The organism is Aeromonas sp. ANP5 (genome assembly GCF_963870295.1).
Taxonomy (GTDB): Bacteria; Pseudomonadota; Gammaproteobacteria; order Enterobacterales; family Aeromonadaceae; genus Aeromonas; species Aeromonas veronii.
On record NZ_CAWMRY010000011.1, the window covers coordinates 56,498 to 114,168 of the forward strand.

Annotated in this window: 42 protein-coding genes and 2 pseudogenes (2 of these 44 running past the window's edge); 27 read left to right on the forward strand and 17 right to left on the reverse strand. The window is 57.2% G+C overall.

The features are described from left to right. Together mngB and mngA are read right to left on the reverse strand one after the other, a co-directional pair. Window positions 1–2,389, reverse strand: the 5' portion of a protein-coding gene (gene mngB / locus AACT07_RS08645; RefSeq protein WP_069527248.1) for a mannosylglycerate hydrolase. Its footprint begins 266 nt before the window's first position; 2,389 of the gene's 2,655 nt are visible here — the first part of the coding sequence; its start codon is at window positions 2,387–2,389; the stop codon falls past the left edge of the window. A gap of 86 nt (window positions 2,390–2,475) precedes the next feature. After that, window positions 2,476–4,422 (reverse strand): PTS 2-O-a-mannosyl-D-glycerate transporter subunit IIABC, encoded by a 1,947-nt coding sequence (gene mngA, locus AACT07_RS08650; RefSeq protein WP_069527250.1) that lies wholly within the window; start codon window positions 4,420–4,422, stop codon window positions 2,476–2,478. A gap of 246 nt (window positions 4,423–4,668) precedes the next feature. On the opposite strand from mngA, the gene AACT07_RS08655 reads away from it, so the two are divergent. Next, complete coding sequence (locus tag AACT07_RS08655) at window positions 4,669–5,388, forward strand: GntR family transcriptional regulator (protein WP_069527252.1); 720 nt, start codon at window positions 4,669–4,671, stop codon at window positions 5,386–5,388. 116 nt (window positions 5,389–5,504) lie between these two features. Here the strand turns inward: AACT07_RS08655 and xseA are convergent, their stop codons facing one another. Beyond that, window positions 5,505–6,884: an exodeoxyribonuclease VII large subunit gene (gene xseA, locus AACT07_RS08660; RefSeq protein ID WP_069527254.1), complete on the reverse strand. Its 1,380-nt coding sequence runs from the start codon at window positions 6,882–6,884 to the stop codon at window positions 5,505–5,507. A 289-nt stretch (window positions 6,885–7,173) separates the two neighbouring features. Between xseA and AACT07_RS08665 the strand changes: the two genes are divergently transcribed. From AACT07_RS08665 to AACT07_RS08685, 5 genes are all read left to right on the forward strand, one after another. Then, window positions 7,174–7,725 carry a cytochrome b gene (locus tag AACT07_RS08665; RefSeq protein ID WP_069527255.1) on the forward strand — a complete coding sequence of 184 codons (552 nt, stop codon included), beginning with the start codon at window positions 7,174–7,176 and terminating at the stop codon, window positions 7,723–7,725. A 466-nt stretch (window positions 7,726–8,191) separates the two neighbouring features. Then, window positions 8,192–9,655, forward strand: coding sequence for an IMP dehydrogenase (guaB, locus tag AACT07_RS08670; RefSeq protein WP_005345006.1), 1,464 nt, complete (start codon window positions 8,192–8,194; stop codon window positions 9,653–9,655). 84 nt (window positions 9,656–9,739) lie between these two features. Further along, window positions 9,740–11,329 carry a glutamine-hydrolyzing GMP synthase gene (guaA, locus tag AACT07_RS08675; protein ID WP_042032353.1) on the forward strand — a complete coding sequence of 530 codons (1,590 nt, stop codon included), beginning with the start codon at window positions 9,740–9,742 and terminating at the stop codon, window positions 11,327–11,329. A 379-nt stretch (window positions 11,330–11,708) separates the two neighbouring features. Beyond that, the gene (locus AACT07_RS08680; protein ID WP_005337011.1) at window positions 11,709–11,981 is read left to right on the forward strand and encodes a hypothetical protein; all 273 of its coding nucleotides are present in this window, start codon (window positions 11,709–11,711) and stop codon (window positions 11,979–11,981) included. A 212-nt stretch (window positions 11,982–12,193) separates the two neighbouring features. Beyond that, window positions 12,194–14,065 (forward strand): hypothetical protein, encoded by a 1,872-nt coding sequence (locus AACT07_RS08685; RefSeq protein WP_069527260.1) that lies wholly within the window; start codon window positions 12,194–12,196, stop codon window positions 14,063–14,065. A 462-nt stretch (window positions 14,066–14,527) separates the two neighbouring features. Here AACT07_RS08685 and AACT07_RS08690 read toward each other — a convergent pair whose 3' ends face one another. Together AACT07_RS08690 and AACT07_RS08695 are read right to left on the reverse strand one after the other, a co-directional pair. Next, window positions 14,528–15,355: a bifunctional transcriptional activator/DNA repair enzyme AdaA gene (locus tag AACT07_RS08690; protein WP_069527261.1), complete on the reverse strand. Its 828-nt coding sequence runs from the start codon at window positions 15,353–15,355 to the stop codon at window positions 14,528–14,530. Window positions 15,356–15,406: 51 nt separating this feature from the next. Then, window positions 15,407–16,171, reverse strand: coding sequence for an SDR family oxidoreductase (locus AACT07_RS08695; protein WP_069527262.1), 765 nt, complete (start codon window positions 16,169–16,171; stop codon window positions 15,407–15,409). A 318-nt stretch (window positions 16,172–16,489) separates the two neighbouring features. On the opposite strand from AACT07_RS08695, the gene AACT07_RS08700 reads away from it, so the two are divergent. Continuing rightward, window positions 16,490–17,860 (forward strand): leucine-rich repeat-containing protein kinase family protein, encoded by a 1,371-nt coding sequence (locus tag AACT07_RS08700; protein ID WP_069527263.1) that lies wholly within the window; start codon window positions 16,490–16,492, stop codon window positions 17,858–17,860. Between the two features lie 283 nt (window positions 17,861–18,143). Continuing rightward, entirely contained in the window at window positions 18,144–18,791 is a 648-nt protein-coding gene (locus AACT07_RS08705) for a thiopurine S-methyltransferase (protein WP_005337003.1), read from the forward strand. Window positions 18,792–19,111: 320 nt separating this feature from the next. On the opposite strand, the gene AACT07_RS08710 is transcribed toward AACT07_RS08705, so the two are convergent. Beyond that, on the reverse strand, window positions 19,112–21,898 hold the full coding sequence (locus AACT07_RS08710) for an insulinase family protein (protein WP_069527264.1): 2,787 nt from the start codon (window positions 21,896–21,898) through the stop codon (window positions 19,112–19,114). Window positions 21,899–22,060: 162 nt separating this feature from the next. On the opposite strand from AACT07_RS08710, the gene sixA reads away from it, so the two are divergent. The 3 genes from sixA (at window position 22,061) to AACT07_RS08725 (ending at window position 23,950) form a co-directional block, all read left to right on the forward strand. Continuing rightward, on the forward strand, window positions 22,061–22,528 hold the full coding sequence (gene sixA, locus AACT07_RS08715; protein WP_005351311.1) for a phosphohistidine phosphatase SixA: 468 nt from the start codon (window positions 22,061–22,063) through the stop codon (window positions 22,526–22,528). Window positions 22,529–22,661: 133 nt separating this feature from the next. Beyond that, window positions 22,662–22,868 (forward strand): DUF1107 domain-containing protein, encoded by a 207-nt coding sequence (locus tag AACT07_RS08720; RefSeq protein WP_005336998.1) that lies wholly within the window; start codon window positions 22,662–22,664, stop codon window positions 22,866–22,868. Window positions 22,869–23,032: 164 nt separating this feature from the next. Then, the gene (locus tag AACT07_RS08725; RefSeq protein WP_069527265.1) at window positions 23,033–23,950 is read left to right on the forward strand and encodes a DMT family transporter; all 918 of its coding nucleotides are present in this window, start codon (window positions 23,033–23,035) and stop codon (window positions 23,948–23,950) included. A 105-nt stretch (window positions 23,951–24,055) separates the two neighbouring features. Here the strand turns inward: AACT07_RS08725 and AACT07_RS08730 are convergent, their stop codons facing one another. Continuing rightward, window positions 24,056–25,672: a peptide ABC transporter substrate-binding protein gene (locus tag AACT07_RS08730; RefSeq protein ID WP_069527266.1), complete on the reverse strand. Its 1,617-nt coding sequence runs from the start codon at window positions 25,670–25,672 to the stop codon at window positions 24,056–24,058. Between the two features lie 382 nt (window positions 25,673–26,054). Here AACT07_RS08730 and fbp point away from each other — a divergent pair, with 382 nt between their 5' ends. Beyond that, window positions 26,055–27,089, forward strand: coding sequence for a class 1 fructose-bisphosphatase (gene fbp, locus AACT07_RS08735; RefSeq protein ID WP_005336993.1), 1,035 nt, complete (start codon window positions 26,055–26,057; stop codon window positions 27,087–27,089). A 100-nt stretch (window positions 27,090–27,189) separates the two neighbouring features. Here the strand turns inward: fbp and mfd are convergent, their stop codons facing one another. Both mfd and AACT07_RS08745 read right to left on the reverse strand, forming a co-directional pair. Beyond that, window positions 27,190–30,657 (reverse strand): transcription-repair coupling factor, encoded by a 3,468-nt coding sequence (mfd, locus tag AACT07_RS08740; RefSeq protein WP_171902765.1) that lies wholly within the window; start codon window positions 30,655–30,657, stop codon window positions 27,190–27,192. Window positions 30,658–30,712: 55 nt separating this feature from the next. Next, window positions 30,713–31,288, reverse strand: a complete 576-nt coding sequence (locus tag AACT07_RS08745; RefSeq protein WP_005351323.1) for a hypothetical protein — start codon at window positions 31,286–31,288, stop codon at window positions 30,713–30,715. A gap of 76 nt (window positions 31,289–31,364) precedes the next feature. Here AACT07_RS08745 and AACT07_RS08750 point away from each other — a divergent pair, with 76 nt between their 5' ends. From AACT07_RS08750 to lolE, 3 genes are all read left to right on the forward strand, one after another. Then, on the forward strand, window positions 31,365–32,600 hold the full coding sequence (locus AACT07_RS08750) for a lipoprotein-releasing ABC transporter permease subunit (RefSeq protein ID WP_069527268.1): 1,236 nt from the start codon (window positions 31,365–31,367) through the stop codon (window positions 32,598–32,600). A gap of 88 nt (window positions 32,601–32,688) precedes the next feature. Then, a complete protein-coding gene (gene lolD / locus AACT07_RS08755; protein WP_005336988.1) occupies window positions 32,689–33,387 on the forward strand; it encodes a lipoprotein-releasing ABC transporter ATP-binding protein LolD in 699 nt (232 codons plus the stop codon). Next, window positions 33,387–34,628 carry a lipoprotein-releasing ABC transporter permease subunit LolE gene (gene lolE, locus AACT07_RS08760; protein WP_005360064.1) on the forward strand — a complete coding sequence of 414 codons (1,242 nt, stop codon included), beginning with the start codon at window positions 33,387–33,389 and terminating at the stop codon, window positions 34,626–34,628. Before lolD ends, lolE begins: the two co-directional genes overlap by 1 nt. An 87-nt stretch (window positions 34,629–34,715) precedes the next feature. Here the strand turns inward: lolE and yfbR are convergent, their stop codons facing one another. Next, window positions 34,716–35,306 (reverse strand): 5'-deoxynucleotidase, encoded by a 591-nt coding sequence (gene yfbR, locus AACT07_RS08765; RefSeq protein ID WP_069527269.1) that lies wholly within the window; start codon window positions 35,304–35,306, stop codon window positions 34,716–34,718. A 92-nt stretch (window positions 35,307–35,398) separates the two neighbouring features. Next, complete coding sequence (locus AACT07_RS08770; protein ID WP_005336982.1) at window positions 35,399–35,833, reverse strand: YccF domain-containing protein; 435 nt, start codon at window positions 35,831–35,833, stop codon at window positions 35,399–35,401. Between the two features lie 441 nt (window positions 35,834–36,274). On the opposite strand from AACT07_RS08770, the gene tig reads away from it, so the two are divergent. From tig to ppiD, 6 genes are all read left to right on the forward strand, one after another. Then, the gene (gene tig / locus AACT07_RS08775; RefSeq protein WP_005345092.1) at window positions 36,275–37,585 is read left to right on the forward strand and encodes a trigger factor; all 1,311 of its coding nucleotides are present in this window, start codon (window positions 36,275–36,277) and stop codon (window positions 37,583–37,585) included. An 86-nt stretch (window positions 37,586–37,671) separates the two neighbouring features. After that, complete coding sequence (gene clpP, locus AACT07_RS08780; protein WP_005336979.1) at window positions 37,672–38,295, forward strand: ATP-dependent Clp endopeptidase proteolytic subunit ClpP; 624 nt, start codon at window positions 37,672–37,674, stop codon at window positions 38,293–38,295. 70 nt (window positions 38,296–38,365) lie between these two features. Beyond that, on the forward strand, window positions 38,366–39,640 hold the full coding sequence (clpX, locus tag AACT07_RS08785) for an ATP-dependent protease ATP-binding subunit ClpX (protein ID WP_005336977.1): 1,275 nt from the start codon (window positions 38,366–38,368) through the stop codon (window positions 39,638–39,640). 141 nt (window positions 39,641–39,781) lie between these two features. After that, complete coding sequence (gene lon / locus AACT07_RS08790) at window positions 39,782–42,136, forward strand: endopeptidase La (RefSeq protein WP_069527270.1); 2,355 nt, start codon at window positions 39,782–39,784, stop codon at window positions 42,134–42,136. Window positions 42,137–42,376: 240 nt separating this feature from the next. Next, window positions 42,377–42,649 (forward strand): nucleoid-associated protein HU-beta, encoded by a 273-nt coding sequence (gene hupB / locus AACT07_RS08795; protein ID WP_005315375.1) that lies wholly within the window; start codon window positions 42,377–42,379, stop codon window positions 42,647–42,649. A gap of 150 nt (window positions 42,650–42,799) precedes the next feature. Next, window positions 42,800–44,713: a peptidylprolyl isomerase gene (gene ppiD, locus AACT07_RS08800; protein WP_069527275.1), complete on the forward strand. Its 1,914-nt coding sequence runs from the start codon at window positions 42,800–42,802 to the stop codon at window positions 44,711–44,713. A 293-nt stretch (window positions 44,714–45,006) separates the two neighbouring features. On the opposite strand, the gene AACT07_RS08805 is transcribed toward ppiD, so the two are convergent. The 5 genes from AACT07_RS08805 to AACT07_RS08825 all read right to left on the reverse strand — a co-directional run bounded on the left by AACT07_RS08805 (window position 45,007) and on the right by AACT07_RS08825 (window position 51,264). Continuing rightward, window positions 45,007–46,599 carry an ABC-F family ATPase gene (locus AACT07_RS08805; RefSeq protein ID WP_069527276.1) on the reverse strand — a complete coding sequence of 531 codons (1,593 nt, stop codon included), beginning with the start codon at window positions 46,597–46,599 and terminating at the stop codon, window positions 45,007–45,009. Between the two features lie 167 nt (window positions 46,600–46,766). Then, window positions 46,767–48,419, reverse strand: a complete 1,653-nt coding sequence (locus AACT07_RS08810; protein WP_069527293.1) for a cation acetate symporter — start codon at window positions 48,417–48,419, stop codon at window positions 46,767–46,769. 11 nt (window positions 48,420–48,430) lie between these two features. Further along, the gene (locus AACT07_RS08815) at window positions 48,431–48,742 is read right to left on the reverse strand and encodes a DUF485 domain-containing protein (RefSeq protein ID WP_021230594.1); all 312 of its coding nucleotides are present in this window, start codon (window positions 48,740–48,742) and stop codon (window positions 48,431–48,433) included. Between the two features lie 105 nt (window positions 48,743–48,847). After that, window positions 48,848–49,474 (reverse strand): 3'-5' exonuclease, encoded by a 627-nt coding sequence (locus AACT07_RS08820; protein WP_069527277.1) that lies wholly within the window; start codon window positions 49,472–49,474, stop codon window positions 48,848–48,850. A 2-nt stretch (window positions 49,475–49,476) separates the two neighbouring features. Further along, window positions 49,477–51,264 (reverse strand): putative nucleotidyltransferase substrate binding domain-containing protein, encoded by a 1,788-nt coding sequence (locus tag AACT07_RS08825; RefSeq protein WP_069527279.1) that lies wholly within the window; start codon window positions 51,262–51,264, stop codon window positions 49,477–49,479. 168 nt (window positions 51,265–51,432) lie between these two features. On the opposite strand from AACT07_RS08825, the gene AACT07_RS08830 reads away from it, so the two are divergent. The 6 genes and pseudogenes from AACT07_RS08830 (at window position 51,433) to AACT07_RS08855 (ending at window position 55,996) form a co-directional block, all read left to right on the forward strand. Further along, the gene (locus tag AACT07_RS08830; RefSeq protein ID WP_069527281.1) at window positions 51,433–52,239 is read left to right on the forward strand and encodes a crotonase/enoyl-CoA hydratase family protein; all 807 of its coding nucleotides are present in this window, start codon (window positions 51,433–51,435) and stop codon (window positions 52,237–52,239) included. An 18-nt stretch (window positions 52,240–52,257) separates the two neighbouring features. Beyond that, a pseudogene (locus AACT07_RS08835) lies at window positions 52,258–52,785 on the forward strand (phage portal protein); the annotation flags it as partial. A 58-nt stretch (window positions 52,786–52,843) separates the two neighbouring features. After that, on the forward strand, window positions 52,844–53,095 hold the full coding sequence (locus AACT07_RS08840) for an ogr/Delta-like zinc finger family protein (protein WP_042067783.1): 252 nt from the start codon (window positions 52,844–52,846) through the stop codon (window positions 53,093–53,095). A gap of 529 nt (window positions 53,096–53,624) precedes the next feature. Then, complete coding sequence (locus AACT07_RS08845; protein WP_069527282.1) at window positions 53,625–54,389, forward strand: hypothetical protein; 765 nt, start codon at window positions 53,625–53,627, stop codon at window positions 54,387–54,389. A 145-nt stretch (window positions 54,390–54,534) separates the two neighbouring features. Beyond that, window positions 54,535–55,332: a hypothetical protein gene (locus AACT07_RS08850; RefSeq protein ID WP_069527285.1), complete on the forward strand. Its 798-nt coding sequence runs from the start codon at window positions 54,535–54,537 to the stop codon at window positions 55,330–55,332. Window positions 55,333–55,420: 88 nt separating this feature from the next. Then, entirely contained in the window at window positions 55,421–55,996 is a 576-nt protein-coding gene (locus AACT07_RS08855; protein ID WP_139123775.1) for a GIY-YIG nuclease family protein, read from the forward strand. A 546-nt stretch (window positions 55,997–56,542) separates the two neighbouring features. Here AACT07_RS08855 and AACT07_RS08860 read toward each other — a convergent pair. Continuing rightward, window positions 56,543–57,671: pseudogene (locus AACT07_RS08860) on the reverse strand (replication endonuclease); its annotated part runs 164 nt beyond the window's last position; the annotation flags it as partial.

A 57,671-nucleotide genomic window follows, 5' to 3' on the forward strand; every position in this document is an offset into this window, starting at 1 on the left:
TGAAGTGCAGCGGGGTGGTGAAGCTTGCCTTGTTGAGCTTCATGGCATCGAACGGGATCTTGTTGTAGCAGCGCACCGGGGTGAGGTAGCTGCGCGCCGCTTGCATCACGTTGGCGCTGATGTGATCGCCGGCAAACGCCAGCAGGCTGAAACGGCAGCTGAGCTTGCCACGCACCTGGGAGTCCGGGGTGGGCAGCTTGATGCCGGAGGGGCGACCCGGGCGCAGCAGCAGCTCCTCTTTACCGAGTACGCCGACCCCGCGCAGCAGGGTGAGTGCCAGGGTGTCGCACTGCTCGCCGATCACCTCAAACTCGCGCAGACCGTCACTCAGCACCGCCAGCCCCTGCTTGCCATCTTGCAGGGCGACGAAGTTCATCAGCTGCCAGACCGGAATGGGAGCCTCTTTCCACCCCTCCGCTTCCCAGTCGGCCATGGCGCTGTCGCGTGTGGGGCGAGTGATGCAGCCAAACTGGTTGTCAGAGACCACTGTGTCGCTCGGGAAGGGGGTGGGGATCAGCACCCGCACCCGGTGATCATCGGCCTGATTGTCGAGCTCCAGCTCGATGTCGATGCGTGGGCTCTGGTGCGCCAGCGTGATGCGGCAGGTGACATCGAGGTGGCCGCTGCACTGACGGTTGGCCCGCTCGGCGAGGTTGGCCGGCAGCGCCATACGCAGTTTGAGGGTCGCGATGCTCTGCCACGCCTGATGGGTGATCTCGCGGGTCACGGCAAACTCGGTGGAGTAGCGCAGCCACTCATCCCGCGATGGCGAGTAGTCATACTCGTCGCCATCATCTGAACCCTCTTCGAGCGTGAGCACCTGATCAAAGGTGGTGCCGCGCAGTTTATCCAGGATCTGCAGGGTGCCGTTGTCGTTGAGGGCGATGCGATAAAAATCGTTCTCCAGCAGCTCGCCGCTGGCTGTCACCGGTTGCTCCAGTCCTGGCTGGTTGCCCTCGATATGGAGGGTGCAGTAGCCCATGGCGGGCAAGGGATGGTAGAGCTGGATGTCGTACTCCATAAAGGGGTCGTAGTTGCCGTAGTGAACGATCTGTCTGTCCACCAGACCCGGGTCAATCTCGCGCTTGGCGCGGATGAAGTAGGGGACCGGCTGGCCTGCTTCATCGCGCAGGGCAAAGGATTGGGCACGAATGCGGATGCTGGTGTTGATCACCTCCTGACGGGGGAAGGGCATCAGGTTGAAGAGGCAGAGTTTGTCGGCCACCTGCACGCCGTCTTCACAGAGCGCCACCGGCATGTTGTCGACAATCTTGCGCATGTAGAAGCGGATCAGGTTCTCGGCCATGTCGTCGGCCAGAATGAAGCGGGTCATCACCTCCTGATGCACCTTGTCGCTACAGCAGCAGCCGATGCTGTCATGGGCGTGGTTCTTCATGATCTCCTTCCACATCTTCTCCAATAGCCCGTGGTGGTACTCGAAGCCGAGCGCCCAAGCGATGCTCGCCAGTGGTTCGAGGATGTTGACGATCTTGTTCTCGATGGCGGCGTGGGCCAGCTTGATGTCCATCCGGGTGGAGGAGATGGTGCGATGTACCCGCATGTATTTGCCGTCGTTGAACTCCCCTTTGAGGGTGGCCAGTTGGTCGCGGCACGCCTCGATGCGCTCGAAGACCTGCTCGAAGCGGCTCATGTGGAATTCACGCTGGGGGTAGATCTCCCGCAGCTTGTCGATAATGGCGAAGATGTTCTGCTGCAGCGGCATCTGGTCGTGGCCGTTGGGCAGCAGGATATCCTTGGTCACCGAGGCCTTCTCCAGCACCTCGAAGTAGGATTCGAGCCGCTTGCGCAGCCCAGCTTCATCTTCCGGCAGGTACTTGCCGATGGCGTAGCCGAGCGGCAGTACCTGGGCGGTCACCTCGCAGCCGTCGTTGCTTTGCCAGAGGAACTCGGTCTTGTCGGTGCCGTGGCGCTCGGAGCAGCCGCGCCAGAACATGGCACGGTCAATCCCGAAGCCGTTGAAGATGTGGGGCAGTTGGGAGGACATACCGAACGAGTCGGGCAGGTAACCGATCTTCATCGGCTCGCCAAGGCTAAGGCAATCGCGCATCCCGTAGAGCAGGTTGCGCAGGATGGACTCGCCGCTCACCTGCATGGTGTCGGTCTGGGTGTACCAGGGGCCGATGATGAGCTTGCCCGCTTCCACCAGCGCCTTCACCCGGGCCTTGTTCTCGGGCTGGATGGCGAAGTAATCCTCCAGCACCGCAGTCTGGCCGTCGAGCACATAGAATTTGTAGTCAGGGTCGGATTCAAGACGCGCCAGGATCTCCGCCATATTGTTGACCAGCAGGATGCGGGACTCCTCGGTGGTGAAGTACCACTCCCGATCCCAGTGCATATGCGGAGTGATGTGAACTCGTGAAACTGTCATGACAATGATCCTTTGCTGACGCACGGCGGCCCTTGCCTGCCGTGCGGAAAAATAGTCTGTTGAAAAAGCGGTTGTGAAGATGAGCCTTACTCTGCGGCGACCACCTGATAGGTGCCGCGCTGCATGGCGTGACGGCGCCAGCCGATCAGCACCACAGTGGAGATAAGGGTGCCCACCAGCGCCGCCCCGAGCCAGACGGCGGCAGCCATCAAGGCGCCGTGGCCGCCATCGTGGAGCAGGAACAGGGAGAAGATGCCGGCCCCCGGGGTGGAGAGACCAATTCCCATGGCACCCACCATGGCGCCGGTGACCACCGATCCTGCGAGGAAGGAGCCGATCACCCGGATCGGATCTTCGATGGCCATCGGAATGGCGCCCTCGGTGATCCCTGCCAGCCCCAGCAGCCAGGTCGACTTACCGGTCTCGATCTCGAAGGTCTGGAACAGGCGCGGTGCCAGCAGGGTGGAGAAGGTGACGGTAAAGGCCGAGACCATCTTGACCGCGCCGAAGATGGCGTAAGGGCCGTAGACCCCGTTGGCCATGGCGCCGAGGCAGAAGGCGTAGGCCGCCTTGTTGACCGGGCCACCCAGGTCAAACGAGCACATAAAGCCGAGCAGGGCGCCCAGCACCAGCGCATTGGTGCCGGAGAGGCCGTTGAGCCACTCGGTGAGGCTGTTGTTGAGCCAGGCCACCGGCTGACCGATGACAAACAGCATCAGGCTGCCCGCCACCAGGGTGCCGATCACCGGATAGAGGTAAAAGGTGAGAAAGCCGTTGAAGTTGGGGCTAAGGCGCACATGCTGCTTGACCCAGCGCATCAGGTAACCGGCGATAAGGCCACCGACCACGCCGCCGAGGAAGCCGGAGCCAATCATGTTGGCGGCCAGTCCCGCCGCAAAGCCCGGGCCCAGCGCCGGTTTGTCTGCCAGCGAATAGGCGGTATAGGCCGCCAGCACCGGCACCATCAGGGTGCCCAGCATGCCACCGCCGAGTTTTCGGTACATCCAGAGCCAGGAGTTCTCGGTATCAAACAGATGTTGCAGGCCGAAGATCTGGGCCAGCAGCACAGAGACGGCGAGCACGGTACCGCCTGCCACGATGAGCGGCACTGCAAAGGAGATACCGCTCAGCAGCGCCTGCTTGAGCTCGGTCTTGAGGCCCACCTTCTTGCCGCTTGGGGCATCGCTCTGGCTGGTGTTGGGCGTCGGGGCGGTGCGCCCGGCCTTGGCGGCCTCCAGCGCGTCATTGAGGATCCGCTCGGCATGGCGGATGGGCTCGGCCACCGGCGTCTCGATACGGGGGATGCCGGCGAAACGCTCCTGCTCCTTGATGGCCACCTCGGCGGCGAAGATGCAGGCCACCGCAGAATCGAGCGCTTCTTGCGGCAGGCGATCCTCGATGCCGTTGGCACCCTGCTTCTCGACCAGTACCCGAATGCCCAGCTTGCGCCCCGCCTTTTCCAGATACTCGGCAGCCATATAGGTGTGGGCGATCCCCGCCGGGCAGGCGGTGACACAGACCACAGTGGGTTTATTTGTATCTGATTTGTCTTCTTTTTCTGGTTGCTTGCCACTATCCCCTTCGCCATCGAGTAGCGCCATCAGCTGCTCGGCACTCTGGGCCGCCAGCACTGCCTCGCGGGTATCGTCATCCACCAAGGCGGTAGTGAGGGTGGTGAGCAGCTGCATATGGGTCGAGCCCGCCTGATCGGTCGGGATCGCCAGCATGAAGATCAGGTTGACCGACTCGGGGCCGTCGATCCCCTCCCAGCCCAGCTCCTCGCTTAAGGTTGCGACGGCAAAGGCCGCTTCGCGCACCGCATCGCACTTGCCGTGGGGCACCGCCAGCCCTTCGCCAAGGGCGGTGGGGCCCTGCGCCTCGCGGGCCATGACCGCGGCCAGAAAGGCGGCCTTGTCGTGCAGCTTGCCGGCCTGATCGAGCCGATCAGCCAGGGCATGAATGGCCGCATCCCGATCGGCAAACCGGGTTTGCAGCGTGATGAGATGGGGGCCGGTAAGACTGGTCAGATTCATGATGATCCTCTGTCAGGTTGGCTTGCCAGCAAGCCGTCATGGTGAAAGTGACAGCGATGCTAACAAATCGGCCGACTGATTTTTGTGAGTGGTATCATACAATTTGTTATTTGTATTGCTTTTGTATTGTTTGTCCAAGATGATTTGTTAGGTCAAATGGAGCGAGCCGTTTTGTCTGCCGAGCAACTGGGGTAGAATGGCGCCTCTTCCATTTATCATGGCGCAGAGCCGACGAGGTGGCCTTTCGTGTCGAAAAAACCCATGTATCGCCAGATAGCCGACACCATCCAGCAGTGGATTGCGCAAGGGGAGCTGGCCCCCGGCGATGCCCTGCCCACCGAAGCCGAGTTGCGCGAGCAGTTCGGGGTGAGCCGGGTGACGGTGCGTCAGGCCCTCAAGCAGCTGACCGAACTCAACGTCATCGAGAGCATTCAGGGCAGCGGCAGCTATGTGCGACAGGAGAAGGTGAACTACGACATCTATCAGCTCACCAGCCTCTATGAGAAGGTGACCGATCCGGCGGCCGAGACTCACAGCGACATTCTTGCCTTCGAGGTGATCAAGGCGAGCCGCGAGCTGGCCGAGCGGCTCAATCTGCTGGAAGGGGCGCTGGTCTACTACGTCAAGCGAGTGCGCTTTATTCGCCAGATCGCGGTAACGCTGGAGGAGACCTGGATGCCGCTCGCTCTCTTCCCCGATCTCAGCTATGCGGTGATGCAGGGTTCCAAGTACCACTACATCGAAGAGGTGAAGCAGCTGGTGATTGACCGCAGCGAGCAGGAGATCATTCCGGTGCTCCCTTCGGCGCAGGTGGTGGAGGCGCTCGGTATCGATCCAGCCAAGCCCATTATCGAGAAGGTCTCCCGTGGCTTCTTGCAAGATGGCACAGTGTTCGAGTTCAGTCGCAACTTCTTCAAGAGCGATGATTACAAGTTCACCCTGATAGCCCGCCGTACCAAGGGGTGAGCGGGCGCCAGCGCCCGAGATAAAAAAGGCCACCACCCTGTTTGCGGTGGTGGCCTTTGTTTTTGGCTGATTGCCGGGCTGAATAGCAGATTGGCTGGTGGTTTGATGCAGCCGAGCTACTGCGCTGAGTCGTTGATAACTTCCTCGACCCGTACCTGCAAGCTCCCTTGCGCCAGGGTGGTGATGAGCTGGTCGCCACTGTTGACCTGATCGGCGCGGCTGATGACTTCTCCGCGCGCAGTGCGGGTGATGGAGTAGCCGCGCCCCAGAGTGGCGAGCGGGCTCACCCCGTCGAGGCGGGCGGTGAGCATGGCGAGGCGGTGGCTCGCAAGGTCTTGCCGCTTGGCAATCAGGGCATAGAGCCGCTCCTCGGCCAGCTGATGGCGGCGCTTGCCAGCTGCCAAGAGGCGCTCCGGACTCTTGCCCTGCAGGCGCAGCTCAAGGTTGGTGAGGCGCCGCTCACCCTGATGCAGCCGCTGGCGCAATAGCTGTTGCAAACGGGTGGAAAGCTCGTCGAGGCGCTGGGACTGCTGCTCCAGTCGCCGCTTCGGATCCTGATGGTCGAGCCGCTTTTGCAGCAGGATGAAATCGTGGCGGGCGGCGGTCTGTTGGCGGTTTATGGCCTGCAGCAGTCGCTGCTTGAGGTGGGCGAGGCGCTGAATGCGGGCCTGATTGTCTGGCGCCACCAGCTCGGCGGCAGCCGACGGGGTAGGGGCGCGCAAGTCGGCGGCAAAGTCGCTGATGGTGACATCCACCTCGTGGCCCACCGCGCTCACCACAGGTATGGTTGAGTGGGCAATGGCGCGCGCCACAGCCTCTTCGTTAAAGCACCAGAGATCTTCGAGAGAGCCGCCGCCGCGCCCGACGATCAGCACATCCACCTCGGCGCGCTGGTTCGCTTTGGCGATCGCCGCGACGATCTGGCTGATGGCGGCGCTTCCCTGTACCTGAGTCGGGTAGATAAAGACCGGCAGATCCGGCGCGCGCCGTTTAAGCACCGTCAGCATATCGTGCAGGGCGGCGCCGGTAGAAGAGGTGACCAGTCCCACCGCCCGTGGTTCGCGGGGCAGCGGCCGCTTGTGGCTTTCGTCAAACAGCCCCTCGGCGCCGAGGCGGCGCTTGAGCTCTTCAAAACGCAGGGCCAATACGCCGTCGCCCGCCGGCTGCATCGACTCGATGATCAGCTGGTAGTCGCCGCGCGGCTCATAGAGGGAGACCCGCGCCTGCACCAGCACCTGCATGCCATCCTGCGGGCGAAACGCCACCCGCCGGTTGTTGCCCTTGAACATGGCGCAACGCACCTGCGCCGACATGTCCTTAAGCGAGAAATACCAGTGGCCTGAGCTGGGCATCGCCAGATTAGAGAGCTCGCCGGTCAGCCACACCAGCCCCAGATCCTGCTCCAGGATCATGCGCACGGCGCTGTTGAGGCGGGTGACGGTAAAGACCTGCTGCTCGCGGCCGCTCGCCGCACTGGATGGGGTAAATCGGTTCAAAGGCGTACCTGTGGTCTGCTCCGGCGTGGCCGGGATAAAACGATGGCCGCTATCTTAGCCCGAAACAGGGGGAGGGTGCTAAGCAGGAGGCGTCAGCAGCAGAAAAGCAAGATTGGAAACGCTGCCGTTTATTCGGGCAGGCAGTATGGCTCCCGACAAAGCCCTCGCGCTTGCCCGCATCTGGCCAAGTCGCGGCTTGCCTGGATGCCGTTGATCTCTCAGGTGCTGCAGATGTTCACGGCGCCACCATCTTGACCAACGTTTACTCGCCCCCTGTTTGGAGTAGCTTATGAATCCCTCAACCCACTTAAGTTTGACGACCCGTTTGCTGCACTGGTCGGTTGCCTTGCTGATGATTGGCCTGACCCTTGTCGGTTATCTGATGGTGAAATTTGAAATATGGGATCTCTATGCCCTGCATAAATCTCTGGGGGTGATTGCATTAATCTTGATCCTGCCCCGCGCCATTCACCGCCTTGTTAAAGGGTGGCCTGAGCCTGTGCGTCAATATCCTGTTTACGAGGCATTGGCAGCCAGGGCGATCCACTGGGGTTTGCTGATTTCAACGCTGCTTATTCCGGTGTCCGGTCTCTGTTATTCCGCAGCGGCTGGCCGAGGTGTCGCGATATTTGGCTGGTCTATTATCCCGATGAATCCAGATATTCATGATCCTGCCAACGTGATTCCATTCAGTGAATCCGTTCGGGATATTGCTCACACAGTCCATATTTATTTGCCATATATCATGCTGGCATTTTTGCTGGTGCACATTGTCGGGGCGTTGAAACATCATCTGCTGGATAAAGATAATACCTTGTTGCGGATGGTGGGGCGAAAATAATAAAGAGAGGCACCCCTTTTTGTGCCGGGAAATATATATTGGCAGCGGATGAAATTTATTATCCAGACCGAGCAAAGGACATTGAGAAGAGAATGATACCGGTGTGAGTGGTCGCAGCGAGGGCAAGAGACAATACAAGGACACAAGACACAAGACACAAGGACACAAGACAAGGGGAGGGTGGTCAGAGGCCGCTTGCCCCCTGAGCCCCTGTCGATCATCCCGTTGCATGGGGGTTGCTCTGCGTCGGCACCTACCGGTTTTGCATAAATCACCGGTTAGCCAACTCTTTTGCCCCGAAATGGCGCTTTTCGTACTGATAATCTTGGTTTTTTGGCGTTTTGGCCGCCTAAAAGAGGGCTATGCCATAAAAAATTCAAAAAACTTCTTTACCAGTGACCAATGCGTGAGTAAACTTCGTCGGCAATATTTTACACCCCCACTTCCTCAACGGTGAGATATTGCCATGCTCAGGATTGCCAAAGAAGCGTTAACCTTCGACGATGTACTGTTGGTTCCCGCCCACTCCGAAGTTCTTCCCAATACTGCCGATCTGCGTACCAAGCTGACCTCCGCCATCAGTTTGAACATCCCGATGATCTCCGCTGCCATGGACACAGTGACCGAAGCCCGTCTGGCTATCGCACTGGCCCAGGAAGGCGGTATCGGCTTTATCCACAAGAACATGTCCATCGAGCAGCAGGCTGCCGAAGTGCGCAAGGTCAAGAAGTACGAGAGCGGCGTGGTGACTGACCCCGTCACCGTGCGCCCTGACATGACCATCGCCCAAATCAAGGAGCTGAGCCACAAGAATGGCTTCGCCGGTTACCCCGTGGTGACTGACGGCAATCAGCTGGTCGGTATCATCACCGGCCGTGACGTGCGCTTCGTGATTGACCTCTCCCAGACCGTTGAACAGATCATGACCCAGAAAGATCGTCTGGTCACCGTGCGTGAAGGTGCCCCTCGTGAAGAGGTGGTTGCCCTGATGCAAAAGCACCGTATCGAAAAAGTGCTGGTGGTGAATGGCGACTTCAAACTCAAGGGCATGATCACCGTTAAAGATTTCCAGAAAGCCGAGCGCAAGCCCCACGCCTGTAAAGATGACAAGGGTCGCCTGCGGGTCGGTGCTGCGGTTGGTGCCGGTGCCGGCAACGAAGAGCGCGTCGCTGCGCTGGTTGAAGCCGGTGTTGACGTGCTGCTGATCGACTCCTCCCACGGCCACTCCCAGGGCGTGCTGGATCGTATCAAGGCCACTCGCGATGCCTATCCGGATCTGCAGATCATCGGTGGCAACGTGGCGACCGCCGCGGGCGCCAAGGCGCTGGCTGCTGCCGGTGTCAATGCGGTCAAGGTCGGTATCGGCCCGGGCTCCATCTGTACTACCCGTATCGTAACTGGCGTGGGTGTGCCCCAGATCACTGCCATCTCCGACGCCGTTGACGCGCTGGAAGGCACCGGTATTCCGGTGATTGCCGATGGCGGTATCCGCTTCTCCGGCGACATCGCCAAGGCCATTGCCGCGGGCGCCAGCTGCGTCATGGTGGGCTCCATGTTCGCCGGTACTGAAGAAGCGCCGGGCGAGATCGAGCTCTATCAGGGTCGCTCCTTCAAATCCTACCGTGGTATGGGTTCTCTGGGCGCCATGTCCAAAGGCTCCAGCGACCGCTACTTCCAGACCGACAACGCCGCCGACAAGCTGGTACCGGAAGGTATCGAAGGTCGCGTGCCGTACAAGGGTCGCCTCAAAGAGATCATCCACCAGCAGATGGGCGGCCTGCGCTCCTCCATGGGCCTGACCGGCAGCGCCACCATCGACGACATGCGCACCAAAGCTGAATTCGTGCGCATCTCCGGCGCCGGGATGAAAGAGTCCCACGTCCACGATGTGACCATTACCAAAGAAGCCCCCAACTATCGGATGGGCTGATAAAACGGGGCCCTGCGCCCCGTTTTTCCACCCTTTTTTTATCCCGTGCCCTTTGTGACAACATCAGCCTGATGCAGGAATAAAATGACTAAAGACATTCACCAGCACCGTATCCTTATCCTCGACTTCGGTTCCCAGTACACCCAGCTGATCGCCCGCCGCGTGCGCGAAATCGGCGTTTACTGCGAACTGTGGGCCTGGGATGTAACCGAAGAGCAGATCCGCGAATTCAATCCGAGCGGCATCATCCTCTCCGGCGGCCCCGAGTCCGTCACCGAAGCCGGCAGCCCGCGCGCCCCCGAGTATGTATTCAACGCCGGTGTCCCTGTGTTCGGTATCTGCTATGGCATGCAGACCATGGCCGAGCAGCTGGGTGGCAAGGTGCAATCCTCTACCGAGCGTGAATTCGGTTACGCCAAGGTGGAAGTGCTGGGCGAGGCTGGCAAGAGCAGCGCGCTCTTGCGCAATATCGAAGATGCCATCGCCGACAACGGCAATGCCCTGCTGGATGTCTGGATGAGCCACGGTGACAAGGTCACCACCATTCCGGCCGACTTCACCACCATCGCCCGGACCCCGACCTGCCCACACGCGGCCATGGCCAACGAAGCCAAGCGTTTCTACGGCGTGCAGTTCCACCCGGAAGTGACCCACACCCGTCAGGGTGCCCGCATGCTGGAGCACTTTGTCAAAGACATCTGCGGCTGCGAGTGTCTCTGGACACCGGCCACCATTATCGACGACGCCGTTGCCCGCATCCGCGAGCAGGTGGGTGACGATGAAGTGATCCTCGGCCTCTCCGGTGGTGTCGACTCCTCCGTGGTCGCCATGCTGGTGCACCGCGCCATCGGCGATCGCCTCACCTGCGTCTTCGTCGACAACGGCCTGCTGCGCCTGAATGAAGGCACCCAGGTGATGGAGATGTTTGGTGACCACTTTGGTCTGAACATCGTCAAGGTCGATGCCGAAGAGCGCTTCCTCTCTGCCCTGGCCGGTGTTGACGAGCCGGAAGCCAAGCGCAAGATCATCGGCCGCGTCTTCGTCGAAGTGTTTGACGATGAAGCGAAAAAGCTGAAAAACGCCAAGTGGCTGGCGCAAGGCACCATCTATCCGGACGTTATCGAATCCGCTGCCAGCAAGACCGGCAAGGCCCACGTCATCAAGTCTCACCACAACGTCGGCGGCCTGCCGGAAGAGATGAAGATGGGTCTGGTCGAGCCGCTGCGCGAGCTGTTCAAAGACGAAGTGCGCCGCGTCGGCCTCGAGCTGGGTCTGCCCTACGACATGCTCTACCGTCACCCGTTCCCGGGCCCGGGTCTGGGCGTGCGCGTCCTTGGCGAAGTGAAGAAAGAGTACTGCGATATTCTGCGCCGCGCCGATGCAGTCTTTATCGAAGAGCTGCGCAAAGCTGACCTCTACAACCAGGTCAGCCAGGCGTTCGCCGTGTTCCTGCCGGTGCGCTCCGTTGGCGTGATGGGCGACGGTCGCAAATATGACTGGGTCATTGCCCTGCGCGCCGTCGAAACCATCGACTTTATGACTGCCCACTGGGCTCACTTGCCGTACGACTTCCTCGGTCACGTGTCGAACCGCATCATCAACGAGATCAACGGTATCTCCCGCGTGGTGTACGACGTCTCCGGCAAGCCGCCCGCAACTATCGAATGGGAATAAGCGGCTCGCGCCGTTCTGCCCATCGAGCATAAAAATGCAAAAAGACGCCCTTGAGGCGTCTTTTCTTTTCTCAATCGTTTGCGCCACACATCTTCTTTTTTCGAGCAGCTTTTTCGCCACCTTGCCCCTGTCATATGTGACAGGGGCATTTTTGCCATCCCGCACTAGGCTCTCTCATGCCAATTGAGCCTGCTGTCAACAGCGGTTTGTGGCAAGGGGGAGGGCTGATCCAGTTGCAGATAGCTGCGCAAATTTGCCCATCGTCATCGCGCCAATCGGCAGTGATGACACCCCGGTGGAGACCGGAAACCACTTGAATCAACGGGGCGCAGCCCGAACGGCCAAACGAGTCGGGATCATAGAGCACGGAGAGTTTGATATGTCAGAACAAGCAGTGTTGGTGGGTGGATGGACCGCATATCACAAGCTGACCGCCGAGGATCAGGCGGTATTTGATCAGGCGCTGAAAGGATTTGTCGGGGTGCAGTACGTACCCTTTGAAGTCTCCACTCAAGTGGTGGCTGGCACCAACTACCGCTTCAAGTGCAAGAGCACTGTGCCGCTTGCCAAACCGATCCATGGCGAAGCCGTGGTGCAGATCTTCAAATCACTGGACGGGGATGCCCATATCACCTCCATTACCCCGATCTGATCGGGTTGCGGGGCAAGGCGGGGAGGGGGAATAACTTCCAACTTGCTTGCTCCAAATCCTGAAAATAAGAAAGACGCCTTAGGGCGTCTTTCTTATTTTTGATTTATGTCAAATAAAGCTCCTCGCTATAGATTTAGTTAATAAGTAAATAGCTTTATACTAGCGCGATAGAATGATTTCGGATTATCAAGAAAAATAATTAAGGGGATGGGATGGAAAATTACCTATATAATTATGAAACTGAGATAGATGCAATAATTCACGATTATGAGCGGTTTGTTTTACAGACGCATAAATTCCCACATCTAGGGCTTTTTCGACAAGGAAATGCAATCTTCATTGTTATTGAAAATGTCAGTGATAGTGATGTTGAGATGCTATCTAAAGATTATAATGATAATTATAGGGCTATATGTAATCCTGCACCTCTTATTGTTCCTTTTATAAGGGACGGTTTTGAAAAAGTTGAATTGCGTGAATCATGGAGGAAAATAAACCAACATGGCTATCCGTATACTTATGCCGAGATAGAAAATGAACTATATATGATGTTGCCAAAGCGATTTCAGCCATTTAGGTTTGATTACAAAATGGCTACAGGGAAGTTTAATTTGGAACTTGAGGTGCTCCCCTCTGCTGATGATGTTTTAGAAATAGAAATTATTTTAGCTGATTTAGGGTTGGATAATTATGAGCTGGTAATTAATGTAAATCATAATTTAAAGAAAGATATAGTTTCTCATGCGATTCGTGAGAAGGAACTTATGGGGAATATAGATTTTCTTCCACATAATCTAATTGTTAAGGCATCAGGTTTGATTGATAGAGAAATGCCTAAGATTATACTCGATAAATATGAGGAGGATGAGGAGTTCTGGGTCGATCAACGTTTGAGTATATTAAGGGAGACAAGTTTCAATCGAAGTGATATTTCACAGTTAGAAGATCTTAATAACGGCAGTTTATGTTTCATAGATGCTACACATCATGATAGAGGAAACTTGAGGACATATCTATCTCTTTATAGAACAGTGATCATATCTCTTCCACAAAAAACTTCTTCAACTAGAAAAAGCTTTTTTGAAATGTTCGAAATAAATAAGTTCGAATTGAGAGTGTTGATAGAGCATGGGCGCCTCAAATTTAGTGTTATAGATAATATAGAGCTATATCCTTTAGATTTGATTGCATATATTTTGGATGTAGACCCAAAGGCTATCATGTTTCCAAGAAGCATAACTGCATCGTGTTTACTGAGTATGAGAGATAGAACAGGGTTGCTAGGTTTTTCTTATACAACAGATGAGCAATTCCGATTTTTAAATTCACTTCATCTATCTAATTCAAAAAGTGCATCCGAAATAGCTGGAGCGCTAGCTAATTCTTGGAATGGAATGGAGCGTATGGTTAATCAAAATGGGTTGCTATTGATTGGCCATTTGGGTATTGGTGGGTTAATAAGTAAAATGTATTTCGGGGAAAAAGGTTGCGATATTCCATTTTTCAGCTCTAGTTACGAAATATCTCAAGGATTAGGCGCTCATTACTTTCCGTATGAGAGTGAGAATGAATCTAGATATGCTAAAGCAGCAGAACTAGTTGGTTCAATCTATCATGGGGTAAATATGCATGCACCTCAGATAAAAGAAAATAAGCTTAAAGAGTTGCTTAGTAGTATTTATGCAATAAATAACGATATGAGCATTCTTGAGCTTGATAGAGTTTTTTCACACAAAGAGATTCCATTTGCAACTGATATATTAAATGACCTTTCTAAGTTAAGTGAAGAAGAAGTAAACTATAAAATACTTCAATTAAAAGATAGTATTAATAAATTGGAGAAAAACCAACAACGTTTATCTGCATTGGATTTTAGCGGCCTAATTGGTGGGGTTGCAAGTATGTATAGTGGTGAACCTGTTGTTAGTTTGCTTGTTTGGGGGCTAACTGCAACTAATAGATATGTAAATTTGACTCAAAGTGATACTGAGCTTTTTGCTCGCCTAGTTGCTATAAACAATAGGGTAAGCAAAGATGTTGTATTGATAAAAAACGCACGCAACAAAATATCTAACATGATGTAATATATATTAATTGCGGGTTTTACAGTTCTAGTTATCACCTGACACCGGCCTCAAACCGGTGTTTTGTGTTCGCGGCCAATTCGCATTTCCTTCGTTCTCATTGCTGGCCTCCTTGAAAATATTGTGGGGTGTCATCTCCACACTAATCCGTCCTTTAGTGCCGTAGGATGCAATGAAATTGCACCGCCAATATGGCTTCTGGTATGAGCACAAAAGCTGCACAGCAAACGGTGCAATGCGCTGCGCTTATTGCACCCTACGTGTTTTGTTAATCCGCTGGGGTGGTGTGGCTAAGCGCTATTCCTCGCCAAAGCAATAAAAGGGGCGATTTGCGCCCCGAATCTTTTTATGTCCCCGTTTTATATCGCTGCCCGCTTGTCTGGCGCTGCCTGATTGTCTGCTGACTCACTACCAACACTCCTGTTTCGCCCTTCCCTCAGGTCAGGCAGAAAAAGTCCACCTTCACTCATACCTCGCCGCTTCCCAGGCGTGTATTGCCTGTTTGCGGGTCTCGCCCCAGTGATAGCCGCCGAGTTTGCCGTTTTGCTGGATGACCCGGTGGCAGGGGATCATCAAGGCGACGGGGTTGGCCCCCACCGCCAGCCCCACTGCGCGGGCGGCCTTGGGATTGCCGACGGCGCTCGCCACCTGGGCGTAGCTCACCACCTTGGCGGGCGGGATCTGCAGCAGCGCCCGCCAGATGCTGATCTGAAAGTTGGTGCCGCTCACGTGCAAGGAGATGGGGCGATCCGGCGCCTTGCTGCCATCGAACATGGTGTTGATGACCCCTTGGGTGCGTGATGGTGCCTCCCGCAGCTCCGCTTCGGGCCAGCTGTGGGCGAGGTCGGCCAGCGGCGCCTGTGGGGCCTGGTCATCGAGAAACGAGAAGTTGCACACCCCCCGCGGGGTCAGGGCGACGAATGCCTGACCGAAGGGAGTGTCGTGCACCCCGTGATCGATAACCAGCCCGGCCCCGCGCTGCTTGTACTCGCCCGGCGTCACCGCTTCGAGCTGCACGAAGTGATCGTAGAGCCGCGAGCCGCTGCTAAGGCCCAGGGTATCGGCCACCTCGAGCAGCGGGCGCGACTCCTGCAACAGCGCCTTGGCCCGCTCCAGGGTCAGCACCTGCAGATAGCGTTTGGGCGTCACTCCGGCCCAGCGGCTGAACAGCCGCTGGAAGTGAAAGGGACTTAAGTGCACGTGCGCCGCTATCTCGTCCAGAGTGGGCTGGCGCTCCACCTGACTTGCGATAAAACGGATGGCATCGGCGATGCGGGCGTAATCAGACATAAGGCGCTCTCACGATAAGGTTTCGGTCGCAGGATCTTGGGGGCGACAACATCATGTGCGACAAATTGATACCCCACCATCGGCCAGCAGGGCAATGCCGGTGGTAAAGCTGGATGCATCGGACGCGAGATAGAGGGCCGAGCGGGCGATCTCCTCCGGTTGGGCCAGCCGCTTGAGCGCATGCATATTCTGCACAAAGGCGAGGCTCTCCGGCGTATCGGTAAAGGCCCGTCCCATGGGCGTGTCGGTGCCCCCCGGCAGCAGGGCGTTGACCCGCACCCCTTGTGCCCCATATTCGGCAGCCAGCACCCGTGTCAGGCCAATGAGGCCTGCCTTGCTCGCGGCATAGGCCGCCATGCCGGGCAGCCCCAGAGTATGGCCGACGAAAGTGGAGGTAAAGATCAGCGAGCCGCCCCCGCGTGCCTGCATGGCAGGGATCTGGTACTTGGCTCCCACAAAGGCGCTGGTGAGGTTGGTATCCAGAATTTCCTGCCACTGCGCCAGTTCAAGCTCCTTTACGCTGCCCGGCGTGCCTGTGGTACCTGCGTTGTTGAAGGCGATATCGAGCCCGCCGAAACGGGTTAGCGCGAGATCAACAAGGTCGCGGGCGTAACTCTCGCTTTTCACATCTCCCGCCAGACTCACCGCCTGGCCCCCCTCGTGGCGGATCTCCTCCACCAGCAGGTCTAGCTCGGGCTGGCGGCGGGCGCCGACGACGACGCTGGCCCCTTCGCGGGCAAACAGGATGGCGCTGGCGCGACCGATGCCGGAGCTGGCGCCGGTGATGATGGCGACCTTGTTGGACAGTAATGACATGGCAGTTCCCTCGCTGAGTGTGTTGTGCGCCAAATCAGTGGGGCACAGGGTTGGCTGTGGGTTGGAACTCCAATAGGTTCCAACCGACTTGGGTTTGGCCCCCACTATGGCAACCACTCCTCGCTGGAACGACCCGAATCTTGCTCTCTTTCTCTCCAACTCGTTTTGCTACATGTCGAAACAGTCCTTCGGCAACAAAAGGGGCGAACTGCGCCCCGAATTCTTTATAATGCCCCCCTTTAAAATCGCCGGACCCAGGCTCGGCGCGCTGATGGCTGGCTACGTCATCAGGCAGATCATCAGGATTGAGAAACGGTTATGCATACTCTGGAACAGCTGCGCGCAGGTGAACTGTGCGGTGCCCGCCATCTGAAGCTCTCTGAAAATCTGACGGAGTTCCCCCCCGAGATTTTGAGCCTGAAAGAGACACTGGAGGTGCTGGATCTCACCGGCAACCAGCTGAGCGCGCTCCCCGACGAGCTGGCCGGGTTTGGCAAACTGCGCATCATCTTCTGCTCCGAGAACCGCTTTACCGAGCTGCCCGAGGTGCTGGGGCGTTGCCCGGCGCTCACCATGGTGGGCTTTAAGGCCAACCAGATCGTCACAGTTTCGGCCAAAGCGCTGCCCGCCGGTTTGCGCTGGCTGATCCTGACTGATAACGCAATTGAGCAACTGCCTGATGAGCTGGGCCAGTGCGACGCTCTGCAAAAGCTGATGCTGGCGGGCAACCGCCTGCGCGAGCTGCCGGCCAGCCTTGCCAACTGCCGCAATCTGGAGCTGCTTCGCATCGCCGCCAACCGCATCGAACGCTTCCCCGAGTGGTTGCTCTCGCTGCCGCGCCTTTCATGGCTTGCCTACTCCGGCAACCCCTTTAGCGAAGGGGAGGAGGCGCGGGCCATCGATGATGCCCATGTAGAACCCCTTGCCTGGGAGACGCTGGCGCTGGGCGAGTTGCTGGGGCAGGGGGCATCCGGCGTTATCCATCGCGCCACCCTTGTGGGTAATACTGCTGATGAAGTGACTCAGGCCAGCGGCAGAGGCGATGGCAGTCAGGTGGCGGTCAAGCTGTTCAAGGGGGCGGTGACCAGCGATGGCTTGCCCCGCTGCGAGATGGCGGCATCGCTGGCGGCGGGCACTCATCCCAACCTTATCAAGGTGATGGGCAAGGTGGCGGATCACCCTTCCGGCATTCCGGCGCTGGTGATGGAGCTGATCGACCCGGCCTTTGCCAATCTGGCCGGGCCGCCGAGCCTGGACTCCTGCACCCGGGATATCTATCCCGAGGGGCTGTGCCTGAGTGTGCCGGATGCGCTGGCAATGGCCCATGGTATCGCCTCGGTGGCGGGCCATCTGCACCGCGCGGGCATCATGCACGGGGATCTCTACGGTCACAATATCCTGTTTGCCCGTGGGTCTGACGCACCGGCTCGCGCCCTGCTGGGGGATTTTGGCGCCGCTTCCTTATATGACCGCTGCGACCGCGAGCGGGCGCTGGGCCTTGAGCGTTTGGAAGTGCGCGCCTTTGGTTGCCTGCTGGAGGAGCTGTTGGCCCATTGCGATACGCAAGACTCACCACTCGATGGCTTGCATCAACTCAAAGCGGCCTGCCTCTCGGAACTCCCCGCCGATCGTCCCGATTTTGCTTATATCGAGCGTCAGCTGGCGGCCGCTCGCGCCACGCTGTCGTGATCTTTCTGGCGTTGGCAGGCGCTGTTTGGTCTGCCAACGCCATTCTTTTTATTCATTCATCGCCATACACCCATGACGTTTTTGCATGGGTTGGTATACCTCTGCCCGTCATAAACGCAGCCAATAGCGCCCATTGCGACAGCGAGGCGCACGGCAAGGGGATGTCCCATCATTCGCCCGATAACACGCAGAGGCTGCACGGCAAAAAGGGGAGGGCAGAGGGTTGCGCGGTGCCGGTTAAGTTGTGATATTGAGGCATCTTTAGTACAGAAGGGTAATAACGATGGAAGCTGCGTTTTGGCATCAGCGTTGGGAAGAGAACCGGATTGGCTTTCATCAGGCGGACTTCAACCACTGGCTGCAATCCTGGTGGTCAGCCCAGCAAGCGGACGAGCCGGTGCTGGTTCCCCTGTGTGGCAAATCCCGCGACATGCTCTGGCTGAGCGCTCAGGGTCATCCGGTCGACGGTTTCGAGCTATCGAGCTTGGCTGTCAGCCAGTTCTTCAGTGAAAACCAGCTCGCCGCGACCGTGAGCGAAGTGGGCCCTTATCAGTGCCATCAAGTGGACAGCCTGCGCATTTTTCAGGGGGATTTTTTCGCCGCCCCCAGTCTGGGTCGCCGTTACCGGCTGGTCTATGACCGTGCGGCGCTGATCGCCCTGCCGACCGCGATGCGCCGCCAGTATGCGGCCCTGATCAGTTCGCTGGTCGAGACCGGTGGCCAGATCTTGCTGGTGACCCTTGAATATCAGCCTGAGCAGCAGAGTCAGCCCCCCTTCTCGGTGGGGGAGATGGAGGTTCGGGCGCTGTTTGAACGGGACTTTCGCATCGAGGTATTGGGGCGCGCCGCCGAGGTGGATCACCCGCGGGTGCTGTCGGGTCAGCTCTCCTACTTCGATGAGGTGGCCTACCGGCTGGTTCGCCGTGGCTAACGGGCGGCCAAAGGGTGATCTGCGCCGACAAATCATCGGGCTACGTGCTCTTCGCTACCTCCTTTGACGTAGATCAACGTGACTGGCGGGGGGAGTGCCTAATATGAGGCTGTTTCTCAATCACTGTTGGCATTGCAAAGCGAGTATCGGGTCTTTCCCGCTTGCTGATCAGCAACTCAGTGTCTGATTTTCACGCTCATGTTCACTTTTGGCGGCTTTGGTCGCAATTGTTATGGTTTTTCCAGCCGACCCTGATGGGTCGGCTTTTTATTGTCTGTGATTTGCCGTGGGCAGGAAAAGCGGGGGAGTGCGAGGCCTGATCAGGCCTCGAAGGTGGCGGCATTGAGCCGAAATGCCCGTGGATCGTCGATAAACTGGCCGGTGATCCGCTCGTCATGTTCGTGCCCCAGGCCATAGCTGCAGAGGATCAGCCGATCGGAGGTGCGCGAGCGCAGTTGGGTGATAAAGCGCACCAGATCGGCGCGGCTCAACTTGCCCACCTCGTCGCAGACCCGTTCCCGCTGATCGAACCCCAGATCCTTGTTACCGATGCTGACCCACAACCGCTGGCCGCGACTGCGCAGATTGGCATCCCGCTCACTGAGCTGCGCTTGCAGCCCCGCCTTGCTCTCTTGCCACTGCTGCTCGGTAAATTCGAGCATGGCGAGTGGGAAGAGGTCGATAAACTCCTCCACCGCATCGAGCAGGATCTGCGGCCCCGCCACCGGCGACTGGATATAGAAGATCAGGCCCGGATGGCGATTGAGGGGCAGGTTGCCGGCACCCACCACATACCCCAGTTGCTGGCGGGTGCGCAGCTCGTGGAAGAAAGTAGAGGACATGATGTGGTTCGCCAGGGTGAAGCAGGCGAGATCCCGCGCCCGGGTGGTGCGGGACTGGTAGTAGACCAGGAGCGCCGAGTCTTCGTGATCGCAACCCTGCTCGCGAATAAGGGTACCCCTGTCCTGAATGGAGATGAGCGGGCGACGGGTCTCGCCGCTCGGCTTGCTGCTGGTGCCATTGATGTCGCTCAGGTGACGCTCCATCAGGGCGGCCAGCTCCAGTGCTTCGGCGGCAGTCCAGTCGCCATGCACCAGCGCTTCGACATGCACCTCGCCAAACAGCTGGGCCACGAAGCCGGGCATCTCTTCCAGCTCGACGGTGCGCAGGTGACGCAGCAACTGCTCGAACGGCGGGTTGTTCGGTTGCAACAGGCTGGTGAGCTGGTTAAAGAGCTGGGAGATGGGGCGCGCCTTGGACTGGTTGTCCCAGTTGCGAATGAGCTGCTCCTTGATCTCGGCGAAGCGACCCGGATCCGGATACCCCAGGGTGCGGTTGCCGAGGATCATGTCGAGCAACAGCGGTTGCTTGTCGGCAAAGCCGCTCAGGTTGATGGTAAAGCCCCCCTGATGGGCATAGATCTGGTAACCCAGCCCCGCCAGCTCCGCCGGATAGGTGAGGGCGTTGAGGTGGTCGGCCAACAGCTCCACGGCGAGGCGCGCCATGGCGATATTGCGCGGATTTTTGACCGCATGTTCGCTGTCGATGGAGATATAGAGATTGCCCTTGGGCACGCTGAACAGGTGCTCATGGAGGTGCCAGAGGCGAAAACCGGGGCGATCGATAAGGCAGGCGGGCATGTCGGCGGCAAGCTCGGGCGTGCGCGGATCGAGCCTACTGCTGATAAAGGGGTTGGGCTTGGGCAGCGCCAGCGCCGGATCTGGCTCGCTCTGCTGCCAGCGAATTTTCTCGGCCTCGGTAATGGTCGTCACGCTGTAGGGGGTCTGATACCAGCGGGCCAGCCGATCGGTCGCCACTTCCGGCGCAGTGATGGTGATACGCAGGTTGTGCGGGGTGAGCTTGGCGAGGAAACGGCGGATCAGCCCCTCGTCATATTCGCGCATCATGTAGTCGCCGTAGAGCAGATCCTCAGGTTTGTAGCTAAAGAGGTTGAGCACCAGCCCCGACACCGTATCGAGGGGGCGGCCGCGCTCCTGAAAGCGGAACGCCGATTCGAGTACGGTGCGTTTTTCGTCATATCGCCAGCTCTGTAGCCCTTCGCGGCCAATCAGTTTCAGATAACCAAACAGAGCGGCAAGGATGTCGTCCACATGCTCAAGGCCCAAGGGGGTCAGGCCAAAGTTGACGCCAAAATCCTTGAAGTTGGCGCCGCTGATGCCACCACCTGCCGAGAGCTGGTTGACCCAGCCTTTCGCCTTGAGCAGGGAGAGCAGGCTGCCATCCCCCTCGTAGCCAATCAGATGGCTCAGGAAGGTGAGGGGCTTTTTGTCGTAAAACTCGTCCACATTGGGCAATGGGAAGCTGAGCGACAGCTTGCGGGTCTCCTTGACCGGATTGATATGGATGCGCACGCCGAGATCGTCGAGCCGGTAGAGCGGCATGGTGAGGGTCGGGTTTCCCAAATTGCGATTCAAAATGGGAGCAAAGTAGCGACAGCACAACTGCAACTGGGTATCGATGGATTCCGGCGAGATCATCACCAGCGCCATGCGATCCGCGCTGTAGTGGCTTTCGTAAAAACGGATAAGGTCGGAGCGCAGATCCCGCCCCGGCAGATCGGCCAGGGTATCGAGGTTGCCCACAGAGAACTTGGAGAAGGGGTGCGCCGGGTTGACCGTCTCTTTATGCACCTGATAGCTGCGGCGCATATCGTCCTGCAGCTTGAGGCGATACTCGGAGTCGACCGCGTTGCGCTCCTTGTCCACCCACTCCGGATCAAAGGTGGGGCAGATAAAAAACTGGGAGAAGCGATCCAGCCCAGCTTCGAAGAAGCCGTTGTCGATCTCGAAGAAGAAGTTGGTGAATTCGGTACCGGTCCAGGCGTTGTTGCTGCCGCCATGACGGCTCATAAATTGCTGGTACTCACCAGGCTTGGGGTAGGTGCAGGTGCCGAGAAACAGCATGTGCTCCAGAAAATGGGCCATTCCCTGCCGATCAGCGGGATCGTCAAAATGGCCGGTATTGACCGCCAGCGAGGCGGCAGATTTGTCTGTGTCGGGATCACAAATCAACAAGACCCTGAGCCGGTTGGCCAGCTCCAGAAAATGGTATTGCCGATGGTCATTGGGACTGGCATATGGGCTCATTGGCGTGTGACTCACGTTGGATTTATTTGAATTTAAACATGATTATCGACCCCGCTATCCCGTCAGGCAAACCCTTTTCTGAGAGGTAGCGCAATTGTTTCCACACCCGTGGCGGGGTAAGATCCCCCGGCTATCAAAACAGGCCCGTTGGGCGAGGTTGTAATGAAGATCTATATCATGCGTCATGGCCAGGCTGGCATGAATGCGAAAACAGATGAACAGCGTCCATTGACCGAGCAGGGTATTGAAGAGTCTATCCAGATGGCCCGCTGGTTGGCGCCTCAGCTGATTGGCCCGCTGGATCGGGTGATCCACAGCAACTATCTGCGGGCACGCCAGACCTGGCAAGCCATATGCAGTGAATTACCTGACGCAGCAGCCGTTGAAGAGAGTGGCGACATTACCCCTTACGGTGATCCCGCTTTCGTGGCCAGCTACCTCACCACTCTGGCGCAGCAACATGACCAGATCCTGATGGTCAGCCATCTGCCGCTGGTGGGTTATCTGGTGCAAAGCCTCTGCCCGGCCGCAGGAGCACCCATGTTCGCCACCTCGGGGATCGCTTGTATCGAGTGGCACGATGGCAAAGGAGCCTTGCTCTGGCTCGAAGGGCCGCATACAATAGGCTAAAAGTTAATAAAAAGTTATAGATTGAATTTTTTGGGAAGAGATGGGCGAGTTTTCCGGATTTTTATAAATATTTTACGGAATTAATTCGCAAAAGCTGCTGTCATACGGATACAACTGCAAGAGGTTGCAAACGATGAGAGTGTTCAAGAAGTACCTGCCACTGATGGTGGCAAAGCATGTCAAAACCTTCTTTAAAGGTCGGATTTACATCCATGGTCGGGGACGGTTTGATTTCCAATCCGGTTTGTTGCTGATGCCGAATCCGGCGGATATTCCCCATCGCCAGACAGTCACCGAGGTCAACGAGCTGATCTCCAGATTGCACATGGATGCCGCGTGATGCGCTTCTGAACCTGTTTCTGCACTGATATGCCCGCACTTTTGCGGGCATATTTGTTTCTGGCGGCTGGCGTTCACCGCGTGGCTGTTCAGGCCCACACCTTTGTTTATCTCCCATCGCCCCCTATACTGGCCCGCTGTTGTCTCTTCGGTCTGGATCCTCTCATGCCCCTTGCCTTTCTGTTTCCCTTCTCCTGCATTGCCATCTGGGCTGGCAATGGCATCGTCAGTAAACTGGCGGTTGGTGTTTTGTCTCCCGCAGCCTTGGCCTGGTCGCGCTGGGTGGTGGCTGCGCTGGTATTAAGTCCGTTTCTGGCCCGTCGGGTATGGCGTGCGCGTGCCCGTCTGCGCGCTGGCCTTTGGCAGATCGCCATGCTGGCTTCGCTGGGCATGGTGCTCAACCAGACTTTTGGGTACTACGCGGCGCAAACGCTAGGGGCGACCGAGATGGGACTGATGATGGGACTGACGCCGCTGCTGACCGTGTTGTTCAGCATCTGGCTGCTGCGCGAGCGGCCCACCTGGGGCGCCGTGCTGGGGGCGCTGCTTTCCATCCTTGGCTTGTCTATCTTGCTGGGGCAGGGGGATCCGACCCGGCTGTTTACCCAAGGCATTCATATCGGCTCTGTCTATATGCTGATTTCGGCCGGTACTTATGCCCTTTACAGTGTGCTGCTCAAGAAGTGGGATCTGGGGCTCGACAACTGGTCGCTGCTCTACGGTCAGGTGATCTGCAGTGTGGTGATCCTGACCCCCTTCTTTTTTCTGGTGGATGGCCAGTGGCCGGATGGGCGGGCCCTGTGGCTGATCCTCTATGCCGGTATCCCCACTTCGGCGCTCTCACCCTGGCTCTGGATGCAGGGTATCGCCCTGCTCGGTGCCAACCGTACCGCCATCTTTATGAACCTTCTGCCAGTGATGACTGCTGGCCTTGCCATCACCCTGCTGGGTGAGCGGTTGACCAGCTATCACCTGATCGGGGGCGGTCTGACCCTGCTGGGTGTCTTGCTGGCACAGCTGCTGGTGCGTCCGGTGGTGATGGGTCGCCGCCGGGTAATGCTGGCTCCTTGTCCCGAAGAGTAATCTTGCGTGAAAGCGTAAGTGGGCCCAATGGCCCGTTTGGCCGCCAATGAAAAGCGCCTGCAGCAATGCAGGCGCTTTTTATATGATCAAGCAGTGCCAGACAGGTTACTGGGCGACCAGATAGAGGTCCCGGCTATAGACGATGTCTTGCGGGCTCTCATAGGGATAACCCTTGACGAATGGCTTGAGCAGTCGCGATTTGACGTAGAAGTAGAGCGGTGCGATAGGGGCGTCAGCCTCGATCAGTGCTTCTGCCTGCTGGTAGAGCTGATTGCGCTCGGCCGCATCCTGCGAGTCGTGGGCCTTGGCCAGCAGGGCATCGTACTCCTTGTTGAACCACTTGCCGCTGTTGGCGCTGCTGCTGGAGGTCAGGATATCGAGGAAGGTGGAGGCATCGTTATAGTCCCCGTTCCAGGAGTAGCGACTCACCCCGAAATCCCCCTCGTTCAGTGCCGAGACCATGGTTTTCCACTCCATGTTGTTGAGGGTGGCGGTGACACCCAGGTTGTGTTTCCACATGGAGGAGACAGCCAGTGCGATCTTTTTATGGCTCTCGTTGGTGTTGTAGAGGATATCCACGTTGAGCGGTTTGTCCGGGCCATATCCCGCTTCGGCCAACAGGGCTTTGGCCTGCTTGATCCGCTCCTCTTTGCTTTGCTGCTGACTGGCCGGTTTTTTCAGGTCAAAGCCATCGACACTCGGTGGGGTCAGGCTGAAGGCGGGCAGTTGCCCTTGTCCCAGGATCTTGTCGGTGATGGTCTCCCGGTCGAGGGCCAGCGAGAGCGCCTTGCGCACTTTCGGATCATCGAACGGTTTGCGGTTCACGTTGAACACATAGTAATAGGTGGCGAGCATGGGGGCGCTGACCAGATCTTGCGGGCTCTGACTCTTGATGTGCTTGTACTGCTCCAGCGGGTAGGTGGTGTAGTGCAGTTCACCGGTGCGATAGCGGTTGTAGGCGGCGGTTTCGGAGACGATCTCCAGATAGACCACCTTATTCAGGACGGTGTGCTGGTTGTCCCAGTAGTGGGTATTGCGCTCGGCACTCAGCCGTTCGTTGGGGGTCCACTCCTTGAGTACAAAGGCACCGTTGGAGACGATATTGCCCGGTTTGACCCAATCCTTGCCGAATTTTTCAATGGTGGCCTTGGGGGCCGGGAACGTGGTGTAGTGGGCCAGCATCTTCAGGAAGAAGGGGACCGGATTTTTCAGGGTCACCTGCAGGGTGTGGTCATCGAGCGCCTTAATCCCGAGCTCTGACGGGCTCTTCTTGCCCTGGATCACCTCGCCAGCATTGACCACACCGGTCAACTCGATAAACCAGGCGTAGTTGGAGGCGGTCTTGGGGTCGGCCGCCCGTTGCCAGCCGTAGACATAATCGGCGGCGGTGACCGGTTCACCGTTAGACCATTTGGCCTCGGGCCTCAGCTTGAAGGTGTAGACGGTACCGGTTTTGTCGACCTCGTAGCTGACAGCGCCAGCGGGCTGGGTTTTGCCCTTGCCATCCAGTACATAGAGCCCTTCAAACAGATCGTTGACGATCTCGCTACCGGCACTCTCTTCCACCAGCTGGGGGTCGATGGTGGTGGGCTCGGTGCCAATATTGGTCACGTAGATTTGTTGGGCATCCGGCAGCAGCTTGGTACCGGCAGGCACCTGGGCAGCCCAGGCGGGAAGGGCAAACAGTCCGGCTACCATGCCGGCAATGAGAGTCTTGTTCATTGATAATCCTTGAGTTTTATTTGCTTCCAAAGCGAAATCAGTGTGCTGGATTGGCGATCGGATCTCAAGAGGCAATGGCTAAGGGAGTAGCAGGCCCATCAGACTCCATTTTTAATGGCTCAAGGCCAGTCAACTCATGGCTTGTCGCAGGTTATTGCCACGAATTAAGGGTCCGAAAGTTATCGAATGAAACCGAATAAAACGCGTCTTTTACCATAACGTTAGGCGAGATAGCCTATTTAATAGGCCGCTTAATTCGCTGCAAAAACAAAAAACAGACGTTACATTAGGTTACAAATCAAGGCCGCCGGTGATCGGCATTTTTTTTGCTGACGCCTGCAAACGTTTTCAATGCCAACGGATGCGATCTAAAGGAACAAAAATGCGAAACATGATCACCATGGGTGAGTTCATCGTCAAAAAGCAGGCGGATTATCCTACCGCGACCGGCGAGCTGACCTCGTTGCTCAGCTCGATCCGCCTTGCTGCCAAGGTGGTGAACCGGGAGATCAACAAGGCGGGACTGGCGGATATCATCGGTTCCATGGGCGCTGAAAACGTACAGGGCGAGGTGCAGCAGAAGCTGGATGTCTACGCCAACGAACGCTTCAAGGCTGCGCTGGAAGCGCGCGGCGAGGTGTGCGGCATGGCCTCGGAAGAGGAAGAGGACTTCGTGGCCTTTGACTCACCGCTCTCCAAAAACTCCAAGTATGTGGTGCTGATCGACCCGCTCGATGGCTCTTCCAATATCGACGTCAACGTCTCGGTCGGGACCATCTTCTCCATCTACCGACGTTTGAGCCCGCAGGGTTCGCCGGTGACCCTGGAGGACTTCCTGCAGCCGGGCAACCGTCAGGTCGCCGCCGGTTATGTGGTCTACGGTTCTTCCACCATGCTGGTCTACACCACCGGCTTTGGTGTCAACGGCTTTACCTACGACCCCTCCATCGGCTGCTTCTGCCTCTCCCACGAGAACATCCGCATTCCGGAAGAGGGCAAGATCTACTCCATCAACGAGGGCAACTACATCAAGTTCCCGGACGGGGTGAAGAAGTACCTGAAATATTGTCAGGAGCGCGACGAGGCGACCCACAGACCTTACACCTCCCGTTATATCGGTTCCCTAGTTTCCGATTTCCATCGCAACCTGCTCAAGGGTGGCATCTACATCTATCCGTCCGGCACCAACTCGCCGAACGGCAAGCTGCGTCTGCTCTATGAGTGCAACCCGATGGCGTTTCTGGTGGAGCAGGCTGGTGGCAAGGCCTCCGATGGCTTTGGCCGCATCATGGATATCCAGCCCACCGCACTGCACCAGCGTACCCCTTACTTTGTTGGCTCGACCAAGATGGTGGAGCGCGCCGAGGCCTTTATGCGCGAGTTCTCCGCCCATGAGGATCCAGCCAACCAGGGCTGAACGTACGCAGTAGTCAGATAGCAAATAAAAAACGGGAGCCGATCTGGCTCCCGTTTTAGTTGGCGTTATCTCTCTGGCTCGCCGCCAGCGCTGCAAATGCTTAAAGGCTGTTGTTGGCAAGATCTGCCAGCAAACCATCCACTAGCTTGAGGCGCATCGCACGATCCTGGGTCGGCACCTGGAAACGCAGCCGGGTTGGCCCGTCCATCTTGTAGACCCGGGGCTGGCTGGAGAGCAGTTTGACCAGATAGGTCGGATTAACCTTGGTCTCTTGCGTGAAGTCGAGATAGCCGCCACGCTCGCTCATCTCCACCCGGCGAATGCCAAGGGCGGTGGCACGCTGGCGGAAAGCGGCCAGCTCCAGCAGAGTTTTGGTCGCCTCCGGCAAGAGGCCAAAGCGGTCGATCAGTTCCACTTTCAGCTCCCGCAGCTCCTGCTCGTCCGCCGCGCTGGCGATCCGCTTGTACATGGAGAGGCGCATGTTGACGTCCGGAATATAGTCATCCGGCAGAAGTGCAGGCAGGCGCAGTTCTACCTCGGTGTGCTGGCTCATCAGCTGCTCCAGCGATGGCTCCTTGCCATTTTTCAGTGCCTCGACCGCCTGCTCCAGCATCTCCATATAGAGGGTGAAGCCGACCGATTCAATCTGGCCGCTCTGATCGTCGCCGAGCAGTTCGCCTGCGCCACGGATCTCCAGATCGTGGGTCGCCAGCGCAAAACCGGCGCCGAGATCTTCGAGCGAGGCGATCGCCTCCAGCCGCTTGGCCGCATCCTTGGTCATCAGCTTGGGGTGGGGGGTGAGCAGGTAGGCATAGGCCTGATGGTGGGAGCGGCCAACCCGGCCCCGCAGCTGGTGCAGTTGGGCCAGACCGAGATGATCCGCCCGATCCATGATGATGGTGTTGGCGCTCGGCACGTCGATACCGGTCTCGATGATGGTGGTACAAACCAGCAGGTTGAAGCGCTGATGGTAGAAGTCGGACATGATCCGCTCAAGGTCGCGCTCGCGCATCTGGCCGTGGGCGATGCCGATGCGCGCCTCGGGTACCAGCTCCGCCAGATCGGCTGCGCACTTCTCGATGCTCTCGACATCGTTGTGCAGATAGTAAACCTGACCGCCACGCTTCAATTCCCGCAGTACCGCCTCGCGTACCACTGCCGGTTCGTGCTGGCGGACAAAGGTCTTGATGGCGAGCCGCTTGGCGGGCGGAGTGGCGATGATGGAGAGATCCCGCATGCCGGACATCGCCATATTGAGGGTGCGCGGAATGGGGGTGGCGGTGAGAGTGAGGATATCCACATCGGCCCGCAGTGCCTTGATCTTCTCCTTCTGGCGCACCCCGAATCTGTGCTCCTCATCGACGATGAGCAGCCCCAGATCCTTGAAAGTGAGCTCGGAGCCGAGCAGCTTGTGGGTGCCGATGATGATATCCACCTTGCCTTCGGCCAATTCCTTCATCACAGCGCTCTGCTCCTTGGCGGAGCGGAAGCGGCTCAGCACCTCGACCCGCACCGGCCAGTTGGCGAAGCGATCGCGGAAGTTGTCGTAGTGCTGTTGCGCCAGCAGGGTGGTGGGCACCAGCACGGCAACCTGCTTGCCGCCGTGGACGGCCACAAACGCCGCCCGCATCGCCACTTCGGTCTTGCCGAAACCTACGTCGCCACACACCAGTCGGTCCATGCTCTTGGCCTGACACATGTCCCCCAGCACCGCATTGATGGCGTTGAGCTGATCGTCGGTCTCCTCGAACGGGAAGCTGGCGGCAAACTGGCGATAGGCCTCTTTGTCGTGCTTGAAGGCAAAACCGGCGCGAGCGGCGCGATGAGCGTAGACATCCAGCAATTCGGCTGCCACGTCGCGCACCTTCTCCGCCGCCTTGCGCCGCGCCTTGCTCCAGGCTTCACCGCCGAGCTTGTGGCTGGGCGGGTTATCAGAACCGGTGTAGCGGCTGATAAGGTGCAAACTGGTAACCGGCACGAACAGCTTGTCGCCGCCAGCATATTCGAGGGTCAAAAACTCGGTGGGCAGACCACCGGCGTCGATGGTTTCGAGCCCCAGATAGCGGCCGACCCCGTGATCCAGATGGACCACCGGCTGACCCTGAGTCAGCTCGCCGAGGTTGCGAATCACCGCATCGGAGCTCAGGTTCTTGCTCTTCTCTCGCGCCCGCTTGCTGCGCACCTTGCCGCCCAGCAGTTCGGTCTCGGTGATCAGCGCCAATGGATCCTGACCGGCCTCTTGCCACAGGAAGCCACGCTCAAGGGGTGCAACCAGCAGGCCGTGGCGATCCGGGCTCGCCATAAAGGCGTCGAGGGAGGGGAACTCTTTAGGTTGCAGCGAGATACGCGCCAGCAGATCGCCGAGCACCTCCCGTCGCCCTTCGGATTCCACCGCAAACAGGGTGCGCCCGGCAAAGCCTTGCAGGAACTGGTTGAGCGCCAGCAGGGGTTGTTCCTTGCTGTGATCGAGTTGCAGATCCGGCAGCGCCGAGATGGGCAGATCGTGCTGACCTGCATCGCCCGCAGTGGCGGCCTCTTGCAGCCGCACCGCGCCATATTGGCCGAGGGCGGCAAAGAGCTGCTCCACCGGCAGATAGAGCTGGGCCGGGGGTAGCAGGGGGCGGGTGTTGTCCCAGCGTCTGTCTTCATAGCGCTGGCCGATGTCGTTCCAGAAACGTTGGGCGGCGGGGTAGATATCCCCCACGGTGAGCAGCAGGGTATCTTCCGGCAGGTAGTCAAACAGGCTGGCAGTCTGGTTGAAGAAGAGTGGCAGATAATACTCGATGCCGGCGGGCCAACGCCCCTTGCTCACCTCCTGATAGACGGAGCCCTCGGCCCGCGACAGCTCGAACTGCTCGCGGAACTGGCCGCGAAACAGTTCGATGGCCGCCTCGTCGGTGGGGTATTCTCGGGCGGGCAGCAGGCTGACCGTCTTGACCGGTTCGCTGGAGCGCTGGGTTTCGGGATCGAATGGGCGGATGGAGTCCACTTCATCGTCGAAGAAGTCGATGCGATAGGGGCTGCTGCTGCCCATGGGGAAGAGATCGAGCAGGGAGCCGCGGGCGGCAAATTCGCCATGTTCCAGCACCTGATCCACCGCCACGTAACCCGCCTCGGCCAGGCGGCCGCGCAGCTGTTGCAGATTGAGGCGCTGACCGGCCTTCACCATCAGGCTGTATTTGTCGAGATAGACCCGGGGGGCACAGCGCAGCATCAGGGTGGAGATGGGGACAATCAGCACCCCCTTGCTCATCTGCGGCAGCTTGTAGAGAGTCTCGAGCCGTTGGGAGATGATGTCCTGATGGGGAGAGAAGGTGTCGTAGGGCAGGGTCTCCCAATCGGGGAACAGCAATACGGGGGCGGACTGATCGGCTAGCTGCTTGTCTGCCAGCAAATAGTGCAGCTCCTGTTCAAGGCGCAGGGCGCTCGGGGTATCGGCGGTGATAAGCAGTACCGGTCCCTTGGCTTCACTGGTGAGACGGGCTGCAATCAGCGAGAGGCTGCTGCCGACCAGCTGGCCGAGCGTGATCTTTTGGCCCGCTTTGGCGGGCAAGGCGGGGAGTGTCATTGGCATGATTCGATTCTTTTAACGTTGACGTTATCTATCGCGACGTTCGCTATGGTTAGCGCTGACGTTCTTGGGCGCGCAGCTTGAGCTGCTTCGATTGCACGTGGAGGCTGGCACGAACCAGCAGTTCACGGTCATCTTCGCGGATCCGCACATAGTCGAGCTGCACATGGGTGCCATGTTCACCGCCGTCGAGCTGTTTGACCTGGCCATAGCAGTAGATAGCGGCCGCCTCTTCCCGCAGGAAGATCTTGAGGCGGACGATCTGGTGCAGGTGCGGCGCATCCCCGTGATCATGATAGGGGTGCAGGTAGGTGAGTTGGCCAGCCCCGAAGCGCAGGGTGTGAAAGCGTTGCTCCGGATGGTCCTGCAGGGAGAGCACATAGCCCATGATCATGTCGATCTTGCGGGACTGCTGATTGACGATCTCGATCAGATCGTGCATCGACTCGTTCTGGTTGCGCAGCAGGCGGGTGGTCACCAGATCGATGGAGGTAATGGCCGAAGAGATCCGAAAGGGCTCCGGCAGCTCAGCGTCCAGCTCCTCCAGCGAGGGGAGGTGGAAGTCGGCCGGCATGGGGATCACATTGACCGGCGTGGCATGAGTGACGCTGAAGAACTGTTCCTGCATGGAGGCTATCCCTTGTTGTCATGGACGGTTTCCCTTTATTATCCGGTATCTTATTTTGTTGGCAACGTACATATCCTTGAAGACCGGACTTTTTCAGCCCCTTTCGCTGGCCATCGGCCTGCGTTATGCAGGCTCGAAGCGCAGCAATCGCTTCGTCTCATTTATCTCCCTGTTCTCTACCTTTGGCATCGCCATCGGGGTTGCCGCCCTGATGGTGGTCATTTCGGTAATGAACGGTTTCGAAGGGCAGCTCAAAGGGCGCATCCTCGGGGTGATCCCCCATGTGGTGGTGACCAACCAGGCTGGCCGTATTGATGCAGACCCGCAAGGCTTGCCGGATCTGGCCAAATTACCCCATGTGGTCGCCTCGGCCCCCATGCTCGACAGCGAAGGGATGCTGCAAAGCCCAGGCCAGCTGACCGGGGTGAGCGTGCAGGGGATTGACCCTGCGCAGTGGCCCAAGGATGACATCCTCCATAGCCAGATGCTGGGGGGACGCCTCGATACCCTGCAGGCCGGCCACTACCGCATCGTGCTGGGGCAGGGGGTCGCACGCCGCCTCAATGTCTCCATCGGCGATCAGGTTCGTTTGATCCTGACCGAGGGGACCCGCTTCACCCCGTTTGGCCGGGTACCGGCCCAGCGCCTCTTTACCGTCTCCGGTATCTTCGGGGTCGGCGCCGATGTGGATAACCAGATTGCGCTGATCGCCCTGGGGGATGCCCAGCGGCTGCTGCGCCTGCCGCCAGAAACCGTCGGTGGCATTCGCCTCTGGCTCGATGATCCCTTTGCCGCTGACGAGGTGATCAAGACACCGTTGCCGGATGGGCTGCTGTGGCAGGATTGGCGCCGCGAGCGGGGCGAGCTGTTCCAGGCGGTCGCCATGGAAAAACGGATGATGGGGCTGATGCTGGTGCTGATCATCGCCGTCGCCACCTTCAACATCCTCTCTGCGCTGGTGATGGTGGTGACGGACAAGGAGGGCGAAGTGGCCATCCTGCGCACCATGGGTATGAGTGAATCGGGGATCGTCAAAATCTTCATGGTGCTTGGTGCCTCCAGCGGGGTGATTGGTGCCCTGTTTGGCGGGCTGGCTGGCCTTGCGCTCTCTTTGGGTCTCAACCCTCTGCTCAATGCGGTGGGGCTCAACCTCTATATGGCGGCGGGCGGCAGTGGCCTGCCGGTCATCGTCGAACCGGCTCAGGTCATCACCATCTTGCTGGGCGCCGTGCTGCTGAGCTTCAGTGCCACCCTCTATCCGGCGGCCCGCGCTGCGCGGGTGAAACCGGCCGAGGCGCTGCGTTATGAGTAATGCCGTGAATAATACATCTTCTGTTGTGACTGGTGCCCCCGTAGTTGCGGGTGCCAGCGTTGTTACCGAGGCAAGTGGAGCCCCTGTTATGAATGAAGCCGTATCCCGTGAACCTCTGCTGCGCTGCCAGGCGCTCAACCATGTCTATAAAGAGGGGGAGCTGGAGACTCAGGTGCTCAAGGGGATCGATCTCTGTGTCGCACCCGGCGAAATGCTGGCAGTCGTGGGGAGCTCAGGCTCTGGCAAGACCACTCTGTTGCACCTGATGGGGGCCCTCGACAACCCCTCCAGCGGTGCCGTACTGTTCAAGGGGGAGGATATCCACCATTGGGACAGCCGCACCCAGGCTCGCTTTCGCAACCGTGAGCTGGGCTTTGTCTATCAGTTCCATCACCTGCTCTCCGAGTTCAGTGCGCTGGAAAATGCGGCCATGCCGCTGCTGATCGCCGGTGAGTCGGTGGCGGTTGCCACCGAAAAGGCGACCAAAATGTTGGGGCGGGTGGGGCTCTCCCATCGCTTGAACCACCGTCCCTCCGAGCTCTCCGGTGGTGAACGCCAACGGGTGGCGATCGCCCGGGCGCTGGTCAACGAACCGAGTCTGGTGCTGGCGGACGAGCCGACCGGTAACCTGGATCACGCCAGTGCCACCGCAGTGTATGAACTGCTGTGTGAACTGAATCGTGAACTGGGCACCGCCTTTGTGGTGGTGACTCACGACTTGAGCCTGGCGGCCAAGCTCCATCGCCGGGTGACCCTGGTGAGTGGCGTGATGGCGGAGGTTGCCTGATGTTCAAACCGCTGCCCCTCTTTCTGGGCCTGCGTTACAGCCGCTCCCGCCGTCGCAACGGGTTTATCGCCTTTATCTCAGCCTCTTCCCTGATCGGTATCGCCCTCGGGGTGATGGCGCTGATCCTGGGCCTCTCCGCCATGAACGGTTTCGAGCGGGAGCTCAAAGACAGGGTGCTTTCCGTGGTGCCACAAGGTGAGCTGGACGCCGTCGAGCGGCCGTTGCCGGATTGGCCCCGTCTGCGTGACTACCTGCTGGCCCAACCGGGCGTCGAGGCCGCTGCGCCGGTCATTCGCCTCAATGGCCTGCTGGAGCATGGCTCCGCCCTCAAGGGGGTGCAACTGCGCGCGGTATTGCCGGAGCTGGAAGCCAATTTGTCGGATGCGGGCAAATACATGACGGGCCGCGGCCTGCGTGAGCTGCAACCGGGTGAGCGTGGGGTGATCCTTGGCAAGACCATTGCCGACAAACTGGGCGTCAAGGTGGGTGACACTCTTGGTTTGTTGTTGCCACAAGGGGGTGATCAGACCGGGATCAAGAATCCCCGGCGCGAAGCCCTGACCGTGGTGGGGCTGCTGGAGATCGGCGGTCAGCTCGACGGGTTGCTCGGCTTTATGCATCTGGCCGATGCGCAAGCGATCACTGGTATGGGCAGCGATGTGGAGGGCTTCAGCCTGCGGGTGAGCGATGTGCTCAAGGCGCAATCCATCACCGTAGCCGCGGCGCAGCAGTTCCCTCATCATGTTTACATCCGCAGCTGGATGAACAGCCAGGGCTACCTCTATCAGGACATCCAGATGGTGCGTACCGTCATGTATGTGGTGATGCTGATGGTGGTGGCCGTCGCCTGTTTCAACATCGTCTCCACTCTGGTGATGGCGGTGAACGAGAAGCGCAGCGAGATCGCCATCCTGAAGACCATGGGGGCGAGCCCCGGCCAGATCCGGCTTACCTTCGTCATTCAGGGCATGGTCAACGGCGTGGCCGGTGCGCTGCTTGGCGCCCTGCTGGGCGGGCTGCTTTCGAGCAAGCTGACCCAGATCCTGAGCGTTGTCGAAAAGCTCATCGGTCACCGCTTCCTCAATCCGGATATCTACTTTATCGACTTTTTGCCTACCGAGTTGCATATGCAGGATCTGCTCATCGTGACGGGCGCCGCCATCCTGATGAGCCTGGTGGCTACCCTCTATCCCGCCTGGCGGGCGAGCGGTCTGGTACCGTCCCGCGAGCTGGGTCACTGATGGGTTGCATCTAATGCGCCATAAATAACGAAGGGCCCGTCGGTGAAAACCGGCGGGCCCTTCTGTTTTCAGGTCGCGTGGACTGGCTTAGTGAGCGTTAAGCTCATCGAGCGGCAGAGAGAAGCTGGCCACAAAGGTGTCGATAAAGTAGCGCATCTCCTCGCTCATCCGGGCTGCCAGCATGGCTTCAAGGCGCTTGCGAGCCGGTTCGAACTCCCGGTTGCCCGCGTTGATCTCCTCCAGACACTTGGTATAGGCGCAGAGGGTGTCGGCATCCTTGACCAGTCTGGCCAGCTCGTCATCCTGGGCTGCCGAATCGAGCAGGGGGCGAAAGTCATCGATCAGTTCTGGCGGCAGCATGTCAAGCAGACGCTGCTCGGCGGCCAGCTCTATCTTCTTGTACTCGCGGGCGATCTCGGGATTGAAGTATTTGACCGGGGTGGGCAGATCGCCGGTCAGCACCTCGCTGCTATCGTGGTAGAGGGCCATCACGGCGGCGCGGTCGGCATTCACGCTGCCGCCAAACAGCCGGTTTTTGATGATGCCGAGGGCATGGGTCACCATGGCCACCTGCAGGCTGTGCTCGGCGATGTTTTCCGGCTGGATGTTGCGCATCAGGGGCCAGCGGTAGATGAGTTTCATGCGGGCGAGATTGGCGAAAAAGTGGCTGGGTAACATGACGGCCTCAACAAAAGAGAATAGAAAAGGGCAGACCCTAGTCTGCCCTTTTTTTCGTTGCAGGGCAGCGTCTGCCCGCGCATTTCCCGCAGTTAGCGGATATAGCGGCCCGATTCCGCCTCCTGATTGGTCACAATCATCTGGCCGATAGGCGCCAGACTGATGAGTGCCAGCTTGAGGTGCTGGATACCGAACGGAATACCGATAATGGTCACGAAGCAGGCCAGCGCTGAAGCGATGTGGCCGATGGCCAGCCAGACACCGATCAGCACGAACCAGAGGATGTTGCCAATCAGCCCCAGAGTGCCGGTGCCTATATCACTCTGGCCGGTCATGGTCTTGCGATTGACCGCCTGCTTGCCAAACGGGAAGAAGGTAAAGGTGCCGATGACGAAGCAGGCACGTCCCCAGGGGATGCCGACCAGCGAGATAAAGCAGACAAGACCGGCCAGCCACCAGGCCAGGCCCATAAAGACACCTCCCAGTACAAACCAGAGCAGATTGAACAAGAAGCGGAAAAAGGCCATGTGAGTGACTCCAGATCATCAATTTGGTTGTCACCATAACGAGGGAGGGGTAGGGACGCAATGGTTGATTGGCTCAATCGCCATTTGGCTGGTCAAATTGAGTCGCCGCCCGCAACGGTGGGCTGTTTTTCGGCGAAAGATGGGTAATAAAGCGGCGTTCGGATGAAAAAAGGTGAGCAAACGCAAAATTATTGCCATCGGATAGTTGAAGTCGGGCACCTCTCTCCCCATATAAAGGGCAGTTTTGCACGAATTGTGCTTGCACGCCGCTCAATGTGGGGGATGTGTGGCTCGACTCGACCAAAGTGCGCCGCTATAATGCCGCGTCATATTTTCTCATCACAAAGACATATCGTTGTCTTTATAAACAGGAAGACTCCGGGCTTTGCCTAGGGGTAATAAAGGGTCAGCACACAGTGCTGAGTTGAACGAGGTAGAAGAATGCAAGTTTCTGTAGAGACAACCCAGGGTCTGGAACGCCGTCTTACCATCACTGTACCGGCCGCTACCGTAGACGCCGCTGTGCGTAAAGAATTGAATGGCCTGGCCAAAACTCGTCGCATCGACGGTTTCCGTCCTGGCAAGGCTCCGGTTGCCATCATCAAGAAGATGTTCGGCGCCATGGCTCACGCCCGCGTTGCTGATGAAATGATGCAGAGCAACTTCATCAAAGCCATCATCGAAAACAAATTGAGCCCGGCCGGTGCCCCGACCATGGATCCGAAAGAGATCAAAGAAGGTCAGGATTTCGAATTCACCGCCACTTTCGAAGTGTATCCGGAGTTCGAAGTTGCAGGTCTTGAGACCATCAAGGTCGAGAAGCCGGTTGCGACCGTGAAGGATGAAGATCTGGCCAACATGATCGACACCCTGCGCAAGCAGCACGCTACCTGGGCTGATGCCGATGTTGCCGCTGCCAATGGCATGCGTGTGACCATGGACTTCGTCGGTTCCATCGACGGTGAAGAGTTCGACGGCGGCAAAGCTGAAGGCTTCAACCTGGTGCTGGGCGCTGGCCGCATGATCCCGGGCTTCGAAGACGCCATCCTGGGCAAGAAAGCGGGCGACGAGTTCACCATCGAAGTGACCTTCCCGGCTGATTACCACGCTGAAAACCTGAAAGGCAAAGAAGCCAAGTTCGCTTCCAAGCTGATCAAGGTTGAAGAGCAGATCCTGCCTGAGCTGACCGAAGAGTTCGTGAAGCGTTTTGGTATCGAGAGCGGTTCTGTTGAAGAGCTGAAAGCCGAAGTGCGCAAGAACATGGAGCGCGAACTGGCTCAAGCCCTGAAAAACAGCGTGAAAGAGCAGGTTCTGAACGGTCTGGTTGAAGCCAACCAAATCGACCTGCCGAAAGCTGCCGTTGCTCAAGAGATCGACGCACTGCGTCAGCAGGCTCTGCAGCGTTTCGGTGGCTTCCAGGGCGGCAACGCTCCCGAGCTGCCGGCTGAACTGTTCCAGGCTCAAGCCGAGCGTCGTGTACGCGTAGGCCTGCTGCTGGGTGACGTGATCCGTACCAACGAGATCAAGGCTGACGATGCCCGTGTAAACAGCATCATCGAGTCCATGGCGACTGCCTACGAAGATCCGAAAGAAGTGATCGAGTACTACCAGAAGAACGAGCAGATGCTGAACGGCGTTCGTAACCTGGCAGTAGAAGATCAAGCCATCGACCTGATCCTGTCCAAAGCGCAAGTGACCGAAAAAGAAGTTGCCTTTGACGAAGTGATCAACAAGTCCGGCGCCGCTGCCTAAGAACATTTGACTTAAGGTCAAGACTGTTAAGTATAATGGCTCGTGTGATCTCCACTCGGGCCATTTTATTTTAGGGACAATGCCTTATGTACAAGAACTATAACGATATGACCGATTCTCCCAGCAATGCGCTGGTCCCCATCGTGGTCGAACAGACTGCCAAGGGTGAACGTTCCTACGATATTTACTCCCGTCTGCTGAAAGAGCGGGTGATCTTCCTGACTGGTCAGGTTGAAGATCACATGGCCAATCTGGTGGTTGCCCAGCTGCTGTTCCTCGAGTCCGAGAATCCGGACAAGGACATCTATATTTACATCAACTCGCCGGGTGGTTCGGTGACTGCGGGCATGTCCATCTATGACACCATGCAGTTCATCAAGCCGGATGTCAGCACCGTCTGCATGGGGCAGGCCTGCTCCATGGGTGCCTTCCTGCTGGCTGGTGGCGCCAAGGGCAAGCGTTTCTGCCTGCCTAACGCCCGCGTGATGATCCACCAGCCACTGGGTGGCTTCCAGGGTCAGGCATCTGATATCCAGATCCACGCCCAGGAGATCCTGAAGATCAAAAATACCCTGAACGAGCGCCTGGCGTTCCACACCGGTCAGGACATGGCTACTATCGAGCGTGACACCGATCGTGACAACTTCATGTCCGCCGAGCAGGCCGTGGCCTATGGTCTGGTAGACGGTGTCCTGAGCCAGCGTAGCTGAGCAGGGTGTCCCGGTCTGTTGTAAACTCAACAGGCCGATCCATCCTCTATTGATAAAACGAGGTTGCTGAATGACAGAAAAACGCAAGGGTGAGGGTGATAAGCTGCTCTACTGCTCTTTTTGCGGCAAAAGCCAGCATGAAGTGCGCAAGCTGATCGCTGGCCCTTCCGTCTACATATGTGATGAGTGTGTCGAGCTGTGCAACGACATCATCCGCGAAGAGATCCGCGAGATCTCGCCCAAGCGCGATGGTAACGAGCTGCCGACCCCTCATCAGATCCGCGCTCATCTCGATGACTATGTGATCGGGCAGGAGTACGCCAAGAAGGTGTTGGCTGTAGCCGTCTACAACCACTACAAGCGTCTGCGCAACAGCGGCGAAAACAGTGGTGTTGAGCTCGGCAAATCCAACATCCTGTTGATTGGCCCGACCGGTAGCGGTAAAACCCTGCTGGCCGAGACCCTGGCTCGTCTGCTGGATGTGCCGTTTACCATGGCCGATGCGACCACCCTGACCGAAGCCGGTTATGTGGGCGAGGACGTGGAGAACATCATCCAGAAGCTGCTGCAAAAGTGCGACTACGACGTAGAGAAGGCCCAGCGTGGCATCGTCTACATCGACGAGATCGACAAGATCTCCCGCAAGTCGGACAACCCCTCCATCACCCGCGACGTGTCCGGGGAAGGGGTACAGCAGGCACTGCTCAAGCTGATCGAAGGGACCATTGCTTCCGTACCACCGCAAGGCGGTCGCAAGCACCCGCAGCAGGAGTTCTTGCAGGTTGATACCTCCAAGATCCTCTTCATCTGTGGCGGTGCTTTTGCCGGTCTGGACAAGGTGATCGAGCAGCGTTCCGTGAAGGGAACCGGTATCGGTTTTGGCGCCGAGGTGAAATCCAAGGATGCCAAGGCCACCCTGAGCGAAACCTTCGCCAAGGTGGAGCCGGAAGATCTGATCAAATATGGTCTGATCCCCGAGTTCATCGGCCGTCTGCCGGTGGTCGCGACCCTGACCGAGCTGGACGAGTCTGCCCTTATCCAGATCCTGAAAGAGCCGAAAAACGCGCTGACCAAACAGTACGCTGCGTTGTTCGATCTGGAAGGGGTTGAGCTGGAGTTTCGTGACGACGCACTCAACGCCATTGCCCGCAAGGCGATGGAGCGTAAAACCGGTGCTCGTGGTCTGCGTTCTATCGTGGAAGCCGTGCTGCTGGATACCATGTATGACCTGCCTTCTCTGGAAGGGGTCAGCAAGGTGGTGATCGACGAGACCGTGATCAAAGGGGACTCCGCGCCCTTGATGATTTACGAAAATCCCGAAACTCAGGCTGCTGCATCAGAGTAAATGTCTGATTTTTAATCAAATGGAAGGGGCTTTTTGCCCCTTTCATGCTTTTTACGGTTTCGGCGATTGAATCTCATCTCAGCGCCCCCATATACTCAGCCAAGCGCTTTGCCAACGGTATAACAAGCCGAGAGGACATATATGAACCTAGAGCGTTCAGAACGCATCGAGATTCCCGTCCTGCCTCTTCGTGACGTGGTGGTTTATCCCCACATGGTCATTCCACTCTTTGTGGGGCGGGAAAAATCCATTCGCTGTCTGGAAGCGGCCATGGAGCAGGACAAGAAAGTTCTGCTGGTGGCCCAGAAGGATGCGTCAACCGATGAGCCAACGGTGGAGGAGATCTTCACCGTCGGGACAGTGGCTAATATTCTGCAGATGCTCAAGCTGCCGGACGGCACCGTCAAGGTGCTGGTAGAGGGGGGGCAGCGTGCCCGCCTGGAGCGGATGATCGACGACAAGGATTTCTTTGTCTGCGAGGCCCAGTACATTCCCTCCCAAGCCATTGAGGAGAAGGATCAGGAAGTGCTGGTTCGCTCCGCCATCGGCCAGTTTGAAGGCTATATCAAGCTCAACAAGAAGATCCCGCCCGAGGTACTGACCTCGATCTCGGCGATCGACGATGCTGCGCGTCTGGCTGACACCATGGCGGCCCACATGCCGCTCAAGCTGGAAGACAAGCAGAAGGTGCTGGAGATCGTCTCGGTCTCCGAGCGCATCGAATTCCTGATGGCGATGATGGAGTCGGAAATTGACCTGCTGCAGGTTGAGAAGCGCATCCGTACTCGCGTCAAGAAGCAGATGGAAAAGAGCCAGCGCGAGTATTACCTCAACGAGCAGATGAAGGCCATCCAGAAAGAGCTGGGTGAGCTGGAAGATAGCCCGGATGAGTTTGAAGCCCTCAATCGCAAGATTGAAGAGGCTGGCATGCCGGAAGATGCCCGTGAAAAGGCCCAGGCCGAGCTTGCCAAGCTGAAGATGATGTCTCCTATGTCCGCCGAGGCTACCGTGGTTCGCAGCTATGTGGACTGGATGGTACAGGTGCCCTGGAAGGCGCGCTCCAAGGTCAAAAAAGACCTTGGCAAGGCGCAAGAGGTGCTGGATGCCGATCACTATGGCCTCGAGAAGGTCAAGGATCGCATCCTCGAATATCTGGCGGTACAGGCACGGGTGAACAAGCTCAAGGGCCCCATCCTCTGTCTGGTTGGGCCTCCCGGTGTGGGCAAGACCTCGCTGGGCCAATCCATCGCCAAGGCGACAGGCCGCAAATATGTGCGGATGGCCCTCGGTGGGGTGCGTGACGAAGCGGAGATCCGCGGTCACCGCCGTACCTATATCGGTTCCATGCCTGGCAAGCTCATCCAGAAGATGGCGAAAGTCGGTGTGAAGAACCCGCTGTTCCTGCTCGACGAGATCGACAAGATGAGCTCGGACATGCGCGGCGATCCCGCATCCGCCTTGCTGGAAGTGCTTGATCCGGAACAGAACAACAGCTTCAACGATCACTACCTGGAAGTGGATTATGACCTGTCGGACGTGATGTTCGTGGCCACCTCCAACTCCATGAACATCCCGGGTCCGTTGCTGGACCGTATGGAAGTGATCCGTCTCTCCGGTTACACCGAAGATGAGAAGCTCAACATTGCCAAGCAGCATCTGGTTGCCAAGCAGATCCAGCGCAACGGCCTGAAAGAGTCCGAGATCACCATCGAAGATTCTGCCCTGGTCGGAGTGATCCGCTACTACACCCGCGAGGCGGGGGTGCGGAGTCTGGAGCGCGAGATCTCCAAGATTTGTCGCAAGGCGGTCAAGCGCATCCTGCTGGACAAGAGCATCAAGCATGTTCAGATCAATCAGGAGAACCTCAAGGAGTTCCTCGGGGTGCAGCGTTTCGATTACGGCAAGGCCACCGACCAGAATCAAGTGGGTCAGGTGTGTGGTCTGGCGTGGACCGAAGTGGGGGGCGATCTGCTCACCATCGAGACCACCAACATGCCGGGCAAGGGCAAGCTCACTTATACCGGTTCTCTCGGTGACGTGATGCAGGAGTCCATCCAGGCGGCCATGACAGTCGTACGGGCCCGTGCCGAGAAGCTGCGCATCAACGCCGACTTCTACGAGAAGCGCGATATACACGTGCACGTACCGGAAGGGGCAACCCCGAAAGATGGTCCGAGCGCCGGTATCGCCATGTGTACCGCCCTGGTCTCCAGCTTGACCGGTAATCCGGTTCGTGCTGATGTGGCGATGACAGGGGAGATCACCTTGCGCGGCGAAGTGCTGCCCATCGGTGGTCTCAAGGAGAAGTTGCTGGCAGCCCACCGTGGCGGCATCAAGCGAGTGCTTATTCCGAAAGAGAACGAGCGTGACCTTGAGGAGATCCCGGCAAACGTCAAACAAGACCTTGAAATTTATCCGGTTCGCTGGATTGACGAGGTGCTGGAATTGGCGTTGCAGGACAATCCACAGGGGTTTGAGCGCGTTTCTGTCGTGTAAATGTTGATGCGCCGCAAATTTGGCGCATTCGGCGGGTGGTTAAGGCTTGCATGCGCCCGATAACGGAAGTAGCCTTGACCACCGATCGGGTACTCGTGATGAGTCGCAATGCGTTGTGTGGCGCGGGTTTGCGCCAGATTGTCACTTGCAACTGATCAGGAGGCTTGCTATAAAACCTCCACTTGTTGTGGCCAGGGAAATCAGCGCCGCAGCGGTGTTTGATAAAAGGGGAATATAAGAGTGAATAAATCTCAACTGATTGACAAGATTGCAGACGGTGCCGATATCTCCAAAGCTGCCGCTGGCCGTGCGTTGGATGCCTTCATTGATGCTGTTGGTGAAGCGCTGAAAGAGGGTGACCAGGTTGCTCTGGTTGGTTTCGGTACTTTCGCTGTACGCGAGCGTGCTGCCCGTTCAGGCCGTAACCCGCAGACTGGCGCGACCATCGAAATCGCTGCTGGTAAAGTTCCTGCCTTCAAAGCCGGTAAGGCTCTGAAAGACGCTGTTAACTAAGTCGGTCGCTGATATCCGTCGGCTACCGTCCTTGGTCGCAGACCAGACAAGTTAGAGAGTCTTCTCTCATACTGATTGACCAAGGCGCATCGCAATCGGTGCGCCTTTTTATTGTTTACGCCCATCGAGTTCGGGAGCATAAGTACAAACATGATGTTGGATAAACTACGCGAAGGGGCGCAGGGCAAGGTAGCCAAGGTTATCTTGGGCCTGATCATCCTCTCCTTTGCCTTGGCTGGTGTAGGTAGTTACCTGAACGGCCCGGCCCGTACCGCCCCCGCCACCGTCAATGGCACCGAGATCAGTGCTGCGGCACTGGAAAATGCCTACCGTAACGAGCGCGCCCGCATGGAATCCCAGATGGGAGAGGCATTCAGCCAGCTGGCCGCGAACCCCGATTACATGAAACAGTTCCGTCGCGGTGTGCTGGATCGCCTGATCGATCAGGCGCTGCTGGACAGCAAGGCCCGTGAACTGGGTCTGCGTATCAGTGACGAACAGATCAAGCAAGCCATCGTGGCCATGCCGGAGTTTGCCGAGAATGGCAAGTTCAACAATGACCGCTATCTGCAGCTGATCCGTCGTGCCGGCATGACTCCTGAAATGTTCCGTGACTCCCTGCGTCAGGACATGGTGCGTCAACAGTTGATGAGCGCCCTGCTGGGCACCGAATTCTCCCTCAAGGGCGAAGCGGAGCAGCTCGACAAGCTCTACAACCAGACTCGCGATCTGCGTCTGGTGCGTCTGGCTGCTGCAAACTACATGGCTGACGTTCAGGTCTCCGACAACGAGCTCGAGCAGTACTACAAGACCAATGGCGCCCGTTTCATGAACGACGAGCAGGTCAAGGTCGACTATCTGCTGCTGGACGCTGCCAACCTCGCCAAGGATATCAAGGTCACCGAGCAGGATGCCCAGGATTACTACGATCAGCACCAGGATCTGTTCCAGCGTGCCGAGCGTCGCCACGTGGCTCACATCCTGATCCCGTTTGGCAAGGACGAGAAAGCGGCCGAGCAGAAAGCCGAAGCCGTGCTGGCCAAAGCCAAGGCGGGTGATGATTTCGCTGCGCTGGCCAAGGCTGACTCTTCCGATACCTTCTCTGCCAAAAAAGGCGGCGAGCTGGACTGGTTCGAGAAAGGGGTGATGGATCCGGCCTTCGAGAAAGCCGCGTTCGCCCTGAACAAGGCTGGCGATCTCTCCACCGTGGTGAAGAGCCCGTTCGGTTTCCACATCATCAAGCTGCTGGGGGTTGAAGCAGCCCAGACCAAGCCGTTTGCCGATGTGAAAGAAGAGACCATCACTCGTCTGCAAGCTGACAAGGCCAAGGAGAAGTTCTTCGCCGAGCAGCAGAAAATGGCTGACAACAGCTTCGAAAACCCGGACTCGCTGGATCTGACCGCTGATGCCATGGGGATGAAGGTTCAATCTTCCGATTTCTTCACCCAAGCGAATGCTCCGGCTCCGCTGAACGATCCCAAGGTGCTCTCCGTGGCGTTCTCCGAACAGCTGCGCGATGACAACACCAACTCCGACGTGATCGAGCTGGCTGACGGCAAGGCGCTGGTGCTGCACATCACTGGTCACAAGCCCAAAGCGGTCAAGCCGCTGGCCGAGGTGAAAGAGCAGGTGATTGCCGCCATCAAGCATGACAAGGCTAGCGAAGTGGCCCGTGGCAAGGCCCAGGGCCTGCTGGACAAGCTGAAAGTTGGTGAGAGCATCACCGCCGATCTGACTGCACTCGGTCTGAAAGTGGAGACGCACAAAGGGGTTGCCCGCTTCGATCGCGAGCTGGATCAGAACCTGATTGCCCAGGCGTTCACACTGCCCCATCCGATCGACGGCAAGCCGAGCGTGGCTCTGGTTGCCGAGACCAATGGTGACCGCGTTGTGGTTGCGCTGGACAAGGTCAACGTCCCTGCCGCCGCGTCCGGTATGGCTGCCATGCTGCAAGCTCAGCTGGGTCAGGGCAAAGCCCAGGTGGATTACAAGTCTCTGATCGACGAGCTGCGCAAAGCGGCCAAGATCGAGTACTTCACCAGTGTGGAAGCGACCGTCGAGTAATCGGCACTGCGCAACCCATTGAAAACGGCTCCTTGATGGAGCCGTTTTTTTATCTGTGGGAAAAGAGGGGGATACTCAAGCTCTGCTCTCTGCTCTCTGCTCTCTGCTCTCTGCTCTCTGCACTCTGCACTCTGCACTCTGCACTCTGCTCTCTGCTCTCTGCTCTCTGCTCTCTGCTCTGTGGCGTGTATTCACTCCGCGGTTATACGCCATCTCAGTCGACTAAAAACGGGATATAAAAAAACCGGCACCTGAGTGCCGGTTTTGCATTGCGCACTTGCGCAGGTGTGGGGTTATACCACGCCCTGGGTGCGCAGGTAATCCTCGTAGGTGCCGCCGAAGTCGCGGATACCATCTTCGGTCAGTTCCAGGATACGGGTCGCCAGAGATGAGACGAACTCGCGGTCGTGGGAGACGAAGATCAGGGTCCCCTGGTAGAGCTCCAGTGCCATGTTCAAGGATTCGATAGATTCCATGTCCAGGTGGTTGGTCGGCTCATCCATGATCAGGATATTGGGGCGCTGCATCATCAGCTTGCCGAACAGCATACGACCCTGTTCACCACCGGAGAGCACCTTGACCGGCTTCTTGATGTCGTCCTGGGAGAAGAGCAGACGACCCAATACGGAGCGCACAGCCTGCTCGTCTTCGTTATCCTGTTTCCACTGGGCCATCCAGTCGAACACGTTGAGGTCGGTATCGAAATCTTCGGCGTGATCCTGAGCGTAGTAACCGATCTGGGCGTTCTCGGACCACTTGATGGTGCCGGTATCCGGTGCCAGTGCGCCGACCAGGGTCTTGATCAGAGTGGATTTACCGATACCGTTGGTACCCAGAATGGCGACCTTCTCGCCCACTTCCATCATCATGTTGAGGCCCTTGAACAGGGGACCGTCGCCATAACCCTTGGATACACCTTCCACTTCCAGGATGTTGCGATAGAGCTTTTTGTCCTGCTCGAAGCGGATGAATGGGTTCTGGCGGCTGGAGACCTTGACGTCCTCAATCTTGATCTTGTCGATCTGCTTGAGACGGGAGGTCGCCTGACGGGACTTGGAGGCGTTGGCGCTGAAACGGGAGACGAAGGATTGCAGATCGGCGATCTGGGCCTTCTTCTTGGCGTTGTCGGCCAGCAGACGCTCGCGCGCCTGGGTGGCGGCCAGCATGTAGTCGTCGTAGTTGCCCGGGTAAACGCGCAGCTCGCCGTAGTCCAGATCCGCCATGTGGGTACAGACAGAGTTCAGGAAGTGACGGTCGTGAGAGATGATGATCATGGTGCTTTCACGTTCGTTGAGCACCTGCTCCAGCCAGCGAATGGTGTTGATATCCAGGTTGTTGGTCGGTTCGTCCAGCAGCAGGATGTCAGGGTTGGAGAACAGCGCCTGTGCCAGCAGCACCCGCAGTTTCCAGCCTGGGGCCACTTCACTCATCGGGCCGTTGTGCTGCTCGAGCGGAATGCCGACACCCAGCAGCAGCTCGCCTGCGCGCGCTTCGGCGGTGTAGCCGTCATACTCGGCAACCAGACCTTCCAGCTCGGCGGCCTTCATATAGTCTTCGTCGGTGGCTTCGAGGTTGGCGTAGATGGCATCGCGCTCGGCGATAGCCGCCCACAGCTCGGTGTGACCCATCATGACCACATCCAGTACGCGCATATCTTCGTAGGCGAACTGATCCTGACGCAGCTTACCGATGCGCTCGTTGACGTCCAGGCTCACATTACCGCCAGTGGGCTCCAGATCACCACCGAGGATCTTCATAAAGGTGGACTTGCCACAGCCGTTGGCGCCGATAAGGCCATAGCGGTTGCCGCCGCCAAACTTGACGTTGATGTTCTCAAACAGCGGCTTGGCGCCGAACTGCATGGTGATGTTGTTGCTACTTAACAAGGTATGTGTCCCGATTGGTCTGTCAAATGGCGCGCATTATGGCACAGATCCCCCGAAAGTTTTAGCTAGAAGTGTGATCTTGATCGGGGCAAGCGGGGCGTGCAGCCGATTGATGGGCAATAAAAAAAGCCGGCATGAAGCCGGCTTGGAAGTATGAACTTGATCTGTTAGTGGGAGGTGGCACCAGAGGCACCCAGCCCAGTCTGGGAGCGAACGAACTGCGGCATGAACTTGGCATGCTCGTCGGCGGCGTTCTGGGAGCTGTCGGTGATGGAGAAGAACCAGATCCCGATGAAGGCCAAACCCATTGAGAAGAGGGCTGGGTATTCGTAGGGGAAGATGGCCTGGGCATGGCCCAGCACTTTCACCCACACGGTCGGGCCCAGGATCATCAGGGTCACTGCGCTCACCAGCCCCAGCCAGCCACCGTAGACGGCGCCACGGGTGGTCAGGCGTGACCAGAACATGGAGAGGAACAGCACCGGGAAGTTGCAGCTGGCGGCGATGGAGAAGGCCAGACCCACCATGAAGGCGATGTTCTGCTTCTCGAACAGGATCCCCAGACCAATGGCAACCACACCCAGCACCAGAGTCGTCATCTTGGAGACACGCAGTTCATCGGTCTCGTTAGCCTTGCCCTTCTTCAACACGCTGGCATAGAGGTCATGGGAGACCGCAGAGGCACCGGCCAGGGTCAATCCGGCAACCACCGCCAGAATGGTGGCAAACGCCACGGCGGAGATGAAGCCTAGGAACAGGCTGCCACCCACAGCATCAGCCAGGTGGACGGCTGCCATGTTGGTGCCGCCCAGCAGGGCGCCGGTGGCGTCCTTGAAGGCCGGGTTGGTGCTCACCAGCAGGATGGCGCCAAAGCCGATGATGAAGGTGAGGATGTAGAAGTAGCCGATAAAGCCGGTGGCGTAGAACACCGATTTACGCGCCTCTTTGGCGTCACTCACGGTGAAGAAACGCATCAGGATATGGGGGAGACCGGCGGTACCGAACATCAATGCCAGACCGAGCGAGATGGCGGAGATGGGGTCAGCAACCAGGCCACCCGGGCTCATGATGGCGATCCCTTTCTCGTGCACCTTGACTGCTTCGCTAAACAGGGCACCGATATCGAAGTTGACCGATTTCATGACCATGATGGCCATGAAGCTGGCACCGGAGAGCAGCATCACTGCCTTGATGATCTGCACCCAGGTAGTGGCCAGCATGCCGCCAAACAGCACGTAGAGCACCATCAGGATACCGACCAGCACCACGGCCACATGGTATTGCAGGCCAAACAGCAGCTCGATCAGCTTGCCGGCACCGACCATCTGGGCGATCAGGTAGAGGGCGACCACCACCAGCGAACCACAGGCGGAGAGGGTACGTACCTCAGTTTGCTTGAGACGGTAGGAGGCGACATCGGCAAAGGTATATTTGCCAAGGTTGCGCAGCCGCTCGGCGATCAGGAACAGAATGATGGGCCAGCCCACCAGAAAACCGATGGAGTAAATCAGGCCATCGTAGCCGGAGGTGTAGACCAGCGCGGAGATCCCGAGGAAGGAGGCGGCGGACATATAGTCACCGGCGATGGCCAGACCGTTCTGGAAACCGGTGATACGGCCACCGGCGGCATAGTAGTCAGAAGCCGAGCGGTTGCGCTTGGAGGCCCAGTAGGTGATGAACAGGGTAGCGGCCACAAAGACCACGAACATCACGATGGCCGACACATTGAGGGGTTGGCGTTGTACCTCGCCGGTCAGCGCATCCGCTGCCAGCAGGGGGGAGGAGGCCAGTGAGGCCAACAGCAGCCACTTGCCTTTCATGCTTTTTGCGCTCATGGCTGCACTCCCTTGAGGATTTTCTGATTCAGCTCGTCAAACTCGCCGTTGGCCCGAAACACATAGATGCCGGTCAACACGAAGGAGGAGAGGATGAGGCCTACCCCGACCGGAATGCCACGGGTGACGGTGGTGCTGTCGCTGAGCGGGGTGCCGAGCCAACCGGGGGCAAAGGCGATGAGCAGAATAAACGCCAGGTAGAGTCCCAGCATCAGAGCCGAGAGGGCCCAGGCAAAACGCTGGCGCTTGGCGACCAGCTCCTGGAAGTTGGGATCTTGCTGGATCCTCAGATAGCTTTGCTGTTCCATTGCAGTTCTCCATGACATGAGTGTCAGCGGTGGATGGGGTAACCCCGACGAGCAGGCAATCTGCTCATGTAAGCAAAATGTGAATTAAATGTTATTTCTCGACAATTAGACTTTGGGATAAGCCAGTGGCGAGCCGCAGGTCAGGCGCAGGTAGATGAGCGCGGCCGTGGTGGCATCGGCAAGGGCATCGTGGGCGGGCAGGGATGGCAGTTCAAGGTGGCTACAGATGGCACTCAAGTGGAGGTCAATGGCCGCATCGGGATAGCGGCGATAGAGGTGGTCGTGATAGAGCTGGCTCACCTCGAGCCCTCGCTGGGGCAGGGTCAATGCCCACAATTTCTGGCAGGCAAGATTGAGAATGCGCAGGTCGTAGGCGATGTGATAGCCCACCAGTTCGCGCGGGCCGATATAGTCGAGTAGCAGGCGCAGCGCGGCTTCCAGCTTCATCCCCTGTTGCAGATCCTGATGGCGCAGACCGTGGATCACCACCGATTGGCTGGTCAGGCTGGCCGGTGGCTGTACCTTGATGGCGAAGGCCTCGCCGGTCAGCAGCCGGTTACCCTGAATGCGCACCGCCCCGATGGAGACGATCTCGGCCTGCTCGGGATCGAGACTGGTGGTCTCGAAATCGAGGGCGATCCGTTCATCTTTCGGTGGGGTGGCAAAGAGCGGCGCGAACTCGCCAGTTCGGAACGCGCGGCCATACCAGTAGCGTCGAACGCAGCTCAACATGGCTATTGTCTCAGACGAAAGTGCAAGGTGAGCCACTGCTGGAACTTCTTCACCTGATGCAGCGCCTGACGCAACAGATCCCGCTCGCTGTGGCTGAGCTCGCTTGTCTGCACCCGACTATTACCCCCCTTGAGCTGGCTGCGCAGCCTAAGCCGGATAAAGAGCCGGAACGCCTCCGCCAGATTGCTGCCATAGTCGGCACTGAGCCGATCGGCGGCCACCAGCGCATCGATACGCCCCAGGGTTGAAGTCTCCAGAATGCCTGCCTCAAGGGCCAGCATGCGGATGCCGTGCACCAGCGGGAACAGGCCGCCCCGCTTCAGATCCAGCCCTTCCGGTGGCTGCTCCAGCCGGCCAAACAGGGTGAGGGGGGCATGGAAGGCTACTGCCGGTCGCACCATCTCCGCCAGCAGATCCCGTCTGTCGGCCAACTGCTCGCGCAGCGCTCTGGCAACCGGCAGATGGAGCTGTCGATCCCCCGCGATGGGGTGAGCATCGGCCAGGGTGGCGAGCCAGAGCAGCTCATCCTCTTTTGCCGTGGTGCAGGCGCTGGCAATGGCGCTTTGCCACTCGCTGCCTGTTTTCACCCAGGCCGGATTGTTCACCATCACCTGCCCGGGGCACAGCGGGTAGCCGAGGTGTTCCAGCAGGGCGCTGAATTCGGCCAGATCGGCTGCCTGGATGGGCCATGTCAGCCCCTCTGACAGGATCAGGGCGTTGTCCTGATCGGTTTTGAGGATCTGCTCGCCACGCCCCTCCGAGCCCAGCATCAGCAGGCAAACCTTATCCTGCACCTCGGGGGGGATCACCAGCGCAAAGGCTTTGGCGATCAGCTGCTCGTTGATGGTGGCGATGAGCTTCATCAAAAAGGCGGTGTGGATCCCCTGGGCAAACAACGATCGGGTCAGTTGTTGCTGTTCGCGGGCCACCGCCTCCAGTGCCGGCAGGCTGTCGGCACGGGCGATGCGTAGGGTCAGCACATGGGAGTGGGTCGAGAAGAGCCCCAGCACCTGAGTCAGTTGCAGGATCCCCGCCACCTCGTTGCCACGCCATACCACCAGTCGCTTGATGCGATGGCGGGTCATCAGCAGCAGGGCATCAAACAGATAGCTCTCCAGCGGCAGACCAATCAGAGGAGTAGGGGTCAGCACCGAGAGGGGGGCCGTAAGCGGCAATCCCTTGAGGGTCAGGGCGTGGAGCAAGGTCTTGCGGGTTGCCAGCGTGAGGGAGCCGTCGTGGGCCGGGTAGAGCAGGCAATCGGTTCCCTTGCTCACCATGGCTTCGGTCGCCGCCAGCAGTGACAGCTTGCTGTCGACGATAAGCGGTGCCTGCAGGTGGCCGGGTTCGATGCGGGTCAGGATAAATTCCGCCAGATTCTTCTGACCCAGTTGTTCGCGCTGCTCTTGCTGGCGCTGACGCTCGGCCAGATTGGCGGTGAAGTAGCTGGCAAACTGCGGATCCTGCTCACAGAGCGAAAGAAAGGTGTGGCGAGGAATGAGCTGACAGAGGCTATCTTCCAGCGCGGTGAAGTGGTGGCGGCAGCGGCCATCAAACTGGGCGCGCACATCGAACAGGTCATCGACCCCGTAATCACCAAACTGGTGGTGAGGGGCCGACTCTTCCACCGCCCCCTTGATGATGAGATAGAGGCCGGGAGGCTCGTCCCCCTCTTTTAGCAGCAGATCCCCGGCCCGAAAATAGCAGAGCGAGAGGTGACGGGAGAGCCGCTCGCGCGCCTCCTCGCCCAGTCGGTCGAACGGTGGTCTGGCAAAATTGAACAGGGTTGACATGACAGCGTCCTCTGCTGGCTTGCGGCACTCATGCAGCTCCCAGTGTGACAAAGGGAGGGGGAGGCGACCAGCCGACTTTAGTCTCAGCTGTACCGCCTGTTCACACTCTGATAACGTGGTGGTATGACCAGTGAGTCAGTTTCAAGGATCAAGGAGAGGACAAGGGAGATGGAAAAACCAAGGGTTAAGTGCGAGATCCACGACGGGATTGCCGAAGTGATGCTGACGCGGGGGGATAAACTCAATGCGCTGGACCGCGCTATGTTCAGCGCCATCGACGAGACGCTGACGCAGCTCGCCCGGCACAAGGGGCTGCGGGCGGTGATCCTGCACGGCGAGGGGCGGGCCTTCTGCGCCGGGCTGGATGTGAAATCCATGCTGAGACAGCCGGTAGCGGCGCTCGATATTCTCAAGCGCGAGGCGGACGAGGCGACCAATCTGGCCCAGCGGGTTGCCTATGGCTGGCACCATCTGCCGGTGCCGGTGATTGCGGTGACACAGGGAGTCTGTTTTGGCGGTGGTCTGCAGATTGCGCTCGGGGCCGATTTTCGCTTCAGCACCCCCGATTGCCGCTTCTCGGTGATGGAGATCAAGTGGGGCATCATCCCCGATATGAGCGGTAGCGTCACCATGCGCAACCTGATGGGAGTGGATACTGCCATGGAGCTGGCCATGAGCGGGCGCGAGCTGGATGCCGTCGAGGCTAAATCTCTCGGGATGGTGAGCCGAGTCTGCGCCGACCCGCTGGTGGAGGCGCGCGAGTTTGCCCGCACCCTTATCACCAAGTCGCCCGATGCACTGGCGGGGATCAAGCAGCTCTACAGCCAGGCCTGGGCTCGTAGTGACGAGGCGATACTGAAGGAAGAGACCCGGTTGCAAAAGCAGATCCTGGGTCGACCCAATCAGTGGCGAGCCACCCTTAACAGCCTGTTTCGCTGGCGGCTGCCCTTCGGGCCGCGCCGTAATCCGCTCTGACAGCGAGCTGCACGAGCGATCTACGGTATGCCCGACTACTTGGGTGGCTTGCAGTCGGCGCTGCTCAACCAGGATGCCACCCTGTTTCGGCGCAAATACTTCCTCAACGGCGCCCACATGGGCTTCATCTTCTACGCCACCGACCCGAACATGGACGACGACACCGAGGAGGAGATGAAGGAGATGATCGCGAGCAGCAAGGGAGTAGGGAACTTCCGCTCCATGTTCGTCAACATCCCGGATGGCAAGCCTGATGGCATCAAGCTTATTCCGGTGGGGGACATCGCCACCAAGGACGAGTTTGCGGCCATCAAGGGGATCACCGCTCAGGACGTATTGACCTCTCACCGTTTTCCGGCGGCGTTGGCCGGTATTATTCCGACCAATGGTGGGGGAGGGCTCGGGGACCCCGAGAAGTACGATGCGACCTATGCCCGCAACGAGGTGTTGCCACTGTGCGAGCTAATCCAGGAGGCCATCAACAGCGCGGGACTCCCTCGCTCCCTTTGGGTCGATTTTCGGGAAAATATCGGTTCAACTGTATAAACAAACAGTGTTCGCTGTGGCAAGATAGGCTGTTGATTTGGATAGAAAAGGGGGCGTAATGCGGGTTTATTGCAAAGTGTGTGGCCAGCGGGGCCGCATTACCAAGACCAACCGACTGAGCGATGATGTCTCGGATCTCTACTGCCAGTGCACCGATGCAGAGTGTGGCCACAGCTGGGTGGCCACCTTGTCGTTCGCCCACACCCTAAGCCCCTCGGCCAAGACTACTAACCAGTTGGTGCTCAGCCTGATGGGTTCACTCACGCCAGAGGGGCGGCAGTTGGTCCTCAAAGGACTGGGGGCGCAATAGCGCCTCCAGTTGTTTTCCCGCCCTTATATATTAGGGGGGTCCTCAGGAATTTCTTCTGCTTCAGTCGCTATTGTCTACCCTCTTTTCTCTTCGTTTGCTCACAAGGCTGACCTTCATCAAAAAATGAAAAAAGAAATCAGCCCGATAGATAACTTTTTGCTGACTACAATGGTCCGCGTTTGATACCCTATATCTCAGGCATATCCACGACACTGATACTAATGGCATTGATGATTACCTCCTCTTCAATCCAGTTATAAAACTGCGAGTTGGGAGCTGAAACCCTCTACGGCAGTTATCTTGTTTTCCGAGATATGGAAAACAAGGTTTAAGACTCCATTGGGTTCGCGCGTCGGGTTGTGAGGCAAGGTTTCACATATCCACGGTGTGGGCCAAGTCAGTTGCCATAGAATGTCGAAATATCAGGTGCCTTCTTAAGGCATCAAAAGCCTGATGTATGTATGGAACGGCGGTGTGTCACTATGTGGGAGCTTTCCGCATAATATATTTCTAGGTATAGAGGAAAGTTATGCAACCAATGAAAGATGCAAAAAGTCTCGCAAGAAATCCATTAGGAATCGTGGCTTTATTTATATCGCTTATTTATGGTTTTGCATCACTTTTATTGAGTTCCGCCGTGGATAAATTACAGGATATAGAAAGATGGCCACTTATATTATTCGTTGTTATATTTCCCTTTTCCGTTCTCTTTGTATTTTACAAGTTGGTTACGAATCATCATGGGAAACTATATAGTCCTTCTGATTACAAGGAAGATGACTCATTTCTGCGAACACTTTCTCGAGACGAGAAAGAGCGCAAGTTAGAAATGGAAGCAAAAGAAGCAATTGGAGATGTGTTTGTTGAGAAGGACGCAAGCATAAATTCTCCAATACTAGATGCCACCAAAAAGCGTATAAAAAATGTAGAGAGTTATATTATATCATCAATAGCTTCAGAGCTAGGTCTCGCGGCATCAACACATATGACAATTGGAAATGAAAATATCAGCTATGATGCTGTTTTTGTCGAGCAGAATAAGTACCTTATAGCATTGGAAGTTAAATACTACTCTCGCCCTATAGTTACTGCTAAAGCAATAGAGTCATATATAAACAAAGTTTCAGCGACTTCAAGATATATGAGCATTGAAACTAGGTTTATTTTGGTGTTAGTATTTGAAGGAGATAAAGAGGAGTTTGATTTTATAGTGAAAATATGGGAAGGGAAGCTCAAAAAACTAGAACTGAAAGTGGATTTAAGAATTGTTAGTGGTGACAGTATTTACCTGTAACATAATTAAGTTTTAAAAGACTATTCGCAATGCATTATGTCTTTAGTTTATGGTTGTTTACGTGATTGCGATGCAGCTCATTCTTTTCTATATTTCATTGTTTCAATACACCTAAAAGGTTTTAATGTGAGCATAAGGATGGTTGATGTTAGAAATAATTAATGATGTAATCACAGCCCTAAATAAGGTCGGTAAACGATTTTATAGTATAGAGGATTTTTATTTTAAAAATGGTGAAATCGTTAATGGTGGTAATTTTAGACATCTTGAATTAAGATTTATGCATGAATTTTCTGCACAGTTTTCAAGGGGCTTTGAAGATAATTCGGCTTATCAAAAGCTTGAGTATGATTTTGAGATACCCAAAAAATTCATTTGGTCAGAAACCGCCAACATCGCAATAAGTACAACGTATGAACAACTACAACATAAGAGAGGTCATGATAAATCAGACCTTGATTATCTTACGACTATTCCCGATTTTTTAGTTCATGCAGGACAGCATGATAAAAAAACCGAGAACCAGAAATTAATAATTGAAGCAAAATTGAACCCCAGAACCCCGAAGTGTGAGGTTTTTAAAGATATCTTTCACACGTTTATATATTCAAATGAATATGAATTTCAGTGCAGTATTATGTTACTGGTACATTTTAACAAGGAGCGATGGATCAAATTACTAACAGAGTATATTAAAGCTGGGTATTATTCAGGGTCATCGGAAAATACTAAGAAGATATTTGTTATTTTTAAAGGTTCATATGATGAAAAGGCTGAATTTTTTTCTCTGCATGAATTATTATACGCTCCTTTGTGCCCTGTGTGTCAGGAAATAATGTTGATAAAGATGGCAACGCAAGGGTTTAACGCTGGAAATAATTTTTGGGGGTGTCGTAGATTCCCAGATTGCACTGGCTCAAGGCCGTTAAAAAAAGATTATTAAGCAGGTGCAAGTCGCTAAAAATGTAAGGTTTGTTACTTTTTTTAATGTTTTGTAGTGTGTTCTAGTTAATATAGCCTTGGGGGTAAAAATGGCTGACTACGTTTTTGGGGATGATTACAAAATGGATTACCTTGAGAATGAAAGACGAAGGCAGGAATTGTCCATTGTTAACTGGATATATATTGGTGTTGATACCCGATTTGGTAATATGACTAAAATAGGATTGACGACTGGCTCGTTGGGAACTAGGGCTAGTGGAAGTCAAAATCCATTTTATTCATTATTGTGTGCTTTTAAAATAAAAGATGGTGTTGAACCTAGAATCGTCAAGCATATTGAGGATTCTATTATTTCCCTCCTCAGTCAAAAATACTTCCGTATAAATCATGTGACGACTGGGCGTCCCTCAGAGTGGTTTTATGCTGATCCTTTGGAGGTGAGAACGCTTGTTGACTATTTTCTCTGTGATAACTTTAGCGGGAACATGTATTCATATTATTGTGTTGAGCGGGATAAGTGTGTCATTTATTCATGGGAAAACAGAAAATTAATTTATGGTGGTGTGCGAAGTCCTTATCAAGCAAACGATCTAAGCTCCCCACCTGTAGACCCAGCGTGTTATATGCCTGGCGGCTGTGGTGCTGACTGTAATTGTTGGGAATAAGGGGGCAATCAGGTGATGCCTACGACACGCCTGATTTATCTATGGTCAGCTACCACTTGGTGCAATATTGCTTTGTATGTGTGGTTGAGCCGTTCAGCTGCCCCTGGATCGAGTGAGCAGGCTGCCAAACACTATCCATAGGAGTAGCCTGTAGTGACGTATTGGATTGTGCTCATCATAATATGTAGCTTGCCGTCGGGGCGGCTATTGGCGGAGAGAGTCTTGACTCTGATAATGCTCTCTTAGTTATTTGTTTGGTGACTTCAGTTGCGACCCGTCGTGGCCTGAGGAAGAGGTGCAAGGCCAGTGCGTTCCGGTCTGTAGATCCGGCGCATCATAGCGATAGCCACACCTCTTATATGCGGTGTTTGTTCTTGTAACCACTCAAGCATCAATTCCTGTGGCCATGCCGGTGTGCCATCAATCTGGGGGCCCATCCGATATATCTGTCATTCCAGTGCATCACATTGTGGCGCCGAAAGCGGTTTATAGGTACGCGATGTATCGGGCAATTCACCCTGTAGGGCTTCCAGCTTGGAAAAAAGATCAGTCACCGGCTACCTCGCTCATCAGTTCGTCAAACAGTGGGCTTTCCACTTCGTGTCGGTCTGCCCAGTCTAATTTATCAAGTACTCGCCAGAGCTCACACCGATATGGATTGGGCCGCGCGGCGATCCACTGATGGCATGCTGCAAACCCGCAAGTGTTGAACAGCTCGTAGCAATCCATTACTAGTGTTGGCCAATGTTCATCATCGGGAGGAATGGTATCGGGCTGTTCCTTCGGCTCTGGTACACCAACCATGGCCCGTAGCCATTCCAACTCGATAAGTGGGTCGTCATGGCCCGATGGGGTCAAGCGGCTCGACTGCAGCTGGCCGTTCTCCAGCCTGAGGGTGAAGCCGTCCGCCGTGACGTTGGCGCCAGCCCGTAAACGGTCGATGGAGAAGGGCGATAAGCCCCATTGTTCCCTCATGATCTGGTCTGCAAAGGCATCAGGATTTGGTCGCGTACAGTTATTGTCAGAGCTCCAAGGTTCCGGGCTGTCGCCCGTCTTAACCCCAACCCCCCTCGCTGCAGCCTCGGCGGCTTTCCTGGCTTCATGGGTGCCGGCGGGCACAATTTCCCACCCTTGCAGGCGGGTCTTGATGCCCAGGCGAGCGGAGGTAATGCCCATCAGGCGCTTAATGTCTTCGCCATAGCTGTTGGCCTGCTCCTCGATAAGGTGGGCCAGCTTGATGGGGTGTTCAGCACGGGTGGCCAGTGCGCCGCCCATGGCGTGCAGGTAGCAGCGAAAGATGCCGTTATCAGCGGCAAAGCGGGCTGCCTCAAAGCGCGGGTCTTGCAGCACGGGCTTGGGCGGGCCAACCAGATCGGCATTCTTCTTGGCGTTGCTGATGCGGCGCAGCTCGCGCCATACCCCGACCGGGGCGCCTCCGATCTGCTGGAAGGTGCGAATGCCCCACCAACTGGCCCAAGCCACGGCATGCAGGGCGCCCTCATCGGCGGCAGTGCCGGCCTCTTCGTCATCGTCCAGGTAGGCGCCGTCGATGTTCTTGGCAATATATTTGGCGATATAGCCCGCGGCATCGCCCTTGGCCGGGTCTATCTCTTTCCAGTCGAAGCGGGGAGTAAAGTCGGTAAAGGGTGGGGCGCCCTTGATATCCCGTACCAGC

Bases quoted from the DNA above. Each gene is read 5' to 3' on its own strand.
- mngA (WP_069527250.1), bottom strand. From the start codon at position 4,422: ATGAATCTGACCAGTCTTACCGGCCCCCATCTCATCACGCTGCAAACC.
- AACT07_RS08665 (WP_069527255.1), top strand. From the start codon at position 7,174: ATGAATCCCTCAACCCACTTAAGTTTGACGACCCGTTTGCTGCACTGG.
- guaB (WP_005345006.1), top strand. From the start codon at position 8,192: ATGCTCAGGATTGCCAAAGAAGCGTTAACCTTCGACGATGTACTGTTG.
- guaA (WP_042032353.1), top strand. From the start codon at position 9,740: ATGACTAAAGACATTCACCAGCACCGTATCCTTATCCTCGACTTCGGT.
- AACT07_RS08680 (WP_005337011.1), top strand. From the start codon at position 11,709: ATGTCAGAACAAGCAGTGTTGGTGGGTGGATGGACCGCATATCACAAG.
- AACT07_RS08685 (WP_069527260.1), top strand. From the start codon at position 12,194: ATGGAAAATTACCTATATAATTATGAAACTGAGATAGATGCAATAATT.
- AACT07_RS08690 (WP_069527261.1), bottom strand. From the start codon at position 15,355: ATGTCTGATTACGCCCGCATCGCCGATGCCATCCGTTTTATCGCAAGT.
- AACT07_RS08695 (WP_069527262.1), bottom strand. From the start codon at position 16,171: ATGTCATTACTGTCCAACAAGGTCGCCATCATCACCGGCGCCAGCTCC.
- AACT07_RS08700 (WP_069527263.1), top strand. From the start codon at position 16,490: ATGCATACTCTGGAACAGCTGCGCGCAGGTGAACTGTGCGGTGCCCGC.
- AACT07_RS08705 (WP_005337003.1), top strand. From the start codon at position 18,144: ATGGAAGCTGCGTTTTGGCATCAGCGTTGGGAAGAGAACCGGATTGGC.
- AACT07_RS08710 (WP_069527264.1), bottom strand. From the start codon at position 21,898: ATGAGCCCATATGCCAGTCCCAATGACCATCGGCAATACCATTTTCTG.
- sixA (WP_005351311.1), top strand. From the start codon at position 22,061: ATGAAGATCTATATCATGCGTCATGGCCAGGCTGGCATGAATGCGAAA.
- AACT07_RS08720 (WP_005336998.1), top strand. From the start codon at position 22,662: ATGAGAGTGTTCAAGAAGTACCTGCCACTGATGGTGGCAAAGCATGTC.
- AACT07_RS08725 (WP_069527265.1), top strand. From the start codon at position 23,033: ATGCCCCTTGCCTTTCTGTTTCCCTTCTCCTGCATTGCCATCTGGGCT.
- AACT07_RS08730 (WP_069527266.1), bottom strand. From the start codon at position 25,672: ATGAACAAGACTCTCATTGCCGGCATGGTAGCCGGACTGTTTGCCCTT.
- fbp (WP_005336993.1), top strand. From the start codon at position 26,055: ATGCGAAACATGATCACCATGGGTGAGTTCATCGTCAAAAAGCAGGCG.
- mfd (WP_171902765.1), bottom strand. From the start codon at position 30,657: ATGACACTCCCCGCCTTGCCCGCCAAAGCGGGCCAAAAGATCACGCTC.
- AACT07_RS08745 (WP_005351323.1), bottom strand. From the start codon at position 31,288: ATGCAGGAACAGTTCTTCAGCGTCACTCATGCCACGCCGGTCAATGTG.
- lolD (WP_005336988.1), top strand. From the start codon at position 32,689: ATGAATGAAGCCGTATCCCGTGAACCTCTGCTGCGCTGCCAGGCGCTC.
- lolE (WP_005360064.1), top strand. From the start codon at position 33,387: ATGTTCAAACCGCTGCCCCTCTTTCTGGGCCTGCGTTACAGCCGCTCC.
- yfbR (WP_069527269.1), bottom strand. From the start codon at position 35,306: ATGTTACCCAGCCACTTTTTCGCCAATCTCGCCCGCATGAAACTCATC.
- AACT07_RS08770 (WP_005336982.1), bottom strand. From the start codon at position 35,833: ATGGCCTTTTTCCGCTTCTTGTTCAATCTGCTCTGGTTTGTACTGGGA.
- tig (WP_005345092.1), top strand. From the start codon at position 36,275: ATGCAAGTTTCTGTAGAGACAACCCAGGGTCTGGAACGCCGTCTTACC.
- clpP (WP_005336979.1), top strand. From the start codon at position 37,672: ATGTACAAGAACTATAACGATATGACCGATTCTCCCAGCAATGCGCTG.
- clpX (WP_005336977.1), top strand. From the start codon at position 38,366: ATGACAGAAAAACGCAAGGGTGAGGGTGATAAGCTGCTCTACTGCTCT.
- lon (WP_069527270.1), top strand. From the start codon at position 39,782: ATGAACCTAGAGCGTTCAGAACGCATCGAGATTCCCGTCCTGCCTCTT.
- ppiD (WP_069527275.1), top strand. From the start codon at position 42,800: ATGATGTTGGATAAACTACGCGAAGGGGCGCAGGGCAAGGTAGCCAAG.
- AACT07_RS08810 (WP_069527293.1), bottom strand. From the start codon at position 48,419: ATGAAAGGCAAGTGGCTGCTGTTGGCCTCACTGGCCTCCTCCCCCCTG.
- AACT07_RS08815 (WP_021230594.1), bottom strand. From the start codon at position 48,742: ATGGAACAGCAAAGCTATCTGAGGATCCAGCAAGATCCCAACTTCCAG.
- AACT07_RS08820 (WP_069527277.1), bottom strand. From the start codon at position 49,474: ATGTTGAGCTGCGTTCGACGCTACTGGTATGGCCGCGCGTTCCGAACT.
- AACT07_RS08825 (WP_069527279.1), bottom strand. From the start codon at position 51,264: ATGTCAACCCTGTTCAATTTTGCCAGACCACCGTTCGACCGACTGGGC.
- AACT07_RS08830 (WP_069527281.1), top strand. From the start codon at position 51,433: ATGGAAAAACCAAGGGTTAAGTGCGAGATCCACGACGGGATTGCCGAA.
- AACT07_RS08840 (WP_042067783.1), top strand. From the start codon at position 52,844: ATGCGGGTTTATTGCAAAGTGTGTGGCCAGCGGGGCCGCATTACCAAG.
- AACT07_RS08845 (WP_069527282.1), top strand. From the start codon at position 53,625: ATGCAACCAATGAAAGATGCAAAAAGTCTCGCAAGAAATCCATTAGGA.
- AACT07_RS08850 (WP_069527285.1), top strand. From the start codon at position 54,535: ATGTTAGAAATAATTAATGATGTAATCACAGCCCTAAATAAGGTCGGT.
- AACT07_RS08855 (WP_139123775.1), top strand. From the start codon at position 55,421: ATGGCTGACTACGTTTTTGGGGATGATTACAAAATGGATTACCTTGAG.